Source organism: Pseudofrankia coriaricola (genome assembly GCF_001854805.1).
Classification (GTDB): Bacteria; Actinomycetota; Actinomycetes; order Frankiales; family Frankiaceae; genus Pseudofrankia.
Window position 1 is genome coordinate 1 of the sequence record NZ_MBLO01000035.1, and the last position, 54,940, is coordinate 54,940.

60 protein-coding genes, 3 pseudogenes and 1 riboswitch are annotated in these 54,940 nt (G+C 71.2%); of the genes and pseudogenes, 38 read left to right on the forward strand and 25 right to left on the reverse strand.

The features are described from left to right. On the forward strand, positions 1–351 hold a 351-nt coding region (locus tag BCD48_RS06045; protein WP_198543109.1), incomplete at its 5' end, for a C40 family peptidase. 227 nt (positions 352–578) lie between these two features. On the opposite strand, the gene BCD48_RS06050 is transcribed toward BCD48_RS06045, so the two are convergent. Beyond that, positions 579–1,010 carry a WD40/YVTN/BNR-like repeat-containing protein gene (locus BCD48_RS06050; RefSeq protein ID WP_071047316.1) on the reverse strand — a complete coding sequence of 144 codons (432 nt, stop codon included), beginning with the start codon at positions 1,008–1,010 and terminating at the stop codon, positions 579–581. Between the two features lie 38 nt (positions 1,011–1,048). Here BCD48_RS06050 and BCD48_RS06055 point away from each other — a divergent pair, with 38 nt between their 5' ends. The 3 genes from BCD48_RS06055 (at position 1,049) to BCD48_RS06070 (ending at position 4,649) form a co-directional block, all read left to right on the forward strand. Then, positions 1,049–1,372, forward strand: coding sequence for a hypothetical protein (locus tag BCD48_RS06055; RefSeq protein WP_071047317.1), 324 nt, complete (start codon positions 1,049–1,051; stop codon positions 1,370–1,372). Between the two features lie 752 nt (positions 1,373–2,124). Beyond that, positions 2,125–3,261 carry a PLP-dependent cysteine synthase family protein gene (locus tag BCD48_RS06065; protein ID WP_071047319.1) on the forward strand — a complete coding sequence of 379 codons (1,137 nt, stop codon included), beginning with the start codon at positions 2,125–2,127 and terminating at the stop codon, positions 3,259–3,261. Then, positions 3,186–4,649: an MDR family MFS transporter gene (locus BCD48_RS06070; protein WP_198543110.1), complete on the forward strand. Its 1,464-nt coding sequence runs from the start codon at positions 3,186–3,188 to the stop codon at positions 4,647–4,649. Before BCD48_RS06065 ends, BCD48_RS06070 begins: the two co-directional genes overlap by 76 nt. Positions 4,650–5,073: 424 nt before the next feature. Here the strand turns inward: BCD48_RS06070 and BCD48_RS06075 are convergent. The 5 genes and pseudogenes from BCD48_RS06075 to BCD48_RS56400 all read right to left on the reverse strand — a co-directional run bounded on the left by BCD48_RS06075 (position 5,074) and on the right by BCD48_RS56400 (position 10,123). Continuing rightward, positions 5,074–5,850 (reverse strand): annotated as a pseudogene (locus BCD48_RS06075) (DUF8832 domain-containing protein). A 128-nt stretch (positions 5,851–5,978) separates the two neighbouring features. Further along, entirely contained in the window at positions 5,979–7,832 is a 1,854-nt protein-coding gene (locus BCD48_RS06080; protein WP_491677115.1) for a heavy metal translocating P-type ATPase, read from the reverse strand. A gap of 197 nt (positions 7,833–8,029) precedes the next feature. After that, complete coding sequence (locus BCD48_RS06085) at positions 8,030–8,989, reverse strand: M56 family metallopeptidase (RefSeq protein ID WP_071047321.1); 960 nt, start codon at positions 8,987–8,989, stop codon at positions 8,030–8,032. Beyond that, the gene (locus tag BCD48_RS06090) at positions 8,986–9,393 is read right to left on the reverse strand and encodes a BlaI/MecI/CopY family transcriptional regulator (RefSeq protein ID WP_083418237.1); all 408 of its coding nucleotides are present in this window, start codon (positions 9,391–9,393) and stop codon (positions 8,986–8,988) included. Before BCD48_RS06090 ends, BCD48_RS06085 begins: the two co-directional genes overlap by 4 nt. 154 nt (positions 9,394–9,547) lie before the next feature. Beyond that, on the reverse strand, positions 9,548–10,123 hold the full coding sequence (locus BCD48_RS56400; protein ID WP_116271440.1) for an urease accessory protein UreH domain-containing protein: 576 nt from the start codon (positions 10,121–10,123) through the stop codon (positions 9,548–9,550). 754 nt (positions 10,124–10,877) lie between these two features. On the opposite strand from BCD48_RS56400, the gene BCD48_RS06100 reads away from it, so the two are divergent. From BCD48_RS06100 to BCD48_RS06115, 4 genes are all read left to right on the forward strand, one after another. Beyond that, positions 10,878–11,111, forward strand: a complete 234-nt coding sequence (locus tag BCD48_RS06100) for a TlpA family protein disulfide reductase (protein ID WP_071047322.1) — start codon at positions 10,878–10,880, stop codon at positions 11,109–11,111. 458 nt (positions 11,112–11,569) lie between these two features. Continuing rightward, complete coding sequence (locus tag BCD48_RS06105; RefSeq protein WP_083418238.1) at positions 11,570–12,619, forward strand: C40 family peptidase; 1,050 nt, start codon at positions 11,570–11,572, stop codon at positions 12,617–12,619. 94 nt (positions 12,620–12,713) lie between these two features. Further along, positions 12,714–13,226: a hypothetical protein gene (locus tag BCD48_RS06110; protein WP_131803813.1), complete on the forward strand. Its 513-nt coding sequence runs from the start codon at positions 12,714–12,716 to the stop codon at positions 13,224–13,226. A 249-nt stretch (positions 13,227–13,475) separates the two neighbouring features. Next, positions 13,476–14,117: a DUF305 domain-containing protein gene (locus BCD48_RS06115; protein WP_071047324.1), complete on the forward strand. Its 642-nt coding sequence runs from the start codon at positions 13,476–13,478 to the stop codon at positions 14,115–14,117. A gap of 165 nt (positions 14,118–14,282) precedes the next feature. Here BCD48_RS06115 and BCD48_RS06120 read toward each other — a convergent pair. Further along, positions 14,283–15,945, reverse strand: a pseudogene (locus BCD48_RS06120) (copper-translocating P-type ATPase). A 139-nt stretch (positions 15,946–16,084) separates the two neighbouring features. Between BCD48_RS06120 and BCD48_RS45600 the strand changes: the two are divergent. Beyond that, complete coding sequence (locus tag BCD48_RS45600) at positions 16,085–16,441, forward strand: methyltransferase family protein (RefSeq protein WP_241841546.1); 357 nt, start codon at positions 16,085–16,087, stop codon at positions 16,439–16,441. 213 nt (positions 16,442–16,654) lie between these two features. Continuing rightward, positions 16,655–17,356, forward strand: a complete 702-nt coding sequence (locus tag BCD48_RS06130) for a class I SAM-dependent methyltransferase (RefSeq protein ID WP_071047325.1) — start codon at positions 16,655–16,657, stop codon at positions 17,354–17,356. A gap of 99 nt (positions 17,357–17,455) precedes the next feature. Here the strand turns inward: BCD48_RS06130 and BCD48_RS53240 are convergent, their stop codons facing one another. Continuing rightward, a complete protein-coding gene (locus tag BCD48_RS53240) occupies positions 17,456–18,190 on the reverse strand; it encodes a C40 family peptidase (protein WP_241841547.1) in 735 nt (244 codons plus the stop codon). Here BCD48_RS53240 and BCD48_RS53245 point away from each other — a divergent pair. Further along, entirely contained in the window at positions 18,183–18,440 is a 258-nt protein-coding gene (locus BCD48_RS53245; protein ID WP_241841548.1) for a hypothetical protein, read from the forward strand. The genes BCD48_RS53240 and BCD48_RS53245 overlap by 8 nt on opposite strands. Positions 18,441–18,501: 61 nt before the next feature. Further along, positions 18,502–18,668, reverse strand: a riboswitch (cyclic di-AMP (ydaO/yuaA leader). A gap of 200 nt (positions 18,669–18,868) precedes the next feature. On the opposite strand, the gene BCD48_RS06140 is transcribed toward BCD48_RS53245, so the two are convergent. Next, positions 18,869–20,419 (reverse strand): hypothetical protein, encoded by a 1,551-nt coding sequence (locus BCD48_RS06140; RefSeq protein WP_198543112.1) that lies wholly within the window; start codon positions 20,417–20,419, stop codon positions 18,869–18,871. Between the two features lie 21 nt (positions 20,420–20,440). Here BCD48_RS06140 and BCD48_RS06145 point away from each other — a divergent pair, with 21 nt between their 5' ends. The 4 genes from BCD48_RS06145 to BCD48_RS06160 all read left to right on the forward strand — a co-directional run bounded on the left by BCD48_RS06145 (position 20,441) and on the right by BCD48_RS06160 (position 23,025). Next, positions 20,441–21,079 (forward strand): TetR/AcrR family transcriptional regulator, encoded by a 639-nt coding sequence (locus BCD48_RS06145; RefSeq protein WP_198543113.1) that lies wholly within the window; start codon positions 20,441–20,443, stop codon positions 21,077–21,079. A 58-nt stretch (positions 21,080–21,137) separates the two neighbouring features. Then, a complete protein-coding gene (locus tag BCD48_RS06150; RefSeq protein WP_198543114.1) occupies positions 21,138–21,446 on the forward strand; it encodes a hypothetical protein in 309 nt (102 codons plus the stop codon). Between the two features lie 186 nt (positions 21,447–21,632). Next, positions 21,633–22,004, forward strand: coding sequence for a BlaI/MecI/CopY family transcriptional regulator (locus tag BCD48_RS06155; protein WP_071047327.1), 372 nt, complete (start codon positions 21,633–21,635; stop codon positions 22,002–22,004). A gap of 1 nt (position 22,005) precedes the next feature. Continuing rightward, positions 22,006–23,025 (forward strand): M56 family metallopeptidase, encoded by a 1,020-nt coding sequence (locus BCD48_RS06160; protein WP_083418240.1) that lies wholly within the window; start codon positions 22,006–22,008, stop codon positions 23,023–23,025. A 110-nt stretch (positions 23,026–23,135) separates the two neighbouring features. Here the strand turns inward: BCD48_RS06160 and BCD48_RS06165 are convergent, their stop codons facing one another. Then, positions 23,136–23,624: a LuxR C-terminal-related transcriptional regulator gene (locus BCD48_RS06165; RefSeq protein WP_241841549.1), complete on the reverse strand. Its 489-nt coding sequence runs from the start codon at positions 23,622–23,624 to the stop codon at positions 23,136–23,138. Positions 23,625–23,940: 316 nt separating this feature from the next. Here BCD48_RS06165 and BCD48_RS56405 point away from each other — a divergent pair. From BCD48_RS56405 to BCD48_RS06175, 4 genes and pseudogenes are all read left to right on the forward strand, one after another. After that, positions 23,941–24,138, forward strand: a pseudogene (locus BCD48_RS56405) (CHAT domain-containing protein); the annotation flags it as partial. A gap of 85 nt (positions 24,139–24,223) precedes the next feature. Then, entirely contained in the window at positions 24,224–24,844 is a 621-nt protein-coding gene (locus tag BCD48_RS56410; protein WP_491677118.1) for a tyrosine-type recombinase/integrase, read from the forward strand. Between the two features lie 152 nt (positions 24,845–24,996). Next, the gene (locus tag BCD48_RS06170) at positions 24,997–25,353 is read left to right on the forward strand and encodes a DUF309 domain-containing protein (RefSeq protein ID WP_241841551.1); all 357 of its coding nucleotides are present in this window, start codon (positions 24,997–24,999) and stop codon (positions 25,351–25,353) included. A gap of 242 nt (positions 25,354–25,595) precedes the next feature. Then, positions 25,596–26,093: a hypothetical protein gene (locus BCD48_RS06175; protein ID WP_131803815.1), complete on the forward strand. Its 498-nt coding sequence runs from the start codon at positions 25,596–25,598 to the stop codon at positions 26,091–26,093. A gap of 598 nt (positions 26,094–26,691) precedes the next feature. Here BCD48_RS06175 and BCD48_RS56415 read toward each other — a convergent pair. Both BCD48_RS56415 and BCD48_RS06185 read right to left on the reverse strand, forming a co-directional pair. Then, a complete protein-coding gene (locus BCD48_RS56415) occupies positions 26,692–27,555 on the reverse strand; it encodes a methyltransferase domain-containing protein (RefSeq protein ID WP_491677116.1) in 864 nt (287 codons plus the stop codon). Positions 27,556–27,918: 363 nt separating this feature from the next. Beyond that, positions 27,919–28,623 (reverse strand): TetR/AcrR family transcriptional regulator, encoded by a 705-nt coding sequence (locus BCD48_RS06185; protein WP_241841553.1) that lies wholly within the window; start codon positions 28,621–28,623, stop codon positions 27,919–27,921. A gap of 103 nt (positions 28,624–28,726) precedes the next feature. Between BCD48_RS06185 and BCD48_RS52055 the strand changes: the two genes are divergently transcribed. The 3 genes from BCD48_RS52055 (at position 28,727) to BCD48_RS06200 (ending at position 32,228) form a co-directional block, all read left to right on the forward strand. Further along, positions 28,727–29,350, forward strand: coding sequence for an MFS transporter (locus BCD48_RS52055; protein ID WP_071047330.1), 624 nt, complete (start codon positions 28,727–28,729; stop codon positions 29,348–29,350). Continuing rightward, positions 29,347–29,736 (forward strand): MFS transporter, encoded by a 390-nt coding sequence (locus tag BCD48_RS52060; RefSeq protein ID WP_198543115.1) that lies wholly within the window; start codon positions 29,347–29,349, stop codon positions 29,734–29,736. The genes BCD48_RS52055 and BCD48_RS52060 overlap by 4 nt, the downstream gene beginning before the upstream one ends. A 185-nt stretch (positions 29,737–29,921) precedes the next feature. Beyond that, positions 29,922–32,228 (forward strand): MMPL family transporter, encoded by a 2,307-nt coding sequence (locus BCD48_RS06200; RefSeq protein ID WP_198543116.1) that lies wholly within the window; start codon positions 29,922–29,924, stop codon positions 32,226–32,228. A 285-nt stretch (positions 32,229–32,513) separates the two neighbouring features. On the opposite strand, the gene BCD48_RS06205 is transcribed toward BCD48_RS06200, so the two are convergent. From BCD48_RS06205 to BCD48_RS06245, 9 genes are all read right to left on the reverse strand, one after another. Continuing rightward, the gene (locus BCD48_RS06205) at positions 32,514–33,080 is read right to left on the reverse strand and encodes an SRPBCC domain-containing protein (protein WP_071047333.1); all 567 of its coding nucleotides are present in this window, start codon (positions 33,078–33,080) and stop codon (positions 32,514–32,516) included. An 18-nt stretch (positions 33,081–33,098) separates the two neighbouring features. Continuing rightward, the gene (locus BCD48_RS06210) at positions 33,099–33,473 is read right to left on the reverse strand and encodes an ArsR/SmtB family transcription factor (RefSeq protein ID WP_071047334.1); all 375 of its coding nucleotides are present in this window, start codon (positions 33,471–33,473) and stop codon (positions 33,099–33,101) included. A 232-nt stretch (positions 33,474–33,705) separates the two neighbouring features. Further along, positions 33,706–35,013 carry an ArsB/NhaD family transporter gene (locus BCD48_RS06215; protein ID WP_071047335.1) on the reverse strand — a complete coding sequence of 436 codons (1,308 nt, stop codon included), beginning with the start codon at positions 35,011–35,013 and terminating at the stop codon, positions 33,706–33,708. Then, positions 35,010–35,468: a CBS domain-containing protein gene (locus BCD48_RS06220; RefSeq protein ID WP_071047336.1), complete on the reverse strand. Its 459-nt coding sequence runs from the start codon at positions 35,466–35,468 to the stop codon at positions 35,010–35,012. Before BCD48_RS06220 ends, BCD48_RS06215 begins: the two co-directional genes overlap by 4 nt. After that, a complete protein-coding gene (locus BCD48_RS06225; RefSeq protein ID WP_083418244.1) occupies positions 35,455–36,783 on the reverse strand; it encodes a cation:proton antiporter in 1,329 nt (442 codons plus the stop codon). Before BCD48_RS06225 ends, BCD48_RS06220 begins: the two co-directional genes overlap by 14 nt. Before the next feature lie 75 nt (positions 36,784–36,858). Then, a complete protein-coding gene (locus BCD48_RS06230; RefSeq protein ID WP_071047337.1) occupies positions 36,859–37,065 on the reverse strand; it encodes a hypothetical protein in 207 nt (68 codons plus the stop codon). 339 nt (positions 37,066–37,404) lie between these two features. Beyond that, positions 37,405–37,872, reverse strand: a complete 468-nt coding sequence (locus tag BCD48_RS06235) for an SRPBCC domain-containing protein (RefSeq protein WP_071047338.1) — start codon at positions 37,870–37,872, stop codon at positions 37,405–37,407. 55 nt (positions 37,873–37,927) lie between these two features. Beyond that, positions 37,928–39,418, reverse strand: coding sequence for an MFS transporter (locus tag BCD48_RS06240; RefSeq protein ID WP_071047339.1), 1,491 nt, complete (start codon positions 39,416–39,418; stop codon positions 37,928–37,930). 91 nt (positions 39,419–39,509) lie between these two features. Then, positions 39,510–40,109 carry a TetR/AcrR family transcriptional regulator gene (locus tag BCD48_RS06245; protein WP_071047340.1) on the reverse strand — a complete coding sequence of 200 codons (600 nt, stop codon included), beginning with the start codon at positions 40,107–40,109 and terminating at the stop codon, positions 39,510–39,512. 162 nt (positions 40,110–40,271) lie between these two features. Here BCD48_RS06245 and BCD48_RS53255 point away from each other — a divergent pair, with 162 nt between their 5' ends. The 6 genes from BCD48_RS53255 (at position 40,272) to BCD48_RS06275 (ending at position 44,291) form a co-directional block, all read left to right on the forward strand. Continuing rightward, entirely contained in the window at positions 40,272–41,024 is a 753-nt protein-coding gene (locus BCD48_RS53255) for an RNA polymerase sigma factor (RefSeq protein ID WP_491677117.1), read from the forward strand. 258 nt (positions 41,025–41,282) lie between these two features. After that, positions 41,283–41,837, forward strand: coding sequence for a TIGR03086 family metal-binding protein (locus BCD48_RS06255; RefSeq protein ID WP_116271439.1), 555 nt, complete (start codon positions 41,283–41,285; stop codon positions 41,835–41,837). Beyond that, positions 41,834–42,205: an ArsR/SmtB family transcription factor gene (locus tag BCD48_RS06260; protein ID WP_071047341.1), complete on the forward strand. Its 372-nt coding sequence runs from the start codon at positions 41,834–41,836 to the stop codon at positions 42,203–42,205. Before BCD48_RS06255 ends, BCD48_RS06260 begins: the two co-directional genes overlap by 4 nt. Next, positions 42,202–42,669: an SRPBCC family protein gene (locus BCD48_RS06265; protein ID WP_071047342.1), complete on the forward strand. Its 468-nt coding sequence runs from the start codon at positions 42,202–42,204 to the stop codon at positions 42,667–42,669. The genes BCD48_RS06260 and BCD48_RS06265 overlap by 4 nt, the downstream gene beginning before the upstream one ends. Continuing rightward, entirely contained in the window at positions 42,666–43,046 is a 381-nt protein-coding gene (locus BCD48_RS52065) for a hypothetical protein (protein ID WP_071047343.1), read from the forward strand. The genes BCD48_RS06265 and BCD48_RS52065 overlap by 4 nt, the downstream gene beginning before the upstream one ends. Before the next feature lie 351 nt (positions 43,047–43,397). Then, positions 43,398–44,291: an alpha/beta fold hydrolase gene (locus tag BCD48_RS06275; protein WP_071047344.1), complete on the forward strand. Its 894-nt coding sequence runs from the start codon at positions 43,398–43,400 to the stop codon at positions 44,289–44,291. 244 nt (positions 44,292–44,535) lie between these two features. On the opposite strand, the gene BCD48_RS56420 is transcribed toward BCD48_RS06275, so the two are convergent. After that, positions 44,536–44,979, reverse strand: coding sequence for an IS1096 element passenger TnpR family protein (locus BCD48_RS56420; RefSeq protein WP_083418245.1), 444 nt, complete (start codon positions 44,977–44,979; stop codon positions 44,536–44,538). 4 nt (positions 44,980–44,983) lie between these two features. Here BCD48_RS56420 and BCD48_RS06280 point away from each other — a divergent pair, with 4 nt between their 5' ends. The 3 genes from BCD48_RS06280 to BCD48_RS06290 all read left to right on the forward strand — a co-directional run bounded on the left by BCD48_RS06280 (position 44,984) and on the right by BCD48_RS06290 (position 46,866). Further along, positions 44,984–45,841 carry a MerR family transcriptional regulator gene (locus BCD48_RS06280; protein ID WP_241841554.1) on the forward strand — a complete coding sequence of 286 codons (858 nt, stop codon included), beginning with the start codon at positions 44,984–44,986 and terminating at the stop codon, positions 45,839–45,841. After that, complete coding sequence (locus BCD48_RS06285; RefSeq protein ID WP_198543118.1) at positions 45,838–46,143, forward strand: hypothetical protein; 306 nt, start codon at positions 45,838–45,840, stop codon at positions 46,141–46,143. The genes BCD48_RS06280 and BCD48_RS06285 overlap by 4 nt, the downstream gene beginning before the upstream one ends. Positions 46,144–46,275: 132 nt before the next feature. Further along, positions 46,276–46,866: a cation efflux transmembrane domain-containing protein gene (locus BCD48_RS06290; RefSeq protein WP_198543119.1), complete on the forward strand. Its 591-nt coding sequence runs from the start codon at positions 46,276–46,278 to the stop codon at positions 46,864–46,866. Positions 46,867–47,093: 227 nt separating this feature from the next. Here BCD48_RS06290 and BCD48_RS06295 read toward each other — a convergent pair whose 3' ends face one another. Both BCD48_RS06295 and BCD48_RS45625 read right to left on the reverse strand, forming a co-directional pair. Then, the gene (locus BCD48_RS06295) at positions 47,094–48,368 is read right to left on the reverse strand and encodes an MFS transporter (protein WP_083418246.1); all 1,275 of its coding nucleotides are present in this window, start codon (positions 48,366–48,368) and stop codon (positions 47,094–47,096) included. Further along, positions 48,365–48,499 (reverse strand): NAD(P)-binding protein, encoded by a 135-nt coding sequence (locus BCD48_RS45625; RefSeq protein WP_241841555.1) that lies wholly within the window; start codon positions 48,497–48,499, stop codon positions 48,365–48,367. Before BCD48_RS45625 ends, BCD48_RS06295 begins: the two co-directional genes overlap by 4 nt. 85 nt (positions 48,500–48,584) lie before the next feature. On the opposite strand from BCD48_RS45625, the gene BCD48_RS06300 reads away from it, so the two are divergent. Further along, positions 48,585–49,061: an ArsR/SmtB family transcription factor gene (locus BCD48_RS06300; RefSeq protein ID WP_083418247.1), complete on the forward strand. Its 477-nt coding sequence runs from the start codon at positions 48,585–48,587 to the stop codon at positions 49,059–49,061. A 63-nt stretch (positions 49,062–49,124) separates the two neighbouring features. Here BCD48_RS06300 and BCD48_RS06305 read toward each other — a convergent pair whose 3' ends face one another. Next, the gene (locus tag BCD48_RS06305; protein ID WP_071047346.1) at positions 49,125–49,547 is read right to left on the reverse strand and encodes an ArsR/SmtB family transcription factor; all 423 of its coding nucleotides are present in this window, start codon (positions 49,545–49,547) and stop codon (positions 49,125–49,127) included. 99 nt (positions 49,548–49,646) lie between these two features. Here BCD48_RS06305 and BCD48_RS06310 point away from each other — a divergent pair, with 99 nt between their 5' ends. The 6 genes from BCD48_RS06310 (at position 49,647) to BCD48_RS06335 (ending at position 54,916) form a co-directional block, all read left to right on the forward strand. Further along, entirely contained in the window at positions 49,647–50,243 is a 597-nt protein-coding gene (locus tag BCD48_RS06310; protein ID WP_071047347.1) for an ArsI/CadI family heavy metal resistance metalloenzyme, read from the forward strand. Positions 50,244–50,253: 10 nt separating this feature from the next. After that, on the forward strand, positions 50,254–51,051 hold the full coding sequence (locus BCD48_RS06315; RefSeq protein WP_071047348.1) for an aquaporin: 798 nt from the start codon (positions 50,254–50,256) through the stop codon (positions 51,049–51,051). Then, complete coding sequence (locus BCD48_RS55275; RefSeq protein WP_071047349.1) at positions 51,048–51,740, forward strand: arsenate reductase/protein-tyrosine-phosphatase family protein; 693 nt, start codon at positions 51,048–51,050, stop codon at positions 51,738–51,740. Before BCD48_RS06315 ends, BCD48_RS55275 begins: the two co-directional genes overlap by 4 nt. 68 nt (positions 51,741–51,808) lie before the next feature. Continuing rightward, a complete protein-coding gene (locus tag BCD48_RS06325; protein ID WP_071047350.1) occupies positions 51,809–52,219 on the forward strand; it encodes an arsenate reductase ArsC in 411 nt (136 codons plus the stop codon). Positions 52,220–52,344: 125 nt separating this feature from the next. Next, on the forward strand, positions 52,345–53,829 hold the full coding sequence (locus BCD48_RS06330) for an FAD-dependent oxidoreductase (RefSeq protein ID WP_071047351.1): 1,485 nt from the start codon (positions 52,345–52,347) through the stop codon (positions 53,827–53,829). Positions 53,830–54,259: 430 nt separating this feature from the next. Beyond that, positions 54,260–54,916, forward strand: coding sequence for a class I SAM-dependent methyltransferase (locus tag BCD48_RS06335; RefSeq protein ID WP_071047352.1), 657 nt, complete (start codon positions 54,260–54,262; stop codon positions 54,914–54,916). Positions 54,917–54,940: the final 24 nt, after the last annotated feature.

Sequence of the window (54,940 nt, forward strand, 5' to 3'; positions counted from 1 at the left end):
ACCATCGGCGAAAAGGCCGTCTACCTCGCGTCCCTGCAGGCCGGCAAGCCCTACGTGTGGGGCGCGACCGGCCCCAACGCCTTCGACTGCTCCGGCTTCGCGCAGTACATCTACAAGCAGCTGGGCCGCTACCTGCCACGCACCGCCCAGCAGCAGTACAACGCGACGATCCACGTCCCGCAGTCCGCCAAACAACCCGGCGATCTGATCTTCTTCGGCACCCCCGACAACATCACCCACATGGGCATCTACGCCGGCAACGGCTACATGTGGGCCGCTCCCCAGAGCGGCGACGTCGTCAAGTACGAGCCGATCTACACCAGCCGTTACTACGTCGGCCGCGTCCTATAAGGGCCCGGGAGCGGCCGGCTCGACGCCGCGGGCATGCCGCCCGCGGACCGTCGGAAGAGCGGAGGAGCTGGCGGAGTGCGCCACGATCGGTGCATTCGCCGCTGTTACCGCGAGCCGGGATGTGATCAACCTCCTCGCTGGCGCCGCCAACAAGCAGATGATCGTGTTGGGTGAAGTCCCGGGTTCTCCGGAGACGGCCACCCCGTCTGAGCGTGCGGTAGTGCCTGTCAGCCTTCGGCCAGTGGGAGGATCCGGGTGAAGGTGGCACCGGCGTCGCGGGATTCGTAGATGCCGTCGCTGGTGGCGGCGAGCAGGTGGCCTTCGTCGACGGCGGTGAACGCCTGCGGTCCGCCGCCGGGGATGGTGGAGACCCGCTTCCAGGTGGCGCCGGCGTCGGCACTCACGCTGAGCATGCCGGTCAGGTCCAGCCCGTAGAGGGCGCTGGCCGCCGGCCAGGCGAGAAACAGCTGCACGGTGGAGCTGCGCGGCGGTGCGAAGGTCCGCCCGCCGTCGGTGCTGGTGGCGACGCCCCGTTCGGTGGTGGCGAGCAGCAGGGTGCGGTCGGTGGGGCTGGCGGCGATGTCGGCGGCGGCGATGCGCGCGCCGGTCGCCCAGCTGGACCGGTGGGAGGGCGAGTCTGGCGGTGGCCTGGCCGCCAAGTCCGGACCCGGACCTGCTGCGCCAAGCGGTTGCCGCCATGCGGCAGGTGGGCCAGTTCAGCCTGCACGAGCGGGTCACCAGCGACACCAGCCGCGGCCTGGGCACCCCGTCCGTGCTGTCCCTGTCCGGCACCCGGTTCCTGGACAGCGAACCCTATGGCACTGGCCAAGCCCCAGTCACCACCCGTCTCGGCGTCACCGCCGGGCAGACCCGGCTGGCCTTGGCCTACCCCGCCGAGGGCCTCCAGATCGAACTCACCCTTGCCCCCGATGGGAAGATCGTCCATGAGGTGCTCGCTGCCCCCAAACATCTGATTATCCGGAGCTTCGTTTACCCGACCCCGACGAACCCTGACCGGTAGCGGCCCGGACAGCACTCCATTCGCGACTCTCCGTAATCGCTTGAACGTCGAGCGTGGGCTAGCGTGGGACGTGTGGACCTGGCCTGCGGGAACACGACGTCGAGGTCGCACAGAGTCGCGGCGCTCGCTCTGCTCGCTCTTATCGCGGCCATCGTGGTCCACGGAATCCTGTGCGCCGTCCATGAGTCCCACGGGCTGCCAGCAGACCACCACCCTCGCACCGCGGTCGCCTTGAGCGCGCCGGACGTCACGCCCGAGGCGCACGCCGGCGAGCCTTCGGTCGCCGCGGACTCCCCGGAGATCCAGCCACCGTCCCCGATGCTCTGGCCCGGCCAAGACCATCTGGTGGTCGGTTGCCCTTCTCAGTTCATCCTCCCGGCACGATTGGATGCCGTGGCTCCAGCCTCTCCGGTCGTCGTGCTGCTGGGGCTGGCCGTGGTGCCGGTCCTGTGGGCGGCTACCGGCGCCAGGCCGGGACCGGCGTATCACCGCGGTCGCGTTCACGCGGTCACGCGCGGGCTCTTCATGCGGATATGCGTACTTCGAAACTGATCGACGGGTAGCGATCTTCTCTTCTGTCACCTAGCCGCTAACACCGTGCTTCGTCGTCTGATCGGCGGGCGCGCAGCGGCGCGGTCCGGTACTGGCTCATCCCCGTAGACGGTGCCTCGTAGGGCTCCGTCCGGTGCCGCCGCCGACCGTCGCCGCTGACGCCATGCACGCACGGGCATCAGCCTCGAAGGAACGCCACGATGACATATGCCTCTGTCGCTGCCCGCACACCCGTCCTGACGCGTCCGGCAGGCGCGCCCCCGGCGACACGTTCCCTTGCCGACGTGGTCGGCAACACGCCGGTGCTCTGGATCCCCGACGTCTGCTTCGGGGGCACAGGCGGGTTCTGGGCCAAGCTCGAAGGTCACAACCCGGGTGGGATCAAGGACCGACCCGCCCTGCACATGGTGGCGTGCGCTCGACGACGCGGCGAGCTCGCTCCCGGCCGGCCCGTCATCGAGTCGACCAGTGGGACCATGGGACTCGGCCTCGCGTTCGCCGGAATCACGTACGGCCACCCGGTCACGCTCGTGACCGACCCCGGCATGGAGCCGATCCTGCACCGCCTGCTGGTCGCCTACGGCACGCAGATCGACATTGTCGAGCGGCCACACCCCACTGGCGGATGGCAGCAGGCCCGGCGAGACCGCGTCCAGGCCCTGCTTGACGAGCATCCCGGCGCCTACTGTCCCGACCAGTACCACAACCCCGACAACGTGGCCGCCTACGAGCGACTCGCGCTGGAGCTGATCGAGCAGATCGGACGTGTGGACGTCCTCGTGTGCAGCGTCGGCACCGGCGGACACAGCGCGGGCGTCTCCCGCGTCCTGCGGGATTCCTTCCCCGACCTGCGGCTGGTCGGTGTGGACACCATCGCCTCGACGATCTTCGGGCAGCCCGCAGGGGCCCGGCTGATGCGTGGCCTCGGCAGCAGCATCTACCCGCGCAACGTCGCGTACGACGCCTTCAGTGAAGTCCACTGGGTAGCGCCCGGCGAGGCTGTCTGGGCCTGCCGGCGACTGGCCGCCACACGGTTCGCGACTGGCGGATGGAGCGTGGGCGCTGTCGCCCTGGTGGCATCCTGGCTCAGCCGGGGCACATCGTCCGACACCCGCATCGTCGCGATCTTCCCGGACGGGCCACAGCGTTACTGGAACAGTATCTATGACAATGACTACTGCGCCGAGCACCAGCTGTTGGACGTGGTGCCCGCCTGGAACCCCGATGTGCTCGACCATCCAGCCGACCGGGTCGTGCGCCGGTGGACCCGCTGCGCCCGGGTGGTCGACCCGCTGTCGCATCCCGAGCTTGTGGGCTGCCGGGCAGCGCAGCGATGACAGGGACCTGGAGCCAGATCCGGTCCTTCGACCGCCCGATCCGGCTCCTGCTCATCAACCAACTGGGCATCAACATCGGCTTCTACATGCTCATGCCCTACCTGGCGAGCTACCTATCGGTGACGCTCGGGCTCGCGGCCTGGCTGGTCGGATTCGTGCTCGGAGTCCGCAACCTCAGCCAGCAAGGACTGTTCCTGCTCGGCGGAAGCCTCGCCGACCGCTTCGGCTACAAGCCGATGATCCTCGCCGGACTGGCGCTGCGCACCGCCGGTTTCGCGCTCCTCGGCTTCGCCGAGACCATCCCCGTATTGATCATCGCGTCCGCCCTGACGGGCTTCGCTGGAGCTCTGTTCAACCCCGCGGTACGCGCCTACGTGGCAGCAGAGGCGGGCGAACGCCGGGTCGACGCGTTCGCGGTGTTCAATATCTTCTACCAGCTCGGGATCCTGCTCGGTCCGCTGATCGGGCTCGCTCTGCTGGCGATCGACTTCACGCTCGTGTGCGCCGTGGCCGCCGCGGTGTTTCTGTTGTTGACCGTCCTGCAAGCTCGGGCGCTGCCAGCGCGGACCCGAAACGAAAGCCCGAACATCGCCGGTCCTGAACCAGCCGGCGACAGGGAAACGAACAGCAAGGTTTCTCACACCGGCCGCGGCGGCGAGGCGCCACTGTCCATTATCCGGTCCTGGCGTGTCGTACTAGCCAACCAGTCGTTCCTGCTTTTCGCTCTGGCGATGATCGGGTCGTACGTGTTGACCTTCCAGGTCTACCTGGGGCTTCCGATCGAGGTCAGACGCGCGACCGGCAGCGAGACCGGGGTAACGCTGCTGTTTGTCCTTTCTGGCCTGCTCACCGTGGCCGGTCAGGTTCGGCTCACCACATGGGTGAAAGCCCGCTGGACCCCCGGCCAGGCGATGAGCAGAGGACTGATCCTCATGGGCCTGGCATTCCTCCCGCTCGTGCTATCCGCTTCCTTCGACCAGCACGGGGCGGAAGCGTCCGCCCGGTCGCTTCCGGCCCAAGCGCTGGCGATGGTGCCAGTGCTGACCGCGTCCGCGCTCCTGGCAGTGGCAACCATGCTCGTCTATCCGTTCGAGATGGCCACCATCGTGACACTCGGCGGCGATCGCATGATGGGCACCTACTATGGCCTCTACAACACGCTCTCCGGGATAGGAATCGCCGCGGGAAACCTGCTTACCGGCGCCGCCCTCGACGCCGGGAGGAACATCGGGATCTCCGCGCTACCGTGGATCATTCTTGCGCTCACCGGTGGGCTTTGCGCGACCTCAGTCCACCGGCTTGACCGTGCCGGCCGCCTCGCTCCACCACAAGGTGTGACCGTGAAACCCGAGACATCACGACCAAGAAGTGCCAGCCGAGCGGGATGACGACGATCGGTAGGCCGCCCGCTGCCACCGTAGGCCACGTACGCTGAGATGGCGTACAGATGATTTTTCCGCGTGATCTCTCTCGGATCCGGCGGAAGAACAGTTATTTGCGGGACCTGCGCGACCGGTCCGGGCCAGATGCGGCTGGCCGCCTACCTCGCGGCCCGCGGCGGCGCTCGGGCCACTGCCGTTGGCCCGACCGGTACCGCCCTTGTGGGTGGCAGCATTGCTGACCGTCGCTGCTGAGGGCGCGGCGGCGCGTGGGTCGTCATGCTCGTACCGTGCGGAAGGCGCAGGTGACGGGCGGGCGCACGTGCACTGACGAGGCCGAGACCATCGCTGGCTGACGGATGGTGGTCCCCGCCCGTTGCCGAACGGGGACCCGCTGCCTGGCCAGGTATGAGCCGGTAGTGGCCTCGAGGTCCTATCCGACAGTGATGGTCATCGCGGCGGCGTGCAGGTTGCCGGCAGTCTGGAACTGCAGGAACAGTCGCCAGCTGCCGGACTTCGGCAGATTCGCCTCGAACGACAGGGCCGGGCCGCCGTGGTCCCCGTTGACGCTGTCCTGCGGGTGGAAGTGGGCGAAGGCCTGGTCGCTGGCGTGGATGGCGGTCAGGTGGGCCTAGGTGTCGAGGTAGGGCTGCAGGTCGGTGACCGGATTCCCGTCCTTCGTCACGGTGACGGTGAGCATGTGCGTCATCCCGGCCATCGGCTTGTCACCGGAGACGGTGAGGGTGTAGCCGTCGACGGTGGCGCTGGTCGCCGCTGCCGGTAGCGGGACGGTGGCAGCCGTTCCGGGGACGGTGACTGGTTGGCTGAGGACCAGGGGGGCGTTCGTGCCGCCGACGCGGGTGATGAACGAGGTGTACACCCGATAGGTGCCGGCTGGCGTGCCGGCCAGGTCGGCGGTCCAGGTGCCGTCGCTGGCCATGGTCGGGTGGACGTGCTGGAAGCCGGTGAGGTCGGACCGGACCAGGTAGAGGTGCATGAGCTTGGTCTGGTCCGGTTGGAAGGAGGTCACCGGCGTCCCGTCTGCGACGCGGATCTGGAACCGGAACACGCTGGGCCGGTTGGCCGGCAACGAGGTCACCGCCGGGACGAACCGCAGGCCGCTGGCCTCGGCGGCGAGCCCGTCGCCCGAGGCCATGTTGCCCATGCCGGCACCGGTGCCGGACACGGAGCCCGCCGGCATGGAGACCATGGCGGACGACGTCGATCCAGCCGAGCTGGCAGGGTTCCGGAATCGTCGCCCACGACATCTCGACTGGCCTGATCGTCTCGCTCACCGAGGGTCCAGGAGCTACGCGGACGCCGGACTGGCGCCGTCGACTATGAGGACAAGGACGCCGGTGATCCGGTGGTGCTCCCGGAGGCGGCCGGTCGGGCCACGGGGTCGGGCTTCCCCGCCCACGCCGCACTGAAGCGGCGTAGGCGTAGCGAGTTGGAGACGACGAACAGGGAGCTGGCGGCCATCGCGGCGCCGGCGAACAGCGGGTTGAGGTAGCCGAGGAACGCCACCGGTATGAGGACGACGTTGTAGGCGAAGGCCCAGAACAGGTTGCCCTTGATGGTCCGCAGCGTGCGGCGGGACAGCCGGATGGCGTCAGCGGCGCCGCGCGGGTCGCCGGAGACGAGCGTCAGGTCGCTGGCCTCGATCGCGACGTCGGTGCCGGTGCCGATGGCCAGGCCCAGGTCGGCCTGCGCGAGCGCGGGCGCGTCGTTGACACCGTCGCCGACCATCGCGACGATCCGGCCCTCGGCTTGCAGCCGCTTGACGGCGGCCACCTTGTCGGCCGGCAGGACGTCGGCGATGACCTCGTCGATGCCGAGCTGGCCGGCGACCGTGCGGGCGGTGGCGGCGTTGTCGCCGGTGAGCAGGACCGACCGAAGGCCGAGGGCCTTGAGCGCCTCGACTGCTTCGCTGCTGGTTGGCTTGACCGTGTCGGCGAGGACGAATAGTGCCCTGACGGTGCCGTCCCCGCCGGCGGCGATCGCGGTCTGTCCCGCCAGCGCAGCCTGCTGGCGGGCCCGTTCCAGCTCGGGCGGCAGTGGCATCGCCCAGTCGGCCAGCAGGGATGGCCGCCCGACGGCGATGGCGTGGCCGTCGACGACGCCTTCGACGCCGAGCCCCTGCCGGTTGGCGAACGACTCAGGCACCGGCAGCCAACCGACCTCGGCCCGAGCCACCCGAGCGATCGCCCGGCCGATCGGATGTTCCGAGGCGTCCTCCACGGCTCCGGCCAGCCGCAGCACGTCCGCCCGCGTGGCCCCGTCGGTCAGGACGACATCCACGACGCGCAGCTCACCGGTGGTGACGGTCCCGGTCTTGTCCAGGACGATCGTGTCGACCCGTCGGGTCGACTCCAACACTTCGGGCCCCTTGATGAGCAGACCCAGCTGAGCGCCGCGGCCGGTGCCGACCAGTAGCGCGGTCGGGGTAGCCAGACCCAGCGCGCACGGGCAGGCGATGATCAACACGGCGACCGCGGCGGAGAACGCGAACGCCACGCTCGCGCCGGCCGCGAGCCACGCGCCGAGCGCCGCCGCCGCCAGGACCAGCACGACCGGTACGAAGATCCCGCTGATCCGGTCCGCAAGGCGCTGCACGGGCGCTTTCCCGCTCTGCGCGTCCGCGACCAGCCGGGCGATCTGCGCCAGCGCCGTGTCGGCGCCGACCTTGGTTGCCCGTACGACCAGCCGGCCGCCGGCGTTGACGGTCGCCCCGACGACGTCGTCGCCCGGGCCCTTCTCCACCGGCACGGACTCGCCGGTCAGCAGTGACTGGTCCACCGCCGACGAGCCCTCCTCGACGAGCCCGTCGGTCGCGATCTTCTCGCCGGGCCGCACGACGAACCGGTCGTCTACGCGCAGCTCGCCGACCGCGACCCGGTGCTCGGCGCCGTCGGCGTCGAGCACCGCGACGTCTTTCGCGCCGAGTGCCAGTAGGGCTCGCAGTGCCGCTCCGGCGCGCCGCTTGGCCCTGGCCTCGAAGTATCGCCCGGCCAGGATCAGGGTGGTCACGACGCCGGCGGCTTCCAGGTAGATGTGGTCGGTCGCGGCGTCGCGGTCGAGGACCACCTGGAAGCCCATCCGCATCCCGGGCATGCCCGCGTCCAGCAGGAACAGCGCGACGACGCTCCAGCACCAGGCGGCCAGTGTGCCCAGGGAGATCAACGTGTCCATGGTGGCGGCACCATGCCGCAGGTTGGTCCAGGCAGCCCGATGGAACGGCCAGCCAGCCCAGAACACCACCGGAGTCGCCAGCTGCAGGGCCGCCCACTGCCAGTAGTCGAACGGATCATCCCGTCCGGGCTGACGCGCAAGAAGCGGATTGTTCCGTCCGGGCTGGGGTCCGTCACCGGCCGACGCCCTCTCCGCGGTCAGCTGACCGGCAGGGTGAGCGGGCAGTAGAGGGCGTGCGTGACGGCCAGTATTGGTCCGGCGGCCACGGCGACGGGCGTGACCAGCACGGCGGCGACCAGCACGGCTCCGAGCATGGTGCGGGCGGTGCCGAGGGGGCGGGCGGGCTGCAGCAGGCGGCGGACCCGTCCCAGCGCGGTTGGCCCGCCGGCGGCGAGGCCGGTGTCGGGGCTGCCTCCGCCGGCCAGCGCCACCAGCGCGGCGGCCACCGACAGGCGTTCATGTTGGCGGGAGGCGGCGTCGTCGGCGGCCAGCTCGACCAGTCGGGCGAGTTCGGCACGGGCCGCGGTGAACAGCGGCACGGTGGGGAACGCCCGGGCGAATGCGTCCGCGCCGGCGACAACGAGGTGGTGCCGCCCGGTCAGATGGGCCCGCTCGTGGGCGAGCACCGCGTGCAGTTGGTCGACGCTTAGGGTCTCCAGCGCGGTGGTGGTGAGCACGACCTGCCGGGCACGGCCCGGCAGGCAGTACGCCGCAGCGGCCGGGTGGGGGATCACGACGGCGTCTAGGCCGGGTGCTGGCCGGGCCAGGATGGCCAGCTTGGCGGCATGGGCGCGTCGGGCCCGGCCGGCGCGGACCAGCCCGGCCACGGCGCAGGAGCCGACCCTCAGCATCAGGACCGTTGTGAGCGTCAGCCCTGCGCCGGCGACCACGGCCCCGCCTGGTGTCGCGTACGACGCGCGCAGCGACATCACGCAGGCGCGCAGCAGCTCTGCGATGTCGCCGCTGATCTTCGCCGTGGGGACCGCCAGCGCGAGCCCGGCCAGCCCGGTCGCGGCCAGTACCGACACCGACAGCGCCTGCCACAGGCAGATCGCCAGGCGCGGCGCCCGGTCGGCCCAGGAGACACCGACCAACAGCCGGGGGACGGCGGTGGCGAGCAGCGTCGCGTAGACGAGCAGCGGGACGGCGGCTCTCATACGGCTCCTCCTACGGAGGTCTCACCGCTGGCGTCCAGACTGCCGCTGGCCCGGCCGGCGCGAGCGAGCACGTCGCGTAGCAGCTGGGCTTCCTCGGGCGACATCTGCTCGACGAAGTGCATCAGCGTCGCCGCCCGGTCGACGCTGTCCGCGAGCGCTTCACTCATCACCTCGGCGCTGTGCATCTCCCGGGAGCGGGTCGGTTCGTACCGGTAGGCCCGCCCGGCGAGTGCACGGTGCAGCCAGCCCTTGCGGTGCAGGTTGTCCATCACCGTCATGACCGTGGTGTAGGCGATCTGCCGCTGCTCCCGCAGTTGTTCGTAGACGGCCCGCACGGTCAGCGGGCCGGGCGCCGACCACAGCCGATCCATGACCACGGCTTCCAGGTCACCTAGTCCTCGCACGCCCTGCCCCTGCTCGGCATCACAGCCCTGATCCACCGCCGCCCGCGCGTCGACGCGTCGCGCAGCGACCTACGATCGCTCATCGTAGTTCATCCGGCGGGACTGTGGACGCGGGCGTTCGCCTCGCGCTCCCGCCGGCGGTCGCGGGATGTGCCTACAACGGCGCCTGGAACCCGCTGATCAGCCCCTGCATCTGGGCTATCAACCCCGTCCACAGGCCGCTGACCTGCAGCACACCGACGGCGACGAGCATGATCCCGCCGACGCGCATGATGGCAGCCGAATGACGCCGGACCGCCGCGAACACCCGCACGGCCCGGTCGAACGCCACCCCGGCGGCGACAAAAGGCAGTCCGAGGCCCAGGCTGTAGGCGAACGACAGCAACGCTCCCCGCCCGGCGGTGCCGGTGTTGAAGGACAGGGTGAGCACCGCGGCCAGGGTCGGGCCGATGCACGGAGTCCAGCCGATGCCGAATAACACCCCCAGCAGGGGCGCGCCGGCCAACCCCGCCGCCGGCCGATAGCGGACCCGAACTGTGCGGCCCGCCAGCGGCAGCCATTCCAGCGGCCCGGCGAACATCAGTCCAAGCAGGATCGTCAGGCCGCCCAGCACCTGGCTGATCACCTGCTGGTGGATCACAAGGAGTCGGCCCGCGCCGCCGAACGCGGCGCCGTAGCTGACGAAGACGGCCGAGAACCCCAGGACGAACAGCACACTCCCGGCCAGCATGCGGCTGCGATACCACGACCGCCCCGACGAGGTCACGACCGCCGCTGACGCGGCCTCCACCGGCACGGCGGCGACGGCTAGACCGCCTCTGGTGGACCCGTTCGCGGCGGCGGTGACCTGCCCACCGCCGCGGGTGGACTGGCCGGGACAGTCTCAGCCTGATGGGGCTGGCGGGCCTCGGCGCCACTCACCCCGGTCACATACGACAGGTAGCCAGGGACCAGGGGCAGGCAGCACGGCGACGCGAACGAGACCACCCCCGCCGCGACCGCGATCGGAAGCGCGAGCAACAAGGATCCCGAGGTCACCACCGACCCCACGCCGCTACCTGCCGCTAGCAGCATTCGTTCACCTTGCCCTCCCGTCGCGGCGCACGTTCCCCTCCCACGACCGTCTTCGACGGGCCGTAGGAAGACAGGAAACTATCGCGCATAGTAGACCCGCGTATCGCCGGATCGTCCCCGTGGTCACCGCGCTCGCGCTGTGCGGCTCGCCGGGTGCGCGAACCGCTCCGTCCGGGTCTCGGGCGCGGTGGACTTCGTTCCCCGGGCACGGAGCAGCGCCGGTCTGCTGGCGCCGCCGAGTCGTCCCCTGGCACCACCGTTGTCCGGCCCGGCGGTGTAGGACGGCTGAGTCGACCTCGCGGCGCTGCGCGGTCAGATTGTGGTCATCAACGTTTGGGCGTCCTGGTGCGCGCCGTGCCGTGCCGAGACCCGGGGCTGGTCGCCGTCTACAACACAGACCCACCTACGGGGTGGCCTTCCTCGGCATCGACATCCGCGACTCGCAGGCCACGGCGACGGCGTTCATCGGCGATCACCACGTGCCGTATCCCAGCGTGTACGACTCGACCGCCGCCTGTCTGGCGGGCTTTCGGGCCTTGCCGCCCGCCATCGCCCCCAGCGCGCTGATCGTGGACCGTCGGGGCCACATCGCCGCACCGGTTCATCAATGCCGTCACTCCTGGCGATCTGTAGCCACGTCCTGACGTGGCCGCTTGCGGAGCCGACGACTGACCCGATGGCCACAGAGGCCGGGCCGAGCGTGCAGGTAGGTGCTCGGCCTTCCGCCGCGACCGCAAGAACGATGATCGATCGTAGGAGTGCTTCCGCTCGCTTCCCTAGCCCGCGTGCCGGGCTGGGCGACTATCGACGCTTCCACAAGGAAAACTACGCCAAGTACCTATCTGCGGGGAACGGCCGGTTTGAGGTGACCCGCCCCTATCTACTACGGATCCTAGTGGTCTAGGGTGACGTGGTCAGCAGCGCCGGGCCGCGCCAGTCCTGCCTCGAGTCCGGCATCTCGGACATCGCGGCCGGGCGGGAGCGGGAGGCGAGCCCGCGCGGATCCGCCGGTGCTCGCCGTCCTCGAACTCCTAGAAACGAGACGGGACCGGACCGGGGACCGGCGCGCCGCCTCGATGGCGGACCTAAGGAAGGACGTGCGTTGCCTGCTCCCTACAGTGACCGTTCGTCCGCGGGCGAGGCCTGGCCCCAGCATGGTCATCGCCCCCGGCGGCCACCGGCCGAGGCGGTCCGACGTCCCGCGGGCTGGGCACTTCGCCTGACGCGGCGGCAGAACCGGGTAGCCGCGATCGCGGCCCTGACAACCAGCGGCCTTGCGGTCTCGACTGCCAGCTTTGCCGCGACGGTCACGACCACCGGTAGCGACGCCGGTCCGGTCGGCAGCGCCCCGGTCACCCAGGCGGCGATGTTCGGCGCCAGCGCCGGCGCCGATGTCGCACCGGCCGCCGAGCGTGCTCCCGGCTCGCTCGCGGCGGCGCTCGCCAACCCGATCCCCGACTTCACCACCACGACGATCGAGGCCGAGAAGTCCTCCATCGCCCCGAACGCGGAGGCTCGGTTCACGATCCACGTCCGCGACGCGACGACGGAAGCGCCGGTCGCGGGCGAGGAGGTGAACGTCGTCGTCGTCGCCGGAACACGCTGGTCCAGGAGTGCGACGCTGCGGACCGACGACGAGGGGATGGCGCGGATCAGCGCGCGGCTGCTGTCGACCACCACGGTCACGGCGGTCTTCGACGGCGGGGCCACGCTGCGCCCGTCGGTGGCCGCCGCCGCCACGGTCACCGTCACCAGCCCCACCGCGAACCGCCCCACCGGGGTGGCCGCCATCCCGGGCAGCACGATCGGGGCCAAGGCGGTCTACCTGGCGTCCCTGCTGAAGGGGAAGCCGTATGTGTGGGGTGCGACGGGCCCGTACGCGTTCGACTGCTCCGGGTTCTCCCAGTACGTCTACAAGCAGCTCGGCCGCTACCTGCCCCGGACCGCGCAGCAGCAGTTCGAGGCGACGCTGCGGGTGCCGCAGTCGGCCAAGCAGCCCGGAGATCTGCTGTTCTTCGGCACTCCCGACAACATCACTCACATGGCCATCTACGCAGGCAACGGCTATATGTGGGCGGCACCGCAGACCGGTGACGTCGTGAAGCTGGAGCCGATCTACACGTCTACGTACTGGGTCGGCCGCGTGCTGTAGATCTCTGTGACCGACATCCCGGACGAGAACAGCACATCGCTGTTGCGCACGTGACGCGTCAGTGGCCGCCGTGTGGATCTGGAAGGATGAGGCGGTGACCAGCCCAGCTCGTCGCACGGCCAGTCTCCTGGCTGTCCCCCGTGTCGGGGTACGCAGCCTGGTGCTGGTCGGCGCGGTGCTGCTGGGGATCCTGCTGATGCACGGCGGGCTGGGCACTCACCTCGGCGCTGGCATCATGATGGAGTCCCGGGCCGGCATGGCGCCGGCCAGCGGCGAGGTGGGCATGGCCCCGCCCGCGCCGGCGCTGTTGGTCTCGATGGCACCGGATCCCGCCCCGACCCAGCATGCTGACCACGATGTGGGCCTGGCCGGCGCGGCCATGACGCTGACAGCCATTCCCGGCCATGACGGTCATACGGGTGAGCTGTGCCTGGCGGTGCTGCGCTCCGTGGTGCTGTTCGCCGGTCTGCTGCTGGTGTTGCTGTTCGTCGGTGTACGCGGCGGTGAGGCGCAGCCGGGACCGCTCGCGGCCGGTCGGGGCCGGCTCCGATACCTCTCACGGCCGACTGGGCCGTTACTGTCCGCCCTGTGTGTGCTTCGTCTGTAAATCGACGCCCACGCTCGCGCTGAAGGCCATCCGTGGCGTGCCGCGGCCCGCGATCCACATCGTGGGTCGCGTAGCAGGCTTGGCTGCCTGCCCGTCACATGGCGTTCGTGCCTGTGCCTGTCACACGGCGCGCGCCGCGCGTCCGGCGGATGACGTCGGGCGGCGGACCCCTGTCTGGCATGGATGCGCGGGCGATGACGCGTCCCCGTCCGAGAACGGACATCCAGACGACCTCCTGCGAGGGATTTCATGAAGCGACTCGTCATGCTGCTCGGTGCCGTGCTGGCCGTCGTCGTGCTCGCCGCGTGCGGCGGCACCTCGACCGGTGCCGGCGCCAGCTCCGGCGGTTCCATGAGCTCGATGGGCATGACCGCCAGTGAAGATCACAACGCCGCGGACGTTGCGTTCGCACAGGGCATGATTCCGCATCACCAGCAGGCCATCGAGATGGCGGACCTCGCCCCCACCCGGGCGTCCTCGCCTGACGTGAAGGCACTGGCCCAGAAGATCCGCGAGGCCCAGGCCCCGGAGATCACGACGATGACCGGCTGGCTGACCAGCTGGGGTGAGCCAACGGCTGCGCCCAGCGCCAGCGGCGGGATGGATATGGATCACGGCGACATGTCGTCGATGCCGATGGCCACGCCCAGTGCCTCGACGGGCGGGATGATGAGCGACGAGGACATGTCGATGCTGGAGAACGCCTCCGGCCGCGACTTTGACCGGATGTTCCTCACCATGATGATCCAACACCACCGGGGCGCGATCGCCATGGCGACCACCGAGCAGCGCGACGGCCGCTACGGCCCGGCCCAGCAGCTGGCCGGGGCGATCGTGACCAACCAGACCGCCGAGATCACCACCATGCAGACGCTTCTCCAGAAGATCTGACGACTGGTCTGGGTGGTGGGCTCCGCCGACCGGATCCCACCACCCAGGCGCGACCGGCGCGGCATGATTCCCATTGCCACCGTCTGCGGTATCGACAGCGCGATTCACCGGCGAAAAGAACCGAAAACGTATCTCACCGACCGGTGGGCATCGCTGTCGAAGGACCTACCTCGCCGGGAGAACCGGTGGGCCTTCGGCTGTGACGGTGGAGACCGCTGTCGCCGGCCCAGGCACGGCGACCGTGCGGGGTAGTCGCAGACGCTTGAGAAGGACGGCGTTGACGGCGACGAGGAAGCTGGAGCCGGACATGGCCAGGGCGGCGATCTCCGGCCGTAGGGTGAGCCCGGTGGCAGGCTCGAAGACGCCGGCGGCGATCGGCAGGGCGATGGCGTTGTAGCCGACAGCCCAGCCGAGGTTCTGGCGCATCTTGCGCAGCGTGCCGCGGCCGATGAGCAGCGCGGCCGGCACGTCGAGTGGATCAGAGCGCATCAGGACCACATCGGCGGTCTCGATCGCCACGTCGGTGCCGGCGCCGATCGCGATGCCCAGGTCGGCGCCCGCCAGTGCCGGGGCGTCGTTGACGCCGTCGCCGACCATCGCCACCCGCCGTCCGGCCTGACGCAGCTCGGCGACCTTGGCGGCCTTGTCACCGGGGAGCACCTCGGCGATAACGGTGTCGATGCCGAGCTGTTCGGCGATCCGCCGCGCCGTCGCCGGTGAGCATGACAACCTGGACGCCGGCGTCCTGCAGCGCGCGCACCGCCTGGGCCGCGGTCGGCCGGGGCGCGTCCGCGAGCGCCACAACGCCGGCTGCCCTCCCGTCCACCGCGACCAGCACCGCGGTCCGGCCACCCGCGGCGAGCCTGTCCCGGCGTTCGCCCAGCTCGCCAGCCTCGACGCCCTCCCGCGCCATCAGCCGCAGGTTCCCGACCGCGACCCGGTGACCGTCCACCGTGGCGACGGCGCCGTGCCCGGGCACGTTGACGAATCCGCTTGCTGGCGCGGATGGCAGGCCGCGGGCATCGGCATGCCGGACGACCGCGGCGGCGAGGGGGTGCTCGGACTCGCGCTCCACCGCCGCAGCGAGCCGCAGCAGGTCATCCTCGGCGACGCCGGCCGCGGCGACGACGTCGGTGACCTCGGGCTCTCCCTTGGTCAAGGTGCCGGTCTTGTCCAGAACCACAGTGTCGATGCGGGCCGCGGACTCGACCGCGGTGGCGTTCTTGAACAGGATGCCGCGCCGCGCCCCGAGACCGGTACCCACCATGATCACGGTCGGGGTCGCGAGCCCGAGCGCGTCCGGGCAGGTGATGACCACGACCGTGATCGCGAACAGAATCGCCTCGCGGGCCGGTCGACCGGTCGCGAACAGCCAGACCAGCAACGTGCCAAGCCCGCCGAGCAGAGCGACCAGCACCAGCCAGAACGCGGCGCGGTCGGCCAGCCGCTGCCCGGGGGCCTTACTGTTCTGCGCCTCCTGGACGAGCGCGACGATCTGCGCCAGCGCCGTGTCGGCGCCCACCTTGGTCGCGCGGACCCGCAGCGTGCCGTTGGTGTTGACGGTCGCCCCGATGACCTCCGAGCCGGGCGCCTTGTGCACGGGCAGGCTCTCGCCGGTCACCATCGACTCGTCGACGTCCGACTCGCCGGCCTCCACCACCCCGTCGACGGCGATCTTGGCACCGGGGCGGACCAGCAGCAGGTCCCCGACGACGACCTCGGCGGTGGGCACCGCGACCGGCTCGCCGTCACGTACGACGAGCGCCTGCTCGGGCGCGAGCTCGAGCAAGGCTCGAATCGCGTCGTTCGCGCCGCCGCGGGCGCGCATCTCGAACCAGTGGCCGAGCAGCACGAACGCGGCGAGCAGGGCCGCGGCCTCGTAGAAGACCTCGCCGCCGCCCGTCAGCGTCACGACCGGCCCCTACGCCCGGGTCCGACATCCCCAGTACGACGGTCTCCTTCTCGTCATGGTCGGCTTCCTGCTGCAGTGGCCGACCATCCCCACACTGGTCATGTTCCCGATCCTGGTCGCCGTCTACGTTCGGCTGGCCCGTAGCGAGGAAGGGGAGGTGGCCGCGCGGTTCGGCGAACGCTGGGCGGCCTATGCCGCGTCTACTCCGGGGTTCCTGCCACGGCGCCGTCACGGCGACACGGGCACCGGCGGCGCCGAGGGCACCGGCCCTGACGCCGATGGTCGCGCGAGCGCCGGCCGGATCTTCACCAGGACTGACGTCACGGATGCCGACGCCGCCGCAGGCCGGCGCGATGACGGCGCGTCCGCGGCGCGGGCACCCGCCCGTGGCGACCACGCCTCCCGCCGGTAGAAGCGGGTACCGCCCGTTCTAAGTAGCGCGAGGACGCACCTGTCATTGACAGCACCACTCGGCGGCTCCGGCCAGGCTGTGCCGCGGTCCACTCCGCGACCTGCACCGCCGCCTCCTCTTCCTGGTCGGCAAGCAGGCTGATTGGTGGCCTGGTGTCCGGACGCAGCGCGGCTCAGGCTGGGAAATAAGAACGACGCGGCGGGAGGGGTGTGAATGGTGAGAAACGATCTGTCGGCCCTGCAGCATCCCCGGTTCGCCCGGTCCTACCCACGGATGAGTGCCGAGTCCGACCGGCGTGGCTCGGCCGCCCACCGGGCCCGTCTGCTCGCCGGACTCGCAGGCCGGGTGCTGGAGCTCGGGGCCGGCCACGGGCCGAACTTCGCCCACTACCCGCCGGAGGTGCGCGAGGTGGTGGCGGTCGAGCCCGAAGACCGGCTGCGCGGACTCGCCAGCCAGGCCGCGGTGGACGCGCCCGTGCCGGTGCGCGTGATCGCCGGCCAGGCGGATGCGCTTCCTGGGTGCGACGGAGAGTTCGACGCCGTGGTGGTCTCGCTGGTGCTCTGCTCGGTTCCCGACCCGGCCAGTGCGCTGGCCGAGGTCCGCCGGGTGCTTCGGCCGGGTGGGCAGCTGCGGTTCTACGAACACGTGCGGTCCGAGCATCGACTGGGAGGGCTGGCCGAAGATCTCATCACGCCGCTGTGGGCGAAGGGCGGCGGTGGCTGCCACCCGAACCGCCGGACGGCCGAGGCCATCCGCGCCGCCGGCTTCGTCGTCGAGGAGATCGACCGGTTCGCCTTCCGGCCCTTGCGGTTCCTTCCGCCAACCGCCCACATCCTCGGCCGCGCCCAGCGGCCACTCGTCGACGACGCGGCCGCAGGTCACCAAGCGCAGGAGGCCGGGCACGAGGCCGGATGACCGCATCGTAGGGACCGATCACCGACGGGTCCTCGCTCGGATGCCGCCGCGGGTGCCCGCGGGCCGGACGGTGGACCGGCCGCGGGCACCCGTCTGGGGCTACCGCACCCGGCCGACGTAGTAGGACGAGGTCCAGATGGTCTCGAGTTTGACCACGTCGCCGCTCTTCGGGGCGACCCAGATCTTTCCGTCGCCCGCGTAGATGCCCTCGTGGTAGATCGACCCCGGCTCGCCGAAGAAGATCAGATCCCCTGGCTGTTCGGAGCCACGTGAAATCCGAGTCGTCGCCGCGAACTGCTGATCGGTTGTACGGGGCAGCGTGATGCCGAGCTGCTTGTAGACGTACTGGATCAACCCCGAGCAGTCGAAGTTGTACGGGCCCTCCGCTCCGTACACATACGGCTTGCCGGCCTGTAGTGATGCCAGGTACACCGCCTTCTCCCCGATCGTCGTCGCGCCGGTGGGCGCGTCGGCGACGGTCTCGCCCGCGGGCCCGCGGGCGGCGACCGGGGCGGCGGTCGCGGGCGGCGCCGGGCGGACCCGGACGACCGCGGCATCGGAGGTCGCCGCGTCCAGCTCCGGGCCGCCCGCGAACGTCGCCCTGATCTGGGTGGTCGTCAGGACCCGCGCCGTGTAGCTGGCGTAGCCGCCCGCGTCCGTGCGCAGTGCTTTGAACGTCGTCCAGCCGTTCGGGAACAGCGCCTGGACGAGGATGTCCTGGTCCGCGAGGGCGCCGCCGCTCCGGGTGGTGAACCGGAAGCCGACCTCGACCGGCTCGTCGGCGTTCACCGTGACGTCCGGGACGGCCGGCGTCAGCGAGACCGCCGTGCGCACATGGAAAGAGACCGGCAGAGCCGACCCGGAGGTGGAGGCCGCGGAGGGAGTCGTCGCGGTGCCCAAGGCCGCGCCCAGGGAGTTCGCGGCGATCCGGTGCGCTCCGGTGTCCGTGTCCGTCGCGCCGGGGCCGAGGGAGCCAGCCAGCGCTACCCCGGACACGGCCACGGTGCCCGTGGTGATCACCGCGGCGGTGGCGCGGCTCGAGGTCCGAGCCAGCAGCGTCCCCGAGCGGGCGCGCGCGCGGTGACGACCGCGCCGGGCCGTGGGGGGACTTGGTTCGGACGTTTGTGGTTCGCGTGCCTGCACGTGAAACCTTCCCCAGACGCCTGCGAGGTGAGCTGTCGGGTTCGGGCTGGGAGCCCGGCCGGCCGTGTCCATCACGCCCGGCTTCACCCCAAGGGCACCGCTGGAGGGATGCGGCGCCCGGTGGAACGTGGTTCCCCCGCTCCTGCCCCGGCTGCGTCGGAGGGGATCGCCGGACCGGGGGCAGGACTCGGCGTTCGGTCCGACGGCGATAGCGGGCACAGCCTAACAACTACACGTCATAGTAGGTCGCGTGGGGTGGATGGCACCGGTTGCGGCCATCGGAACTGCTCGGACCACGAACCCCCGCAGTCGACAGCCGGGACGACCCGCGGCCCTGGCAGGCAAGGCGGGCGTCCGCGCCAGCGAGAATCAGGTCGACCGGTGATCTTTCTCCGTCGCGGTGGCCGGTGCCGGGACGGCCAGGGTTCGGGCGACGCGACGGACCTGGGTCAGGAGAAACCCGAGCAGGGCAAGCCCCAGCGCATAGAGCGCGGCGCCGACGGCGATCTGCTCGGCGGCGGCGTCGTTCGCGTTGCCGCCGGACGGCACGTACAGCTCACGGCGCTCGGTGACAGACCCTGGCCGGCTGGCATCGAGCGGCACCCAGGCCTCGACGTCGGCGCGCGACGCGTCGTGGAACTCGGCGTAGACGAACCAACGGCCGGTGGGTGCCACCCGCAGTCGGCCCGAGAAGGCGCAGCCGTCCGTCGCGCGCAACACGCCGGTCACGGTTTCCCCGGCGCGGCGTGCCACCAGCCGCCGGGGAACGAGCCGCGTGCACGCGTGCGCGGTGGGAGCGGACGAGTTGGCGGTGCCCGCAGCGGGCGTCGCGGCGGAGACGGTCGCGGCGAGCGTGCCCTGCCCGTCGGAGATGGCGGTAAGCGTCACCGGGGCGATGGGTCGCCCTTGGCCTGGGTCGTGCGCTGACGCGGGTCTCGCCCACGTGGCCACCAGCATCACCGCGATCGGAAGGACCAGGAGGGCGGGGCCGGGACGCCGAGGAGCGCGTGCCGTCGCGAGCAGGGAGAGAGCGAAGACCACGATGACCGGGACAGCGGTCGTGGCTACCGCCCTCGCCGGGACACTGGTCAGGCCGGTTGCCGCGGCGAGCCAGCTCGTCGCGGCGACGCCGGCCGCGCCGGCGGCGAGCCGTGTCGCGGTCAGGCGGAAAGGCAGCTCGACCAGCGCGAGTCCGAGAACCGCGACCGGGAGGTCCGGGCTACTGCGGCCGAGGGCGACGAGCCCGGCCGTGACCGCAAGCCGGACCACCACGTAGCCGACGACGGCGCGCGCCACCGGCAGTGGCCCCGGCACCGCGGCCCTGATCACGGCCACGGCGACCAGCGTCCCCGCGATCAGCACGGGCAGGTACAGGACCTCGTCGAACTGCGGGACGTCGGTCTCGAATTCCAGGACCGGCACAGCGGTGCAGCCAAGGACGAGCGCGCCGGCGGCCGAGAGCGCCCAGCCTGTGCCACGGCCGTGCCCGGAGCCGAGGAGGACGCCGGTGACAAGAGCGAGTGTGCCGAACACACCAAGCATGTGCGGTGGGCTCCACAACACGGAGTCCCGCCCGAAGGCCGAATGCCAGGCGGCGTCGATCGGCGCGGAGGTGAGCGTCAGCGTCCCGCCGAGCCCGGCGAGCAGCAGCGGCCGGTGGCGTAGCACCACACCCACCGAGCGGGTCGCGCGCAGCGCGGCCACGCCCCAGGCGACGACACCCACGCCCACCACCGCCACCGAGCCGTACAGCAGCAGATGCGGCGGGATCGTCGCGCTGTCGCGCCCGATGTCGGTGTGCCAGGCGTCATCCCAGTAGGTGGCGAACAGTGCCGCCGTGCCTACCAGCGCCACCAGTGGGAGCACGCCGGACGGCCCCGCCGTGGTGAGACGCTGATGTCGCGAAACTGCGACGTCCATGTCGCAAATATGATTCAGGATGTGAACAGACGTCAAGGGGCGACTATCGAGCCCGCGCTGGTGGACGCGACCGCCGCCGCGATCAGTCGGTGGGGGCTGGCCGACGTCACGCTCGAACGGGTCGCGACGCAGGCCGGCCTTTCCCGGGCGACCCTGCACCGCCGAGGTGTGACCCGTGACGCGCTGGTCGATGCCCTGACGGCGCGGGCCGCCGAGGAGTTCCGCGCCGCGGTGTGGCCGGCCATCACCGGACCAGGCACCGCCGCCGAGCGGCTGCGCGCCGCACTTGACGGGCTGTGTGCCGCCGCCGACGCCCACCTGGAGCTGCTGGCCGGGCTGTTCCTCGCGCGGGGCGAGGTGTTCCACGAGCCCGGCCCGGGCACCCTTACCATCGACACGTTCGCCGGGCCGTTCGAGCGACTGCTCCGTGACGGCGCCCTCGACGGCTCGCTGCGCGACGTCCCGCCGACCGTGACCGCCACCGTGCTGTTCAACACAGCCGGCTGGGGATACGTGCACCTGCGCGCCAGCCACCGGTGGCCGGCCCAGCGTGCACGCACGGCGGTGATCGACCTCGTCCTGCGCGGACTCCTCGTCGGCGAGTCGCCGGGCGCGGCGGATCACAAGGCGGCGGCGATCGACGTCAACGACATCGGATAGTACTATCTTATGTAGTTGATTGTCTTTGACGGCTGCCTACTTTCGGACGGTTCCTGACATGCCCAAGAGGTCACGTCGTGACGGCGAGCCCGCCGCGCCGCCGCGGGCCGACACGCCCGCGTCGGGACTGACGGCCCAGGAGCGGAAGGCGGCCGAACGGCGGGCCCGCTACCAGCGCAAGCGGCGGATCATCCGGACCGGCCAGGTGCTGATGGCGGTCGGCGTGGTCGTCGCGCTGGTTCACTGGCTGGCGCACCTGGAGACGTTCGGCGGCCAGCCGTCGGGGCTGGTCGACCTGGTCGCCGGCTACCCGGCCGCGGCGGTGGTCTTCCTCGTCGGGGCCGTGGCCGCGGGCCAGCGGCAGTAGCAAACCGCCCAGAACCGCCAGGCCGGCCGACCGCGTCGGTCCGACGTGCCTCAGTGGTTTCGTCGAATGTGTTCCCTGATAGCCGCCGATCTGCCCGGTAGATGGCCGCCGAGCCGTGACACCATCGCAACGTCCGGAGATGCGCGACGGCGCACTCCGCATGGGCGGGCGGGTGATGGAGGCGGAATGGAGCTGTTCGGCGACCTCGAGGCCGAGGTGATGGACCGGATGTGGGCACGCGTGGAACCGGCCACCGTGCGCGACATCCTGGAGGAGCTGCAGCAGGCTCGTCCCATCGCCTACACCACGGTCATGACGGTGATGGACCGGCTCTTCCAGAAGGGCTGGCTCACCCGGGAGCGGGTCGGCCGCGGGTACGTCTACGCCACGACGCTCACGCGCAGCGAGTACACCGCCCGGCAGCTGAACGAGGTGCTGTCCGGCACCGACAACCGCGGGATGGCGCTGCTGCACTTCGTCCGGTCGATGGACGCCGCCGAGGCCGAGGCGCTGGGCGACGCGCTGCGCTGGCGGGCCCAGGAGAAGGGCACCGACTGACGTGGCGGCCCCGCTGCTGACCGGCTACATCCTGATCATGCTGTTCCTCGCGCCGCGGCTGCTGCGCGCCGCCGGCTGGACCCGCAGGGCACCGAGGCTGGGCATCGGCGTCTGGATCGCCGCATGCCTGTCCGCGGTCGCCGCGGTCTGCCTCGTCGGCGCCCTGCTGGTCGTGCCACTGCTGACCGTCGGCCACGCGATCATCTCGCTGGCCATGGCGTGCGGCATCTCGCTGCACCACGTCTCCCGCACCGCCTTGTCGCTGGCCATGGACGCAGCCGGAGTCGGTGTCCTGGCGGTGATCGCGGTGCGCATCCTGTACGCAACGGCGACCGTCGCATGGCCGCAGCGGCGGTTGCGGCGCCGGCACGCCGCCGCGCTGCGGATACTCGGCCGTCGCCACCCCACCCGCGACGACATCCTCGTCGTCGAGCATCCCGTCCCGGCTGTCTACTGCCTGCCCACGCGGCGTCGCATGGTCGTCGTCTCCGAGGGCGCCCTCGCGCTGCTCGACCCGCCGATGCTGGACGCCGTGATCGCCCACGAGCACGCCCACCTGCGCGGCCACCACTACCTGATCACCACCATCACCGCGGTACTCGCCCGGGCCTTCCCCAGACTGCCCCTGTTCACCGCCGCCGACGACGAGGTACGCCGCCTGGTCGAGATGGCCGCCGACGACAGCGCCGCCCGCCGCACCACCCCACGTACCGTCGCCCGCGCCCTGCTCGACCTGGTCGCCGGCCAGGTACCCGCGCCCGCGCTCGGGATGGCCGGCGTCGGTGCCGCCGAACGAGTGCGCCGTCTGCTCGCCCCCAGCCGTCCCCTCAGCCTGGCCGCGCGCTACCTCGCCGCCGCCGGCGCCGCCGCACTGCTACTCCTGCCGGTCGCCGTGCCGACGGTGCCAGCCCTCGTCGACGACGCGACCCACTGTCCCCCGGCCGCCATCGCCGCGGACGTCGCGGCACACGCTCCGCGCGCTGATCTCGCAGCCTGGCACGAGCACGCAACCGAACATTGATCGCCGCGACCTCGACAGGGCCATCTTGATGCGGTCGGCCAGCTTCTGCCCGTCTGCTGGGCCACGCCGGCCTGCGCGTTCGACGGCGGTGGCGAGACACGATCGACCGGTCAGGGCGCCATCGTGCCGCCGGGCTGGTTGATTCCGGTCTCAAAGGCGAAGATCACTGCCTGGATTCGGTCGCGGAGGCCGAGCTTGGCCAGGAGCCGCTTGGCGTGGGTGCGGACGGTGGACTCCTCGACCACCAGCCGGTTCGCGATCTCGCGGTTGGACAGACCCTGCGCCATCAGCTCGAGGACCTCGCGTTCGCGGCGGGTGAGCTCGGCGAGCTCCCGCGTCCCAACCAGCTCCGGGACGGGGTGCCGGGCCATCCTGTCGATCACCCGCCGGGTCACCGACGGCGACAGCAGCGCGTCGCCGGCCGCGATGGTATGCACCGCGGCGATGAGCTCCTCGGGGCGGGTGCGCTTCAACAGGAAGCCCGAGGCACCGGCGCGCACGGCGCCGAACACGTAGATGCCGCTGCTCGAAGGTGAGCGCTTGCCGTGGTAGCTCGTGAGTTCGTCGCATCGGGGCAGGTCGTCTGTCTGTTCGACCACGGCTGGCAGCCATTGCTCCCATGAGCCTGGCCATGCTCCTTGAGGGTGGCGGAGTGGCATGTGGGAGCCGGCGAGTGCTGGACGCCCGTGGGGCGGGGCGTAGCGGACGACATGGCGTCTCCGATACGGGTCGAGGAGAGTCTCGCCAACGAGGTGACGCCGTAGTTCTCGTCGTCCCCTGGCGGGCGCTCGCCGTGTCCGGTCCGATGATCGACGGCTGGCCGAGGTCGCCGACGACCGGGGTACCCGTCAGCCGTCGGGCTCAGTGCGCCGCGACGTCACGACCGTCGCAAGATCTTCAGGCCGTTGTGGATGCATGTACCTGTCCGCCTGCTCCACAGCGCGAACGGGGCCGGCTCTGCTGGACGAGGCGATCCATCTCACCTTGGCGTTCCAGCTCGCCGGATACCGCCACGTCGTCGGAATGCTCTGGTCGGTGTCGGACGACGGGTCGGTTTCGCTCGTGGACGACGTCTACGCCGCGGTGAAGTCCATCGGCGGCGACGCCGTCCGCGCGGTGCGCGCCGCCCGGTCGCGGGGAATCGGGGAAGCGAGGCAGGCCCCGGTGGCGTGGCGGACCGCCGAGGCCCTGGCCGCTGCTGGTCAGGGTCGCGGCCGACTCCGGCGCCCGACGAGGAGAACTGGCCTGCCTGCGCCGCGGCGATCTCGACGGCCGCATTCTGACCATCGGGCGAGGGCTGTCCGCGGGGGAGCTCGGCCCGACGAAGTCGAAACGCACCCGCCGTCTCACCCTCGGCCAGACCACCAACGACATGATCAACAGGCATTTCGAGACCTGGACCGCACGCGCCGGCACCCCGAACGCCGACTGGATCTTCACAGCGTCACCCGACCGCAGCACCTTCATCACCGCGGACGCGCTCTCGCACCGGTTCCGCCGCCTCGGCCGAGCCGCCGGCGTCGAACGGGCCGCGCTACACCGGCTCCGCCACGGCGTCGCCACCTACCTCGTCGGCAACGGCAAGCTCCTTACTGACGTTGAACTCGCGGGGTGCCGGTTATGGGGGTTCGAGTCGGCGGCTACCGCACCCGAGCCTGGTCTTCGCCTGGGCCAAGAAGGCGCGGCTGGTGCGGGTAAGCCAGAACCGCATCGACGACCGCGCACGCACGGTACACGTCGTCGTAGGGGTTCCCCCGCGACGTCTGCGAGCATGGTGGGTGTGCGTTTGCTGGAGGACTCGACGGGTCGCGCGCGATGACGCGCTCCGTACCAGGGCCTGAACGAGATCGCGACGACGGCGGCCGGGCGCGGAACGCGCGGCCGCGCGACAAGCTGGGCAGGCCGCTGCCACGCGGCGCCGAGGGGGTCGTGTGGCAGTCCGAAGTCGTGGGGTACTCGCCGGATGAGGCCTTGACGGCGGCGCAGCGGCTGCTCGATGCGGGGATGCCGTTCCACGCCCACGAGGTCCTGGAAAACACCTGGAAGACCGCGCCACCCGACGAGCGCGCATTGTGGCGGGGATTGGCTCAGTTCGCGGTCGGCCTCACCCACGCGGCGCGCGGCAACGCTAGGAGCGCGGTGGCGCTGCTGTCGCGGTCGGCTGATGCCATCGCCCCGTACGCGGCCGCCGCGCCGCATGGTATCGACGTCGTCGGGCTGGTTGCGTGGGCGCGCGCGCGAACGGGGGATCTCGCTCCGGACGCGACCCAGGCTCTCCGGCCGCCGCCGCTGCGCCGGCACCGCCCGCGCCCCGCCCTTCCCGGGTGAGCGTCCGGGCGGCCAGCTCGGCGCGGAAGCCAGGGCGCGCCGCCCCCGGCCGTGACGAGGCTCGTTCTCGCGGTCCGGCGCCAGCGCAGGCCCGATCCACCGCCGCAAGATCCTGGGAGGCGCGATCAACGAGCGCCGTCGCGCCGCCCAACCCGACAGCGAAGCCGCAGGCTACACCGCCAAATCGAGTTCTGGCTCGCTACAGGTCGATCCCTGAGCTCGGCAGAACGGCACGCGAGGCCGTGCAGTGGGCCACCCTCGGTAGAGAATCATTCTCCGCCCGGCTGCAGGTGGTCAACAACCGCCCCAAGGTGCACGACACTGAGTTCATCACCTCGGACGGGAACATCGACTGTGACAACTCAGAGGTCCAGGCGGAGAAAACCCGGCACGTGCCGATCCGGGACACCGACCCGACGACTCAGAGCACCACCTGCTTCGTCAAGAACTACACCGGCCCCACCGCCCACGACCCTTGCGTCGGCATGACGTGGTTCACCGTGCACCTGGACTTCGGCTTCCACCCGACCACCACCACGTGCGCTGGTGAACAGCCGTGGGAGTTGTCCGCGCACCCCTACCAGGCCCGCTCCGGTGACATCATCGACCTGGGCGGCGCCACCCACACGGTCTCCCAGAGCGCCGTGACGTGCACGGCGAACAACTTTGAGAACACCAGCTTCACCGTGTCCTCCGACAACATCCTGATCCCGATCACCCCAGGCGAGGATGTCGAGTAAAGCCCAGGCCCGCCTCGGCCACCGCAACCCCGCCACCACCCTGCGCCACTACTCCCACGCCACACCGCTCGACGACCAGGACATCGCCGACGACCTCGACCCGGCTTCCGCAGCATGTGGGCACACAGGCAGCCGGAAACCATGTGTGACCTGCGGGAACGGTAGCCATCCCTATAGCTGTAGGGATGGCGACGCTTTACAGGGATGACAGGCAGCGCGCACCCCGCGGCAGAGGGTCGCTGCGTGAGCGGTCTCCCGGTGTGTGGGAGATCAGGGTCGTGGTCGGCTTCGACCCGGCGCGGGGCCGTAGCGTGCAACGCTCCTTGCCTTCACTCTTCACCTTGCGCTGGTCCTGACCGTCCGCGCCCCCGAGACCGCTGCCGCCCTGCTCGTCGATCTGTTCGGAGTTTCCGCGTAGAGCCCCTCGACCGGCCGTTCCCGTCCGTGCTCGGCGCCCCGGCGACCCTGGCCGCTGTGCGGGTTCCCGCGCTGGCGGTGGTCGCCGTCGCCGCGCTCGTCGAACGTGATCACCGTTGCCGCTCCGACGCTGGCCCTCCAGTTCGTCGGAGGGCGGGCAATCCGCGCCGCGGCCCGCAGATCACGACGGGGCGATGGCGCGAAAGCGGAAAGTTCTCCAACGCGTGTCTATCCGCGGTTCCGTGAAACCAGCGGTCACCAGGCGAGGAGCTAAGGTGCGTGGGTTGACCAGATGCATGGTGTCACCGATGTGCGCTACCGCGAACAGCGGGCCCCACCGGCTATCGGAGCCGGCGAAAATACCTCCCGGCCGAAGCACACGCCCAGCCTCGGCGAAGAGCCGGTTCTGCAAGGGCGTGGTCGCCACATGATGAAGCATGGTGAAGCAGACCACCACGTCGAACGACTCGTCGGGGTACGGGAGGTCGGTGGCGTCCGCGTGTAGGACCTCCACGTTGGGGAGGCGCGCCGCCAATGCGCTCGCATCCGCCGTGTCGTACTCGACTGCGGTGAGTGACCCGGCACGTGGCAACAGCCAGTTCGTCGTCTGTCCTGGTCCGCTGCCCAGTTCGAGCACGCGTTGGCCCGTGAGCCGCACATCGGCAGTGGCCCATGGCAACAGGTCGGTGAGGTGGCACGCCCACCGCCTGGAACGGCAGTAGATGCGATGGATGGGATTCACAAGAAGCCCCCTATCCGGTGGATCTCGTCGCAGCGTCCAGGTTCGACCAGCCGTCGAAGCCGCGTCGACTACGTTGCATAGTAGGTCGTGGGTGGCGGAGCGCGAGCCGGTGTCATGGGGCACGCAGGTCGGTCGCGTTGTGGGTGACGGCGTCCGGCCGAGGAGCGATGGGCGAGGTGGCGGATTCCGTTGGCCGAGGCGCGGCGCGGGGCCACCTTCACACCCGCAATCGGCTCGACAGCACACGACCGTACGGGTACGACGAGGGGGTGAGCGCGGTACCGGTGTCCAAGGGCGGCTCACCGGCGCTTAAGTTCTCGTGCGTCGGGCGGTAGCCCGGTTCGGGTAGGACGGCGGCCGGCGGGTTATCGATCGCCGTCATCCCGCTCGGCTGGCACTTCTTACTCGTGATACCTCTGGTTTCGCTGTTCCGCCTTCTGGTGGAAGGAGGCGGCCTCTCGGACGCCACCGCCCCGCGTCGCGCTCTCGACACCCGCGGCCGGGAATATCGGGATCGACCTGTCCGATCAGTAGCCGCGGTGGCCGCACCCCGACCCCATCCGCCCGCCCGGTGCTCGTCCCGTTGGGCCCGGTCTTAGCCGTCGCTGGCCGCCTGCTCGCGCTAAGGCGCGAGAAGACGGCCCGACGCGGAAGTCGCGGTACCCGCTACCGGGAGGACCGGGGCGATCGCTCGGGCCGGGGCGAGCCGGGGCGGGGTGCCGGGGCGGTGAAGGCGGCCAGCAGGGTCGTGACCAGGTAGGACGCCGCGTCGGCCGCCTCCAGGCGGCCGTTGTCGACGTCCTCGGCGGCCGCGTGCATGAGGCTCATCGCGACCGTCACCAGCCAGGACGTGGGCAGGTCGTCGCGGAACACGCCGGCCTGGCGCCCGTGCTCGATCAGGGCAGCGACGGGGTCCAGGACCCGGTCGTGCACGTCCCTGATCCGTTCCGGCGGCAGCTCGCGCTGCGCCGCGTGCAGCACGCCGCGGAACTGCTCGACGATCCGCCAGGACGACGTCACCAGGCTGGCGAGCGCCTGGGCGGGGTCGTCGGCGAGGTCGACGCTGTCCAGCGTCGCGTGGGCCGACTCGATCGCCCGGACCAGGACGGCGTCGACCAGCTCGGCCCGGGTCTTGAAGTGGCCGTAGAGGGTGATCCGCCCGACGCCGGCCGCGGTGGCGATGTCCGCGACGCTGACGTCGGCGTCGCGCCGCAGGCACTGTGTGGCCGCGTCGAGGATCGCCTCGACGTTGCGGCGCGCGTCGGCCCGCTGTGCGCGCGGCCTGGCCGAGCCGGTGCTCGCGGCCGCCGTGGAGTGGTCCGGCACCGACTCCACCCGCACTGACCGCTCCCGCACTGACCGCTCCCGCACCGAGCCTCCCGGTCGTCGCCCGTAAACCTGTACTGGCATGTACGAGTTCCATGATAGCGTTCCCGGTACCCGTACATTTCTGTTCAAGTTAGCGGAGGTTGGGATGACGGCCGTGGACTCGCCCGCGGCGACACCCGGTGTCGTCGCGCCGCGGCGCTGGCTGGTGCTGGGGCTGCTCGCGACGGCCCAGCTGATGCTGGTGCTGGATGTGACGGTGGTGAACGTCGCGCTGCCAGACATCGGCGCCGGCCTGCGGCTCTCCCGCGGCGCCGTCGCCTGGGTGATGACGGTCTACACGCTGTTCTTCGGCGGCCTGATGCTCGCCGGCGGCCGCCTCGCCGACCGGTTCGGCGCGCGCCGGCTCGCCCTGGTGGGGCTCGTGTTGTTCACCGCGTCGTCGGCACTGACGGGGACAGCTCAGTCGGCCGCGGCGCTGCTCGTGGGCCGGGCGCTGCAGGGCGCGGCGGCCGCGGTGCTGTCGCCGGCGGCGCTGGCGACCGCGCTGGCCGTCTTCCGCGGCCCGGCGCGCCAGCGGGCGCTGGCGGTCTGGTCGGGGCTGGCGGGCATCGGGTCCGCGCTCGGAGTCGTGCGCTGCAGCACGGGCACGGCTACGGGGCGCTACGGACGGGCCTCTGTTTCCTGCCCGCGGCAGTCGCCACCGTGGCCGGCGCCCACACGGCGGGGCAGCTCCTCACCCGGCTCGACGCACGGATCGTCGCGGTCGTGAGCTTCGCGCTCGCGGCGGTCGGCTACGGGCTGCCCGCGCTGTTCGGCGGCGCCGGTTTCCTCGTGGCCGGGCTCACCGTCGCGGCGCTCGGCATCGGCGCGATCTTCGTGACCGCGTTCACCGCCTCGCTCGGCGACGCGGAACCGGCCGAGGCGGGCCTGCGCTCCGCGATCGTCAACACCTTCCACGAGCTCGGCGGGGCCGCCGGGGTCGCGGTGCTCTCGAGCGTCGCCGGCACCGCCCTCGTCGTGGCGCGCCCGGCGGCGGACGCCTTCTCCGGTGCGTTCACGGTCGGCGCGGCCGCGGCACTCGCCAGCGGGCTCGCCGCGGCTCTGGTCGTGCCGCGGGCCCGGCGACTCCCGACGGACGCCCGGCCCATGCACTGACTCGCGCGGGGCAACCCGCCGCCGCCACGGGCGTCTCGCTCTGCCCCGAAGCCGTCGCCGCCCGCGGCTTAGCCCGCCGTCCGGATTCAGGCGCATCCGTCTGAGTCCTATCTTGTACAGAAAGGTTCAAGTTAGTGACAACGCTCGGACGCTCCACGTCACCCACGAACCAAGGAGAAGCACGCGTGTCCTCGTCCGTCGAGGAAGATCCGCTCGGGCGGCCAGGGCCCGCCCGCCGCGGGCTGTTCGGACGCGTCGCCCGGTGGTCGACGTCGCATCGCCGCATGATCGTGGCCGGGTGGCTCGTACTCCTCGTGGCGGGCTTCGGGATCTCGGCCGCCGCCGGCACGCGGTTCGACAACGCGCTCTCGCTGCCGGGCAGCGACTCACAGCGCGCGACGGATATGCTTGCCAGGAACCTGCCGGCCGAGGCCGGGGACGTCGACCAGATCGTCCTCACCGCGGACGAGGGCGCCGTCACCGACGCCGCCGTGCACGCCGCCGTCGCGCCGATGTTGGAACGGGTCGCGGGGCTGCCCCACGTAGCGTCGGTGATCTCGCCTTACGAGGGCGCGGACGGCTCGCTCGCGATCTCGAAGGACCGGCGAACGGCCTATGCCACGGTGGTGTTCGACGACGCCGCCGAGGCGATCCCGCACGAGGCGATCCAACGGGTCGTCGACCGCGCGCGGGAGATCCGGTCGCCCCAGCTCGACGTCGAGGTGGGCGGCGCCGCGATCGAGCAGCTCAACCGTCCGTCGGTCGGCCCCGCCACCGCGATCGGCGTGCTGGCCGCGATGGTCATCTTGTTCCTGACGTTCGGCTCGCTGGCGGCGACGAGTCTGCCGATCGCCACGGCGCTGGTCGGGCTCGGGGTCAGTTCCGGGCTCATCGCGGCGGCCTCCCGCGTCCTGACGGTGCCAGACTTCGCCGAGCAGATCGCGATGATGATCGGGCTCGGCGTCGGTGTCGACTACGCCCTGCTCGTGGTAACGCGCTTCCGGGAGACGTACCGGCGCAACGGCGGCGACAACCAGGACGCGATCGAGGTCGCCATGGACACCGCCGGCCGGTCCGTCGTCTTCGCCGGCCTGACGGTCGTCATCGCGCTGAGCGGTCTGTACGCCGTCGGCATCAACCTGCTGTCCGGGGTCGCGGTCGCGGCATCGCTGAGCGTCCTGTTCGTCCTGGCCGGCGCGGTCTCCCTCCTGCCCGCGCTGCTCTCGTACGTCGGGCCGCGCGTCGCGCGCCGCAAGCGCCGAGCCGTGTTCCCGCGGCGCAGGAGCGGCGCCGTGCCACTGGGGCGCAAGGGCGGCGCCGTGCCACTGGGGCGCAAGGGCGGCGCCGTGCCCGCGGAAGGCGGCGAGACCCTCGCCGGTCGATGGGTGCGCGGCATCCAGCGGCGCCCGGCCGTGGCCGCGCTGGCGGCGGCCGCCGCGCTGGTGGCGCTGGCCGGCCCCGCGCTCGACCTTCGGCTCGCCTTCAGCGGCGCGAGCACCGACGCCTCGTCGAGCACGACCCGCAAGGCGTACGACCAGCTCAGTGCGGCGTTCGGCGCCGGTTCCAACGGGCCCCTGGTCGTCGCCGTGACCCTGCCCGGAGCGGATGTCAGCACCGTCACCGACAGGCTGGGCGCGCGCCTGGCGGATGTGCCGGGTGTCGCCGCCGTCGGGCCGGCCCGGATCAACCCGGCGCGCGACACCGCCGTCATCACCGTCACGCCGGCGTCAGCGCCCTCGAGCGAGCAGACCAAGGACCTGGTGGGCGAACTGCGCGGCGACGTCATCCCGGCCGCTCTCGGGGCCACCCCAGCCCAGGCCCACGTAGGCGGCTACACGGCGGCCTCCGTGGACTTTACCCAGCGGCTGTCCAGCAAGATGCCGCTCTTCGTCGGCCTGGTCATCGGCGTGGCGGCGCTTCTGCTCCTGCTCGTCTTCCGCTCCCTGCTGATCCCGCTGCAGGGCGCGGTCATGAACCTGCTCTCCATCGGCGCCTGTCTCGGCATCCTTCAGGCGATCTTCGAGCGAGGGTGGTTCGCCGGCCCCCTGAACGTCCAGCAGTCGGTCGTCGAGCCGTTCATGCCGATCATCCTGTTCGCCATCGTCTTCGGGCTCTCGATGGACTACGAGGTGTTCCTCGTCGCCCGGATCCAGGAGGAGTGGTCGCGCGACGGCGACACCGCGGCCGCGATCCGCCGCGGCCTCGCCAGCACCGGCCGGGTGATCACGGCCGCCGCGGCGATCATGGTGACGGTCTTCGCCTCGTTCGCGCTCAGCGGGGGCCATGTCCTGCAGCTCTTCGGCATCGGCCTGGCCAGCGCGATCTTCCTCGACGCCGTGGTCATCCGGATGGTGCTGCTACCCGCGACGCTGACCCTCCTGGGCCGCGCGACCTGGTGGCTGCCGGGCTGGCTCACCCGTGGCCTGCCTCGCCTCGCGGTCGAGGCCCCGGACACGGCGGAGCGGACGACGGAGGTTCCGGTCGCCAGCTGACCGGCGGGGCCGCCGGGCACATGCCGGTCTCGTCGGGTTCGGCACCGGGCCGACCGGGTGAGCGCGGCCGTGAGCACGATGGCCGCGGCGAGGGCGTACGAGCTGATGCGTAGCGTCCAGGCGTCGCCGGGCAGGTCGGTGAACAGGGAGATGTACAGGGGGTAGGCGGCCGCGGCCACGGCGAGCCATTCCAGCCGGCCGGCGAGGACGGCGACGAGGGCATGGCCGCCTTCGCCCGCGACCCGCTGCGCGGGTGACGGCAGGCGCTTTCTGGAGGGCGCGGCGTCAGCGCGGGTCGGTGGGTTCCTTCCAGCCGTCGGGCGGTCCGAGCTCGGAGGCCTCGGGGCCGAACGCGGCGCGGTAGCGGGCGGCGATGGGGGCCCAGCGCTGGCCCGGTGCCCAGGGCTCGCCGCCGGCGAGGTGGGTGGCGAGCAGGTCGAGGCACTCGTGCCAGCCGGCGCCGTCCCGGGCGGCCTTGCCCAGCGGGGTGAACTCGGCGACGAGTGTCAGTGCGCACCAGCCGGTGCCCCCGTCGTCGTCGGCGGCGGTGGCGAGCTCGAAGCGCAGGATGTCGTCCGGCCCCCAGCGCAGCTCCAGTACCGCCGGCGGCTCGAACCGCAGCATCTCACCGGTCATCGCGGGAAGGTCCTGGTCGGGGAACGGGAACGTCAGCGCGGCGCCGGCGGCCCGGTCGCCGACGATGCCGGTGGGGAACCATGCTCGCAGGTCCCGCGGGTCGGTCAGGGCGCGCCATACCCGCTCGCGGGGATGGCGCAGCAGTCGCTCGTAGCGGAGCCGGGCGCGGTCCCCGACGCGTTCGAGCGTTCCCAGCCGTTCGGTGGTCGCCGCCATGCGGTCCTCCTGGTGTTCTCAGTGGCCGTCGGCCGTGGTGTCTCGGTGCTCCGTGGTGCCCCGGTGCTGGTCGCCCTGGTTCTCGGCCCGCGCCGTCTCGTCCAGGTGGCGTTCGAGGGCGTCGAGGCTGTCGGCCCACAGGGCGCGGTAGGGGGCGAGCCAGTCGTCGAGGGCGCGCAGGGGCGCCGGCTCGATCCGGTAGACCCGGCGCTGCGCGTCGATCCGGCTGGATACGAGGCCGGCGTCGCGCAGGACCCGCAGCTGTTTCGACGTCGCGGGCTGGCTCATGCCCAGCGTGGCGACAAGGTCCCCGACCGACTGCTCGCCGGTCCGCAGCGCGTCGAGGATGCGCCGCCGGCTGGGCTCCGCGATGATCGCGAACACTGTCTCCACGCCTGGAATATACTCTGATGGTTATATGCCTGGCAAGATATGTAGGCGGGTCGTGAACGGGGTTGCCATCGATCATGTGACCGTGTGTAGGAACGACAGCGCCGGCGGACTCTCCTGGTCGGTCGGTCCGACGAGCAGGCCAGGCACGCCCGCGGGAACTTCAGCCAGACCCGGTCGGAGGCGGTGAACTGGTCAGCGCGGTACGGCCGGCTTGCCAGGCCGGCGGATGTCCTCAGCCGGCGAGCGCGAAGTAGCGCAGCCACAGGTACCCGGCGGACAGGGTGATGGTGACGGCGGTGACGACGAGGCCGTATTTGGTGAACTGCCAGAACGAGATGGGCTGGCGGTTGCGTTCGGCGATGCCGAGGACGACGACGTTGGCGGAGGCGCCGATGGCGGTGGCGTTGCCGCCGAGGTCGGCGCCGAGGGCGAGGGCCCACCACAGGACGTGGTGTCCGTCGGCGCCGCCGCCCATGTCCTTCACCAGGTCGGCGGTGATCGGTGCCATGGTGGCGACGTAGGGAATGTTGTCGACGACGGCGGACAGGACCGCGGACCCGAACAGCAGCAGCATTGTCGCGCCGAGCTCGCGCCCGCCGGTGGCGTCGGCGAGCGACGTGGAGAGCTCGCCGATGACCCCGGTCTCGATCAGGGCGCCGACCATGATGAAGAGGCCGGCGAAGAAGGCAAGTGTGGGCCATTCGACCTCGTTCAGTACCTGCCGGGTATCGACTTTGGAGATCGCGATGAGCAGTCCGGCGCCGAGGAGGGCGACCACGCTGGGGGCGAAGTGCAGCACTGGGTGCAGGACGAATCCCGCGACGACGAGGGCGAGCACCGCGAGGCCCTCGATGAGGAGCCTCGGGTTGCGGATGGCCTCGCGCTCCTCCAGTTCCATGATTTCGCCCGTGAGGTTCTCGTCGTACACGAACTCGCCGCGGAACATGATCCGGCACAGGCCGACCAGGACGGCGGTGAGAACGGCGGCGATCGGGAGCGTGTGGACGAGGAAGTCGTTGAACGTCAGGCCGGCGCGGCTGGCGATGATGATGTTGGGAGGGTCGCCGACGAGGGTGGCGGTGCCGCCGATGTTGGAGGCCAGCACCTCGGCGATGAGAAACGGTGCCGCGCGCAGCGCGAGGCGTTCACACACCAGCAGGGTCACCGGGGCGACGAGGAGCACGGTGGTGACGTTGTCCAGCAGCGCCGAGGCGACCGCCGTGATCACCACCAGCATGGCCATCACCCGGAACGGTCTGCCGCGGGCGCGTTTGACCGACCAGATGGCCAGGTACTCGAAGACGCCCGTCTGTCGCAGCACCCCGACGATGATCATCATGCCCAGGAGCAGGAAGATGACGTTCCAGTCGATGCCCGTGTGCTCGTCGTAGAAGGCGGCCTTGTCGTCGGTCGCGGTGATCGCGAGCATGCCGGCCGCGCCGCCCAGTGCGGCGGCCGTGCGGTGGACGCGCTCACTGATGATCAGTACATAGGTGATGACGAAGACGGCGATGGCCGCCCAGCTGTGCCAGTCGCTCATCGAGCCTCGAGAAGGCGGTCCAGCAGATGCGCAGCGGTGATCACGCCGAGGGTGCGGGAGCCGGCCGCGTCCCGTTCGACGACCGCGACGAGCGGGCTGGCTTCTCGGGCCATGAGGGCCGCGACCTCGAGCGCCGTGTCGTCCGGGGCCGCGATCGGGGGAGTGTGCCGGTCCTTCGGCAGGCAGTCGCGCACCGAGCGTCCGGACAGGGCCTGGCACAGCCGGTCGGCGTGCCGCTCGTCGACGACGGCGGCAAGCGTCGGGTCCTCGATGACATACAGGGGTACGAGCATCTTGACCAGCCGGGAGGCGGGCAGCACCGCGTATGGCACGCCGTCGTCGTCCAGCACCAGCAGCCCGGGCAGCCGCTGCTCGGCCAACAGGCGAGCAGCGTCCAGGGCATCGCTGTCCAGCGTCACCGAGGTGTAGGGGACGGCCAGGTCACGTGCTCGCATTGTCGGTCTCCTCGCCTCGAACGGCTGCCACCGGGTGCGGGACCCCGTTCCTGAGGTTGTCGCCGTCCGGGCGTTCGGTGTCGGAAAGGGCAGCTGAAGCCATCGCGGATGGGTCCTTCCCGTGCTCGTCGTCCGGGATGCCGACGAGGTCCTCGACGTCGAACATGCGGGCGATCGGAACGTCCGTGCTGCTGTGCGCCACGATGGAGACCGCGATGCAGACCGCGATCAGCGTGTAGGCCTGGTGGCCCTGCGGAATTCCGGATTCGAGCACCAGCAGTCCGTAGACGACCGACGCGAAGCCCTTCGGCCCGAACCAGGCCGCGGTCAGCTTCTCCCGCCGGCTGAAGCGACTGCCGGCCAGCGAGAGGAGCAGCGAGGCGGGGCGTATCAGCACGATCGCCAGCACCACCGCCACGTACCCGCCGAGCGGAAGGTCGCCGAACAGACTCGGGGTCAGCAGCGACCCGAACACCAACAGCGCCGCGAACTTGCTCAGCTCCGCGAATGCCTCCCCCAACGGCTCGAACGCATGCTTCGAGTCGGGTGATACCGATGCGAGCACCGCGCCCGCGGAGAACGCGGCCAGGTAGGGGTTGGCGTGCGTGAGATGGCAGGTGGCGTACAGAATCACCCCCACCGCCAGCGGCAGCAGCGGCTGGAGCTTCGGCTCCGCGCCCAGCAGCCGGAAACGCACCAGCCAGGCGACGACCACCGGCAGCGCGACGCCCAGTGCCAGTCCGCCTACCAGCTCCAGCGCGATCGTCGACAACGACTCCTCGGCCGTCCCGGACGTCGGACCCGCGGCCGCGATCAGCAGCAGCACGACCGGCAGCGCGAGCCCGTCGTTCACGCCGCTCTCGACGTTCAGCAGCTGCCGTAGCCGGGCCGGTACCTCGCGGCGTCCCACGATCGCGGAGGCGAACACCGGGTCGGTCGGCGCCAGCACCGCTCCGACCAGGAAGGACGTCGTCCAGTCCAGACCCACGAGGAGGTGCGTCACGACCGCCATGCCCGCGAAGGCCAGCGGCATACCCAGACCCAGCGCCAGGGCCGGGTTCCACCACGCCCCGCGCAGGGCCGGGAACGAGACATGCATACCGTCGGTGAACAGCACGACGAACAGCGCGAGATCGGCCGTCACACCGACGATCTCACTGCCGGCGGTGATGTGCACGAGACCCAGGAAGCCGTCACCGACCAGCGCGCCACCGAGAAGAAAAAGAAAGGAGGTCGACAGCACCGAACGCGCCGCCAGACCCGACAGCAACACCGCGACGAGCAGCGCAACCCCGAAGACCGCCACGAGCACCACAGCAGCGACCCCCGATCGACAAAGAGACTTATCCCTTGTTCGCCGACCAGGCTTCCCGGCACTCCACCAGCGACTCTAGCAGCCCTGGCGATAGTGATCGGGTAGAAGGCGCAGGTGGTGCCGCGTGACGTCGGTGGGCTCGACGCTGGCCAGGCCGATCGAGCTGCGCGAGACCACGACGGTGCCGCTGATCCGGCCGACGGACAGCTGCGGCCTGGCACCCTTCACCCGCGAGCTGTTCACCGTCGCCGGCCGGTACCCGACGAATCCCGACCCCGCCACTGGCGGACGTAGCGTACGGCGAGTCCCCACGATCATCCTGGTCGCAGACCTAGACCTCCGCGGCGGGTGGCGTCCCGCCCAGTGCCGACGGCGAGGTTCATCCGCAACCGCCGAGCGGTAGGGGCATGGCCTCGTCGAAGCGGAGGATCAGGCGGTCGGGCGGCGGTGTAGCGGGTGACGACGTCGGCCCAGTTGATGATGTCCCACAGGGCGGTGGCGGGTGCTACCTGAATGCCGGGCGTTGTACGGATGCCGGGAAGTCCGCCGCGTCCTGTCGGATTCGCCCGGCGGCGGGATCAGGGCCGCCGTCGTGGAGATCGTCGATGGGGGCTTTGTGCGTCAGCTGGCGTTGAGTGGCTGGCCGGTTTCGAGGAGGGTCTTGAGGCCGGACAGGACGCGCATCCAGCCGGTGTCCGCGACGCGCGCGGCGGTTTTGGGTGCGTTCTCGAGGTGGTCGTGGACGATGGTGAGCAGGCTGATCTGGTCGTCGCCGGGAGTGATGTTCCAGGTGACCCGGCTGGGTGGTTCGGCGGCGAGGTCGGGGTTGTAGAGGGCGCGGTAGCTGACGACCAGGCGGTGCGGTCGGTCGGCGTCCAGGACTGTTTCGTCGCCCCAGAGGGCGGTGCGGTCGGGTGAGTGGTAGCGGAACGGTGTGCCGATCTCGCCGGTGGTCTCGACGAGGGCGCCGAAGAGGTAGCCGGAGCTGAGGTCGGGGTCGGTGATCGCGTCCCAGATCTGTGCGGGGGTGGCGCGGATGAAGAGGTGGTAGGTCTGGGTCGTGGGCGCGGTGGCAGCGGTCATGGTCATGAGTGGTCCTGTTCGCCGGCGTGGACGGGGGTGGCGGAGCCGAGCTCAGTGCGGCTCATTCGGCCGGTTCGGCCACGGGGGTGACGAAGCGCGGTGTGCCGGTCTCGGTCGCTGGGTCGGGCCGCGAGGTCTGGGTTCTGATGTTGGGTGCGCGCAGGGCGATGACGGCGGCGGCGAGGACGGCGAGGCTGCCGGCGAGCAGCGCGCGCTGTAGGCCGGAGGTGAGTGCCTGGGCTGGGGCGGTGTGTTCGGCGAGCAGGTGGTGGGTGTGGGCGGTGGCGAGTGCGGAGAAGACGGCCAGTCCGAGGGCGGAGCCGAGTTGTAGGGCGGTGTTGAGCAGCCCGGCGGCGAGTCCGGCTTTGTCCGCGGGAACGCCGGCGTTGGCGGCGGTGGTGACGGTGACGAACACGGCGCCGAGCCCGACGGACATGACCAGCAGGCCGGGGAGCAGGTCGGTGGGGTAGGAGCCGGCCACGGGAACCCGGGACAGGTAGTACATCCCGGCGGCGGCGATGAGTGCGCCGCCGGCGATGATCGGCCGGGTTCCGATCCGGGGCATGAGCTGTGTCGAGAGGCCGGCGGCGAGGACGATGCCGGCGGTGACGGGCAGGTAGGCCGCGCCGCCCTGGATGGGGGAGTAGCCGAGCACGTTCTGCATGTAGAGCGTCAGGAAGAAGAACATCGACAGGAAGCCGGCGAAGGCGAGGAGCTGGGTGGCGTCGGCGGCCGCGAGTCCCTTGACGCGCAGGATGGCGAAGGGGAACAGCGGATCGCGGACGCGGCTTTCGTTGACCGCGAAGGCGGCGAGCAGCAGCGCGGCGGTGGTCAGCTCGCCGATGGTGTGCGCGGTGCCCCAGCCAGTGTCGGGCGCCTTCACCAGCGCGTAGATGCCCAGCAGCATCCCGCCGGTGACGAGGATCGCCCCGCCGGCGTCGAAGCCGACGCGCGGCTGTGCCCGCCGTTCAGCCGGGACGAGGCGGAACGCGGCGGCGACGATGGCAACGCAGACCGGGATGTTGACGAACAGCACCCAGCGCCAGCCAGGTCCTTCCGAGAGCAACCCGCCGCAGAACACGCCGACGGCGGCGCCCAGTCCGCTGATCGCGCCCCACACGCCAAGCGCCCGGGTGCGGTCGCGTTCGTCGGTGAAGGTAGTGGTGAGGATCGACAGGCCGGCCGGAGCCATCAACGCGGCGCCGACGCCCTGGGCCACCCGGGCGCCGACCAGCATCCCGGCGTTCGCGGCGAGCCCGCCGGCCAGGGAACAGACCGCGAACAGGGTCGTGCCGGCGACCAGCATGCGTCGCCGGCCGAGGAGGTCGGCCGCGCGGCCGCCGAGCAGGAGGAAGCCGCCGTAGGTCACGACGTAGCCGGACAGCACCCACTGCAGGCCCTGCTGGGAGAAACCCAGATCGCGCCGGATCGACGGCAACGCGACGTTCATGATCGAGGAATCGACGAGGTCGAGGAACTGGACCGCGCACAGCAGCAGCAGCGTGAGCATGCCGCGGCGGGTGGCGAGGATGGAGGCGGGTGGGGCGGTCATGGCCACCTTCAGATTGGACGAAACCGTCCAGTCTGACGCTAGACGAGACTGGACGATCCCGTCCAGAGTTTGTTGGACGGAATCGTCCAGTTCAACTGGCGAAGGTGCGGATGAACGCGAGTGCGGCCCGCACCGCGACCCGCAGCGACGCCACGTCGCGGCGGGTCTGGCTCAGGAGCATCCCGCCCTCGAGACTCGCCAGCAGCGCGGTACCGAGGTCCGCCGGCGAGGCGTCCGCCCGCAGCTCTCCCGCCGCGCGCATCCGTGCGAACGCGTCGACGAACAGCTGCTCCCAGGCGGCGAACGCGCCCGCCACCCGCGCCCGGGCCCCCTCGTTGTGCTCGGCAACATCGGAGGCCAGCGTTCCGATCGGGCAGCCCGCCGGGCTCTGTTCGTACTGGGCGACGAATCCCGCCAGCGTGCGCTCGAGTTCGTCCAGGGTCGCCACCGTGGCGAACGCCTCGGTCAGCCCGCCGAGCACCTGGTCACACCGGTAGCCCACGGCCGCCTCCATGAGCTGATCCCGGCCGCCGAAGTAGTGGTAAAGCTGGCTCTTGCTCGCCCCGGCCACCGCGAGCACCTGCTCCAGGCTCACCGCCCGCACGCCATGCTGGGCGACCACGTCCGCGACCCGGGCGACGATCCGCTCGCGACTCGCCCGCCCACGCGCGGTCGTCGGCTCCGTCGACATCCGACCACCTTAGCCACAACTGGACCGAACCGTCCAATAGGAGCCGCGGCTGGCGTTCGCCGCCGTGAGGCGACCGTCGCGGCGCTGGACCGAGCCGGCCGTCAGCCAGCCGGGGACGCCGACGCCACCGACGTCGAGGCGTCCGGCCAGGACGACACGCTTGTGCTGCTGTTCCTGTGCTGCCATCCCGCGCTGACGCCGCCGTCGCAGCTGGCGCTCACGCTGCGCGCGGTCGGCGGTCTGACGACCGCGCAGGTCGCCTCGGCGTTCCTGGTCCCCGAGGCTGCGATGGCCAGGCGGATCACGCGGGCCAAGGAGCGGATCAGGAGCGCCGGCGCCCGGTTCGAGCTGCCGCCACGGCCGGACTGGCCCGAGCGGCTCGGCATGGTCCTGCAGGTGCTGTATCTCGTGTTCAACGAGGGCTACACCGCCAGCTCGGGGCCCGCGCTGAACCGGGCCGACCTGACCGCAGAGGCCATCCGGCTGGCACGTCTGCTGCACCGGCTGCTGCCCCAGGAGGGCGAGGCCGCCGGCCTGCTCGCGCTGATGCTGCTCACCGACGCCCGGCGCGGCGTCCGGACCAGCCCGGACGGGTCGATCGTGCCGCTCGACGAGCAGCGCCGCGAACTGTGGGACAGCACCGCGATCACCGAAGGCCAGGCACTGCTCACCCGCACCCTCGGCCGCGGCCCGGTCGGCGCCTACCAGATCCAGGCCGCGGCCGCCGCGCTCCACGACGAGGCCCCGACCGCCGAAGCCACCGACTGGCCGCAGATCCTCGCGCTCTACGACCTGGGTCGCCTCGACTCCGCCGTCCGGACCTCCTCGGTCGCCGCCGTCGCCTGGCAGTTCTCCGCCCGGCACCACGAACCCGGCGACACCGCGAAAAGACCACGTCTCACGGTGAGGATGTAGGCGAGCCCCGCGCCGGCCGACCAGCGTCGACCTCGCAGCCTCCGACGCGGCGGGCTCCGACGTCGTAACAGACAGAGCCATCTCCGGACGCGGCTACTCCGAGCGCCGCTGGCCCGGACTGGCCAGCGAGCTCCGTTCTGGCCTGCGGCCGGCCACCGACCGGCGACACCGACCTTCACGCCGCCGTCGCCCGACCGGCTTGCACGAGCGACATAGTTGCGATACTAGTTAATTAACAACTATGTGAAAGAGGCGAGTGTGGCAGTGACTTCCGCTGTGGACCTGTATCGGCAGGCGAGTGCCCACGCATCCACGATCATGGCAGGAGTGTGCGCGGAACATCTGATCGGGCCGACGCCGTGCGCGAAGTGGACGGTGCAGGATCTGGTCGACCACCTCGTCGGCGGCACAGGCTACCTTCTGAGCGCGGCCACCGGCAATCAGCCCGTCCCGCCTGCCGGTCCCGCCACGACAGGCCAGTTCGCGGTCGGTTTTGCCGCCGTGTTGGACGCTGTGGCGCGGCCAGGCGCGATGGATCGCCGCTGTATGTCACCATTGGGATTCGAGTGGACCGTTGCGGAGGCGCTCGCGGGCACGTTCATGGACGTTCTGATCCACAGCTGGGACCTGGCCAGTGCCACCGGGCAGGGCGCCCGGCTCGACCCCGACCTGGTCCAGGCGTGTTGGGACATGTTCGTCCCGGTGATGCCTGATCGCGGCCGGGAAGCCGGCCTGATCGGCCCGGCGGTCGCGGTGCCCGTCGAGGCCCCGTTGCAGGACCGGCTGCTCGGCGTCATGGGTCGCGAGCCATGACCGAGGCCGGCCGGCTCGAACCGGCAGCGGAGGAGGGCCAGCTCGACGCCGCGCTGCGCGCCCTGGCTCATCCCCGCCGCCGGGCGATGCTTCGGCTTGTGCTCGGTGGCGAACGCACGGCCACCGAACTGGCCGCGGCGGCCGGGGCGTCCGGGCCGGACGCCAGCCGCCATCTGAAAGTCCTGCGCGAGGCCGGCCTGCTCACGATGCGCGCTGAGAGGACAACCCGGCTGTACCGGCTCGATCCCACCCGGCTGTGGGAGGTCCGTGCCCTCCTCGACGGCTTCTGGGACGACCGCCTCGCCACTTTGAAGGTCGTCGCCGAGACCATGGCCAGCGAGGCGACCGAGCGGCGGGGGACCGCATGAGACTCGTCGTCAAGGAGATCGTGATCGACGCGCCGGTCGCCCTCGTCTACGACCTTCTCACCAGCCCACTGATGCTGGTCCGCTGGCTCGCCGACGACGCCGACATCGACCCTCGGTCGGGCGGGGTCGTGCGCTGGCGGCACGCCAACGGCGACGTGTGCAGCGGCCAGGTCGTCGAGCTCATTCCACCCCGGCGGGTGGTGTTCACCTACGGGTGGGAACGCGTGGATGTGCAGGTCCCGCCCGGGTCGACGACGGTCGAGATCGACCTCGTGGCGACCCCGGCCGGGACTCGTCTACGTCTGGTCCACCATGGCCTCGCTGGCCCGATGGCCGACGCGCACGCCGGTGGCTGGGCTCACTACCTGTCCCGGCTGGCCATCGCCGCCAGTGGCGCCGATCCCGGCCCCGACCCGTTCGTCAACCAGCGCGTGCCCACACCGGACGAGCTGGCCAGACGATGAGCGCCACGCCTCCGCCGGCCGACCCGGCTGACCGGAACGAGTTCGCGCGTCTGACCGAGCACATGCTGGCACGTGCCGGGGTCTCGCGGTCGACGATGATGGGTCTGCCCTGCCTGCGGATCGACGGCGCGTTCTTCGCCTCCTACGACACCAGGACCGACCGCCTCCTCGTCAAGCTGCCAGCCCCGAGGGTCCAACAGCTCGTCGCCGTCGCCGCCGCGGAAGCATTCGCGCCGGCTGGCAGGACCTTTCGGGAATGGGCCGCCATCCCCAGCAGTCGAATCGCCGACTGGAGCCGCCTCTGCGCCGAAGCACTCGACTTCGTCGCCGGACAACGTGGCGCGCCGTCCGCACCGCGATCCCGTAGGCAGCGATGAGGTACGTCTCGGCAATCTTGGCGGCTCTCAGTGGATCAGCGGTGGGTCCGACGCAGGCCAGCCGCGAGCCCCCGAGCCCACCCACCCGGTCCCACGAAGAACATAACGCTCCGTGACGGCGTGGAGTATCGATCCGGACAGCTGGACGCACACGGATCTGCCGAATTGAGGATGTTCAGTCAGCCAGTCGCCAGTGCCATCGTCGGCCGGCTGTCAGAGTTCGTCGGCCGGCTATCGATGTGGTTGGAGGTGCGCCGTTGGCAGGGCAACGGGCTAGGCTGCCGGTGGGTGTGCCGGGAAGGCCGGTCGGCGCGTGAATGCCGCCGCACCGCCACGCCTGGAGGCACGTCGATGCCCGATCTTGTGAGACCGACGGCGGTGGCGTCCCTGCCGGCCGGCCAGGTCGAGTACCGGCTGGAGCGACGTGGTGACACTGTGGTGGTGGTCTTCCACGGTGGGCACGTGCGAGCCAGCCTGGCATTGGGCGAGGACGTGTTCGCCGCGGCTGACTGCACGCTGCTGGCACCCTCACGTCCCGGCTACGGCCGTACTCCGCTGTCGACCGGCAGCTCGGTGGAGGGGCATACGGACGTGGTCCGGGCGTTGTGTGCCGATCTGGGCATCACCCGGGTGGCCGCCGTTGTCGGCGTCTCGGGTGGCGGCCCGACCGCCGCCACGATGGCCGCGCGGCATGCTGACCTCGTCGAGCGTCTGATCCTGGTCAGCGCCGTGGGTTGGCTCCCCTATCCGGATCGCCGCACTCGCCTGGGCGCGCACGTCGTGTTCGCCACCGGGACTGAGGCCGTGACATGGGCCGGGATACATGCGCTCACTCGTCTGGCGCCCGACGTCTGTCTGCGGCTGATGATGAGCAGCCTCTCGACCCGACCGGTGGGCGAGGTCATTGCCGCGCTGCGCGCCGAGGACCGCGACCTGCTGCTGTCGTTGTTCGCCCAGATGCGTTCCGGCCGCGGGTTCCTCAACGATCTGCGTCCCACACCGGACGCCACCGCCCGGATCGACCAACCCACCCTGGTGATCGCCACCCGCACCGACGGGGGCGTCCCGTTCGCCCACGCTCAGTCGCTTGCCAGCACCATCCGCAACGCCCAACTCGTCGAAAGCCGCGCGCACACCCACCTCGTCTGGCTCGGTCCCGACTGGCTGGCAATCGCCGAACGGATTCGGCTGTTCCTCGACACCGACCCCACCGCCGCCGTCGGACCGGCACGCTCCGGCACCTGACCCGACACCCCACGCGACGCCAGGCTCGCACGGCAGGCCACCCGCGACCAGACTCGCCGCGCCAACGACCTCGCCCGCATCGAGGCGGAACTCGCTCGCATCGCCGACCAGCGCCAACGCGGCCGAGACCGTCAGCTCACCCCCGCAGCCCGCCAGCGGGTCGGCCCATCGCGCCCAGGAGCCGGTCCTGCAACGAGGCGTCGCCGGGCACCGGACGCCGGATGGATGCGAGTCCTGTCCGGCCTCAAGACCCCTCCTCGAAACCGGCCAACCACTCAACGCGACCTGACTCACGAAGCCAGCATCCAAGATCTCCACGGCGGTGGCCCTGATCCCGCCACCGGACGAATCCGACACGAGCGACGGGCCTGGCTGGTAAGCGGTGCAGATGCTCGTTGCTCCAGCCGAACACGACCTGCAGCGCCGCGTGTAGCTCGGCGATGGTCGCGCGATCGATCATAAGGATGCGGCGCCAGATCAGGGAGCTGATCCCCGCAGCCGGTACCCCATCGGCAAGGGCGGGACCGGAGTGTTTGGGATTACGGCCCGCCATCTTCTCGACCGGCTCGTCAACCTTGCGCGCCAGGCCGTCGTGCCGTTTTGCGACATCTGTCCGACAGATCCGTTCTGCTGCGCTTCCACGGGCGCTCGTCTGTAGCGCATCCGACACCGCGGAGGAGCGGCCCATTCGGATGGCCGTAGTCGTGATCTGCGTCGATTCGTTCGACGTCTGCGTTGACCTTCTAGTCGAGTTGAAGGTTTACGTTGCGGTCATGGGTTCCTACCGGATCTCGCAGTTGGCGGATCGTGTCGGCGTGCCGGCGACCACGCTGCGGTTCTATGAGTCGGCTGGGCTGTTGTCCGCCGAGCGCACTCCGTCGGGTTACCGGGTCTACGGCGAGGAGGCGGTGGAGCGGTTGGCGTTCATCTCGTCCGGGAAGCTTCTGGGGCTGTCGTTGGAGGAGATCGGTGACCTGCTGAGTGTGTGGGAACAGGGGGTGTGCGCGGCGGTCCGGGAACGGATGCTGCCGTTGGTCGCTGCCCGAATCGTGGACGCCGATCAGCGTGCGGCCGAGCTGTCGGCCTTCTCCGCGCGGTTGGCCGCGTTCCACACCGAACTCGGGGAGACAGCCCCTGCGGGTGGGTGCGGTCCGGACTGCGGCTGCCTGACCACGACCGGCTCATCGAAGGCTGGTCCGGTGCCGCTCACGCTGTCGCCGGTCCGACCCGACGTCGCCGACCAGGCATGGCGCGACGCGCCAGTGGCCTGCACCCTCAGCGGCGACGAGCAGATCGACCGAGCGGTCCAGTGGCGCGAGGTGCTTGGGGAAGCGGTCAGTCGGGAAGAGATCGACGCGGGGCTGCGCCTGATGTTCCCACCCGGCCCCGATCTCGCCGCGCGGATCGCCGCACTTGCCGCGGCCGAGCAGGACTGCTGCGCTTTCTTCGCCTTCACGCTTCAGCTCGCTCCTACCGCGCTGGTCCTGACTGTCCGCGCCCCCGAGACCGCCTCCGCCCTGCTCGTCGACCTGTTCGGAGTATCCGCATGAGCCCCTCGACTGGCCGCTCCCGTCCGTGGTCGACGATCGGCGCTGGAGTTGCGACCGTCGCCGCCTGCGCGGTGTGCTGCGTTGGCCCGCTGCTCGCCGTGCTCGGCGCCGTCGGTGCCTTGGCGACCGTCGCCGCCGTGTGGGTTCCGGCGCTGGCGGTGGTGGCGGTCGCCGCGCTCGTTGGGGCCGTCGCGGTCCGCCGTCGCCGCCGGGCGGCATGCCGGGCCGTTCCGGGACCGGTAGACCTGGGCGTGCCCGCCCCCCGCGACCACCGGGACCCTGTGCCGACCGCTCCACGGTGAGCCGCGCGACTCGGCCCGCGCTTCGTGCCTCTAGACCACCTCACGGCGGGCAGCGGCTACCGGGCCGCGACGTGGAATTCGGCGCACGCGCTGCCCGACACCGTGCCCGACGGGGTCTGCGATGGTAGATCGGTGACGACGGTCGAGATGTCCGGCAGGCTGCTGCGCCGCGGGATCGCGTTGGAGTATGTGACCCTGGGCTGGAACGTCGTCGGTATGGCTGTGCTGGCGGTGACCGCGATCGCGGCTCGTTCCGTCGCGCTCGCCGGGTTCGGCCTGGACTCCTTGATTGAGATCGGCGCGTCCACCGTCGTGCTCTGGGAACTGTCGGGCACCGGGCCCGAACGCCAACGCCGGGCCCTGCGCCTCATCGGTACCGCGTTCGCCGCGCTCGCGCTCTACCTCGCCGTCCAGTCGAGCCTGGTCCTCGCCGTCAGCTATCACCCCCGTCACAGCCCCGGCGGGATCGCGTGGACCGCGATCACCGCGGTCGTCATGGTCGTGCTGGCCGTCGGGAAAGCCCGCGTGGGCGCGGCCTTGGGTAACCCCGTGCTCCGTGCCGAAGGCCGGGTCACCCTCATGGACGGGGCTCTGGCAGCCGCCGTCCTCGCCGGCCTCACGCTGAACGCCGTCCTCGGCTGGTGGTGGGCCGACCCCCTCGCCGGCTACGTCCTCGTCCTCTACGCCCTGCACGAGGTCCGCACGACCTTCACCAGGCCCTGACGAACAACCCCCCGGTCAGCACACCCATCTCCGCTGTACCGGCCACGCCCAGCGTGACGGATGACCACGACGACTCCCCAAGGGCGGTGGCAGCAGACGCGCGTGCAACCGATCAGGACGGCAGCGCACCAGGGCGTCACACTCGCCGCCGCCCGCATGGCTGCGGGCCCCCATTCAGGCATCTCCTGTACCCGGCGCGCACTGCCACGGCCTCGCCCGCCCGCCGGCTACTGCCCGGCCAGTTGGCTTGCGACGGTGTCCGCCGCTGTGACCGTGCCGACGACCGCCGCACCGCCGGTAACAGGCGACGTGGGCACGGCGGTGGCGGCGATCGCGAGTGCGGCGCCGAGCCCTCCCGCGGCGCCGAGAGCGACGAACAGCAGTGGATAGCTGCCCATCGCCGCGGCGAGTGCCGCGCCGATGCTGGGCGCGAGTGCGGTCGCGCCGGTTAGCGGGGCGTTGAACACTCCGTTGAGCCGTGCGAAGCGTTCGGCTCCCCACAGGTCGGCGACGATCGTGGCCTCGACGAGGGTGAACATCCCGCGTATCGCTCCGACGAGCATGGCGACCCCCACCAGCGCGAAGGCCGGCCCGGGGAGGACACCGAGGAGGAGGGTGGCGAGCCCGCCGGCGCCGATGACCGCGGCGGTCCGGCCCCGGACGGTGAGTCGGGTGGCCAGGGGGCGGTAGCAGAGTCGGCCGGCGACCTGGCCGACCCCGCCCAGTCCGATCGCCCAGGCGGCGAGGGTTGTGGACAGGCCCCGGCCGGTCAGCAACGGGACGAGGTTGACCACGACGGCGTAGAGCGCGAACGCGCTCAACGTCATCGCCGCGGCGAGCAGCAGGAACATCCGGCTGCCCAGCACCCGGCGATCACCGTCCCGGTGTGGCGCTGGGTTCGGGTCGATGTGGCCGGGGGCAGGGTGCTGGTCGGGTCGCCAGGGCAGGCGCAGGGCCCAGGCGTGCGCGGGGATCGTGATGGCCGCGAGGATCGCGGCCAGGACGAGGTAGACCTCCCGCCAGTTCAGGTGTGTGGCGAGTCCGGCGGTGAGGGGCGCGAAGATCGTGCTCGCGAAGCCCGCCGCCAGTGTCAGCGTGGTCAGCGCGGGCAGCCGTTTGGGTCCGTACCAGCCGGTGAGCGCGGCGAAGGCCGGTGGGTAGAACACCCCGGCCATCGCGACCCCGGCCACCAGCCAGGCGGCGAGGAACCAGCCATACGACGGCGCCTGCGCCACTCCTGCCAGCGCGGCGACGGCGAGGATCGAGCCGGCGGTCATCACCGGCCGCGGCCCCCGCCGGCCGAGAAGGCGTCCGACCGGCACGCCGGCTACCGCGCCGAGGAGGTTCCCAGCCGAGAACGCCGCGGTCACCGCCGTGCGGGACCAGCCGGTGTCGTCGGCGATCCCCTCGGCGAGGACGGGAAACGCGTAGTACAGCACCCCGTAGCTGACGATCTCGGTGATGCACAGCGCGATCAGCGCCCGCCGGGAACCGGCCGTCACCCGGCCACGGCGGCGCCCGGGCCGTCACCGGCCTCGAACACCAATGGCTCCAGACCACGCTCCAACAGATGCGCCCCGGCCGCCAGGCCCTGCGGCCCCGCGCCGATCACCGCCACCGGCAACTCCACCATGCCCACTCCTCACATTGACACCTGTCGATGCATCGACTCTCTTCGATGCATCGACAGATGTCAATGCGAGGTGCAGACTGGGTGCATGCCCACCGGAACGCTCCCGCTGATCACGCAGGACCTGGCCGCCTGCTGCTCACCGGTCACCGGCGGCGTGCTCGACGTCGACACCGCCGAACGCCTCGCCCGCGTCTTCAAGGCCCTCGGTGATCCCACCCGCGTGCGGCTTCTCTCGATGATCGCCGCCGCCGAGGGGGGTGAGGCATGCATCTGCGACCTCACGGAACCGGTCGCCCTGTCCCAGCCGACCGTCTCCCACCACATGAAGATCCTCGCCGAGGCCCAGCTCATCACCCGCGAGCAGCGCGGCAAATGGGCCTACTACCGCATCCTCGACGGCACGCTGCGCGCCGTCGCGGAAGCACTCAGCCCCAGCCCCGCCCCGGCCGCAGGCGCCGGAGGGATCGAACCTAGGCCACTGGTTGGACGGTCCGTGCCGAGTCGCGCCCAAGCGGAGATCCCCGCAGGCGGCCGGCGCGGTGGGCAGCGTCGGAGGGGCTGAGCCGGAACGGCGGCCAGCGCGGGCGCTGTTCGTCGTCGGCTGTTGCGCCCGGCCGGGGTGATGTCAGGCGGCGTCCGCCGTTGCGGGCGCTGGCGTGAGCGTCGCGGCGAGCGCGGCCATGGCGCCGGGGACTGGCCGGTAGTAGGCCCAGACGCCGCGTTTGTCGCGGCTGATCAGTCCAGCTTCGACGAGGACTTTCAGGTGGTGGCTGACGGTCGGCTGGGTCAGCCCGAGGGGTTCGGTGAGCTCGCAGACGCAGGCTTCGCCGCCGTCGCGGGCGTAGATCATCGACAGGAGTCGCAGTCGGGCGGGCACGGCGATCGCCTTGAGTACTGCGGCCAGCTGCTCGGCCTCGTCGGCGGACAGTGGCGTGCGTGCCAGCGGCGTGCAGCAGGCGGAGATCGCTCCGGCCAGGCCCGGGGTGTCGTCGGCGCACTCGCTGGGAGCGGGGATGGGGAGCCCCGCGGATGCGGATGTCGTCGCCATGGGTCCAGCATGCACCAGAGCATTGACAGGCGTCTATCTCGTCGGCCATCCTCGGTCCGTCAGGACATAGACCACGGTCGATGTGAAGGTGGGTGCGGCATGGCGAGGGTGCAGCTGGCGCTGAACGTCTCGGACGTGGACGCGGCGGTGGAGTTCTACGGGAAGCTGTTCGGGGTCGAGCCGGCGAAGCGCCGGCCGGGGTATGCGAACTTCGCGATCGACACTCCGCCGCTGAAGCTGGTGCTGATCGAGAACCCCGAGGCCCGCGGCGCCGGCGTCGCCGGGGCGCTCAACCACCTGGGTGTCGAGGTCGAGACGACTGACGAGGTGTCCGCGGCCACCGCCCGGCTGGCCGGGGCGGGCTTGGCGACCGCGGTGGAGGAGAACACGGCCTGTTGCTACGCGCTGCAGGACAAGGTGTGGGTGGACGACCCGGATGGGGCGCCGTGGGAGGTCTACACGGTGCTCGCCGACGTCGCGGAGATGGCCCGTCCGGGTCCGACGCCGTCGGTCGCCGAGCGCGCCGACGGTCCGGGGTCGGCGTGTGACTGCGGTCCGGTCTGCGCCCCGGCGGCGACGGGCGAGGACGCGGTCGCGGCGGTGACGGCGGAGTCGGAAACGGCCTCGGCTGCGGCGGCGGCCGGCACGCGCACGCTGCTCGCGGTGGAGCCGGCCTCGGCCGGCTCCTGCTGCTGAGCACCCGTCCGTGACGGACACAACGGTCGACCAGCCGCCGTTGGCGCGGCGGCTGGTCGCCGAGGCGCTGGGCAGCCTGCTGCTCGCGGCGCTGGTCATCGGCTCCGGGATCGCCGCGCAGCAGCTCAGCCCCGACGAGGTCGGCCTGCAGTTGGTCGAGAACGCTGCGGCGACCGCGGCCGGCCTGTACGCGATCATCCTGATGGTCGGCCCGGTGTCCGGAGCCCACTTCAACCCGGTCGTGACCATCGTGGACGCGGCGTTCGGTGGGCTGTCGTGGCGGGACGCCGCCGCCTACCTGCCCGCCCAGGTCGCCGGCTGCGTCGGCGGCGCAGTGCTGGCGAACCTGATGTTCGACGGCTCGGCGGTGTCGATCTCGACGCACCACCGGGCGTCCGGTGCGCATCTGCTCGCCGAGGTCGTCGCGACCGCCGGCCTGATCCTACTGATCTTCTCCCTGGTCCGTTCCGGCCGCGGTGAACGCGCCCCGGCCGCTGTCGGCGCCTACATCGGCGCCGCGTACTGGTTCACCAGCTCGACCAGTTTCGCGAACCCGGCGATCAGCGTCGGGCGGATGTTCTCCGACACGTTCGCCGGCATAGCCCCGGCCTCCGTCCCCGCGTTCATCGCTGCTCAGTTGGTGGGTGGCGCGGTCGGCTTCGGCCTGGTCCGCCTGCTCTACCCGGCCACACCCACCGCGCAGGGACAGGCCGCAGACGTGCTGCTGCCCCACCCCGCCACCACGACCACAGACGCGGCGCCGGTTAACGGCGCCACCCTCACACATCCCTCGCGAGGTGCCTCATGACCAGTTCCGACAGCTCCACCGGCCTGGATGGCTTATCCGGCCTCGACCCGGCCACCGACCGCGCCCTACGCGCGACCGCGCTGCGACTGACCCACGACTACACCACGACGTTCGAGGCGGACGAGGTCGCCGACGTACTCGCCGACTCCTACCGGCTGCTCGCCCGCACCGCCCGGGTCACGGCGTTCCTGCCGACGCTGGCCGAGCGGCTGACCCGCGAACGGCTGGAGGCCCTGGCCGCGACCCGGGGGCTGATCGCCAAGCGGGTGCCCGAGGTGCTGTTCGTCTGCGTACACAACGCCGGCCGCTCCCAGATGGCCGCCGCACTGACCCGCCACTACGCCGGCACCGCGCTGCACATCCGCACCGGCGGCTCCGACCCTGGCACCCAGATCCACCCCGAGGTCGTCGCCGCGATGAAGGACGTCGGGCTGTCGCTGGACGAGGAGTTCCCCAAGCCACTGACCGACGACATCCTCGCCGCCGCCGACGTCGTCATCACCATGGGCTGCGGCGACACCTGCCCCTACATGCCCGGCAAGCGCTACGAGGACTGGGCGATCAACGACCCCGCCGACGCCGACGCCGACCAGGTCGCCGCGATCCGCGACGACATCGACCACCGCGTCCGCGACCTGCTCGCCAGCCTGCTGCCCGACCTCACCCTGCCCGCGCCCCGGACCGACTGACGCCGACCACCGCCGGCCCCGCCGGGTGGCCGGGTCGGCGGCTCTTCCTCCTCTGAAAGGACCTGTCTGTGTCCGACAAGCCGTCGGTACTGTTCGTCTGCGTGCACAACGCCGGCCGCTCCCAGATGGCCGCCGGGTTCCTCACCCACCTGGCGGCTGACCGGGTCGAGGTCCGCTCCGCTGGCTCCATGCCGGCCGAGAAGGTCAACCCGATCGCGGTCGCCGCGATGGCCGAGGTCGGCATCGACATCGCCACCGAGACCCCGAAGATCCTCACTGTCGACGCGGTCGAATCCTCGACCATGGTCATCACCATGGGCTGCGGCGACGCCTGCCCCGTCTTCCCCGGCATCCGCTACGAGGATTGGAAACTCGACGACCCTGCCGGTCAGGGCATCGACGCCGTCCGTCCGATCCGCGACGCCATCCGCACCCGCGTCGAGAAGCTGCTCGGCGAGCTCCTGCCTGCCGCCGCCTGACCCATCGGTTCGACGCCGATCTCCCAACACCCCCGCAGCTAGCCGAGGCGGACCGATCGGGACCTGGCTCGCGGGCCGCAGGTGGTCCTCATCCTCACATCTCGCCCTGGAAGGGGCTGTCTGTCGTGCACATCGTCGCGATCGGTGGCAGCGACGCCGGCATCTCCGCCGCGCTGCGCGCCCGCGAACTCGACCCGTCAGCCGACGTCACCGTGGTCGTCGCCGACGCCTACCCGAACTTCTCCATCTGCGGCATCCCCTACTACGTCTCCGGCGAGGTCACCCACTGGCGCAACCTCGCCCACCGCACCCACGCCGACCTTGAGGCCACCGGCATGAACCTGCGGCTGGACACCCTGGCCACCGGCATCGACGTCACCGGCCACCGGCTGGCGCTGCGCGCCGCCGACGGTACCGAGTCCGAGCTGCCCTACGACAAGCTGGTCGTCGGCACCGGCGCGCTGCCCGCCGTCCCCCCGATCGCGGGCCTCGCCGATCCCGGCGACCCGCTCACTGTCGGCGCCCGCGACGGGCTCGGCCCGGCCGACGGTGTGCATCTGCTGCACTCCATGGGCGACACCTTCGCCGTCATGGACACCCTCACCCGCCACAGCCCGACCAGCGCGATCGTCGTCGGCGCCGGCTACATCGGCCTGGAGATGGCCGAAGGGCTCACCACCCGCGGGATCCAGGTCACCCAGATCGAGATGGCCGACGAGGTCCTGCCCACCGTCGACCCTGCCCTCGGCGCGCTGGTCGCCGCCGAGCTGGCCGCGCACGGGGTCGAGGTCCTCACCCGCACCAGCGTCCAGGGCATCGCACGCGCCGAACCCGGCGCCACCGGCCGCCTGCGCGTCGAGGCGGCCACCACCACGCCCGACGGGACCACGACCACCCTGAACCGGTACGCCGACCTTGTTCTCGTCGTCACCGGCGTCCGCCCCGACAGCCGTCTCGCCGCCGCCGCCGGCGCCACGCTCGGCCCACGGGGCGCGATCGTCGTCAACGAACGGATGGAGACCGGGCTGCCCGACGTCTACGCCGCCGGTGACTGCGTCATCACCCACCACCGGCTGCTCGGCACGACCTGGCTGCCGCTGGGCACCACCGCCCACAAGCAGGGCCGCGTCGCCGGCGAGAACGCCCTCGGCGGCGACCGGGCCTTCGCCGGTAGCCTCGGCACGCAGGTCGTCAAAATCTTCGAGGCGGTCGCCGCCCGCACCGGGCTGCGTGAGCATGAGGCCCTCGCCGCCGGCTACACGCCCGCGACCTCGCAGGCCAGCCCTGACGACCACAAGGCGTATTACCCCGGCGCCCAGCCCATCACGATCCGCGTCACCGGCGACACCTCCAGCGGACGGCTGCTCGGCGCCCAGCTCGTCGGACGCCGCGGCAGCGAGGTCGCCAAGCGGGTCGACACCTACGCCACTGCGATCTTCCATGGCATGACGGTCGACGCCCTGGCCGATCTTGATCTCTCCTACACCCCGCCCCTTGGCTCGCCCTGGGACGCGGTCCAGATGGCGGCCCAGACCTGGGTCCGCGACCACCAGCTCCCAACCCAACACAGGCACTCGACGCCGCCCGCGTCTAGCCACAGCATCGCGTGACCGGCCGTCCCGAGCAGCGACGCCGACGGCATCGACACCACACGGGCCCGATCGACCCTGGGGCGTGTCGAACCCCGGTCACTGAGCTCCTCGCTCAGGGCCGGGAGGACGGGACGCAGCCCGATCGGTCCCGTGGCGACGGGGAGGCGGGGCCAGCTCGGGCGTTGAAGAAAAACCCTCATCAGCGGGCGCCAGGCGACCGGCGGCGCCCGCACCCACCAATGTCTCCTGTAGTCCGGGGCGTCGCGCCGTCTCCCCGGACGGACGATCACTGAAGCCAATTCTTCGCCTCTCCCGCTTCGGCGGGACAACAGACCGGCCTCCGCTCCAGCCATGCTGGTGGATCTTGCGCGTCTGGCCTGCGGAGTGCCTGCGACTTCCCGGGACGTGAGACTGGCGGAGGGGTATTGCCGGCCGCTTGGGAGTGCGGATGACGCAGCGCGCGCACTGGGACGACGTCTATGGCCGGATGGTGGTGACCGAGGTCAGCTGGTTTCAGCAGGAGCCGGCCAGTTCCCTGGCCCTGGTCGAGGCGGCGGGAACTGGTCCGCGTGATGCGATCGTCGATGTCGGGGCCGGTGCGTCTGTGCTCGTCGACCGGTTGCTGGATGCCGGCCATACGGACGTGACCGTGCTCGATGTCGCCGCCGACGCGCTTGCTGAGACCCGGTCCCGCCTCGGGCCCCGGGCTGCCGACGTGCACTGGCTCACCGTCGACCTGCTGGCCTGGCAGCCGCGGCGGCGCTACCGGCTCTGGCACGACCGAGCCGTGTTCCATTTCCTCACCGACCCCGCCGACCGCGACCGTTACCGCGCGGTCCTGCGCCAGGCGCTCGCGCCCGGCGGCCACGCCGTCATCGGGACGTTCGCCGCCGACGGTCCGACAGCCTGCTCCGGGCTACCCACCGCCCGCTACAGCACCGACGAGCTCGCCGCCCAATTCCCGGACCTGSACGTCGTACATACCAGCCGGGAAGAACACCGCACCCCCAACGGTCGGGTACAGCCGTTCACCTGGCTCCTACTGAGCGACCGCACCGACAGCGCCGGCACCACGGATCACGCGGTCGCCATGACCAAAACCTGACTCGCCCGTCGGCCCGACTCGACC

Excerpts from the sequence above, each read along its gene's own strand:
- BCD48_RS06055 (WP_071047317.1), top strand. The coding sequence starts at position 1,049 with ATGCGGCAGGTGGGCCAGTTCAGCCTGCACGAGCGGGTCACCAGCGAC.
- BCD48_RS06065 (WP_071047319.1), top strand. The coding sequence starts at position 2,125 with ATGACATATGCCTCTGTCGCTGCCCGCACACCCGTCCTGACGCGTCCG.
- BCD48_RS06080 (WP_491677115.1), bottom strand. The coding sequence starts at position 7,832 with ATGGACACGTTGATCTCCCTGGGCACACTGGCCGCCTGGTGCTGGAGC.
- BCD48_RS06085 (WP_071047321.1), bottom strand. The coding sequence starts at position 8,989 with ATGAGAGCCGCCGTCCCGCTGCTCGTCTACGCGACGCTGCTCGCCACC.
- BCD48_RS56400 (WP_116271440.1), bottom strand. The coding sequence starts at position 10,123 with ATGCTGGCCGGGAGTGTGCTGTTCGTCCTGGGGTTCTCGGCCGTCTTC.
- BCD48_RS06115 (WP_071047324.1), top strand. The coding sequence starts at position 13,476 with ATGAAGCGACTCGTCATGCTGCTCGGTGCCGTGCTGGCCGTCGTCGTG.
- BCD48_RS45600 (WP_241841546.1), top strand. The coding sequence starts at position 16,085 with ATGGTCGGCTTCCTGCTGCAGTGGCCGACCATCCCCACACTGGTCATG.
- BCD48_RS06130 (WP_071047325.1), top strand. The coding sequence starts at position 16,655 with ATGGTGAGAAACGATCTGTCGGCCCTGCAGCATCCCCGGTTCGCCCGG.
- BCD48_RS06140 (WP_198543112.1), bottom strand. The coding sequence starts at position 20,419 with ATGGACGTCGCAGTTTCGCGACATCAGCGTCTCACCACGGCGGGGCCG.
- BCD48_RS06150 (WP_198543114.1), top strand. The coding sequence starts at position 21,138 with ATGCCCAAGAGGTCACGTCGTGACGGCGAGCCCGCCGCGCCGCCGCGG.
- BCD48_RS06155 (WP_071047327.1), top strand. The coding sequence starts at position 21,633 with ATGGAGCTGTTCGGCGACCTCGAGGCCGAGGTGATGGACCGGATGTGG.
- BCD48_RS52055 (WP_071047330.1), top strand. The coding sequence starts at position 28,727 with ATGACGGCCGTGGACTCGCCCGCGGCGACACCCGGTGTCGTCGCGCCG.
- BCD48_RS06205 (WP_071047333.1), bottom strand. The coding sequence starts at position 33,080 with ATGGCGGCGACCACCGAACGGCTGGGAACGCTCGAACGCGTCGGGGAC.
- BCD48_RS06215 (WP_071047335.1), bottom strand. The coding sequence starts at position 35,013 with ATGAGCGACTGGCACAGCTGGGCGGCCATCGCCGTCTTCGTCATCACC.
- BCD48_RS06220 (WP_071047336.1), bottom strand. The coding sequence starts at position 35,468 with ATGCGAGCACGTGACCTGGCCGTCCCCTACACCTCGGTGACGCTGGAC.
- BCD48_RS06235 (WP_071047338.1), bottom strand. The coding sequence starts at position 37,872 with ATGACCATGACCGCTGCCACCGCGCCCACGACCCAGACCTACCACCTC.
- BCD48_RS06240 (WP_071047339.1), bottom strand. The coding sequence starts at position 39,418 with ATGACCGCCCCACCCGCCTCCATCCTCGCCACCCGCCGCGGCATGCTC.
- BCD48_RS06245 (WP_071047340.1), bottom strand. The coding sequence starts at position 40,109 with ATGTCGACGGAGCCGACGACCGCGCGTGGGCGGGCGAGTCGCGAGCGG.
- BCD48_RS06260 (WP_071047341.1), top strand. The coding sequence starts at position 41,834 with ATGACCGAGGCCGGCCGGCTCGAACCGGCAGCGGAGGAGGGCCAGCTC.
- BCD48_RS06265 (WP_071047342.1), top strand. The coding sequence starts at position 42,202 with ATGAGACTCGTCGTCAAGGAGATCGTGATCGACGCGCCGGTCGCCCTC.
- BCD48_RS52065 (WP_071047343.1), top strand. The coding sequence starts at position 42,666 with ATGAGCGCCACGCCTCCGCCGGCCGACCCGGCTGACCGGAACGAGTTC.
- BCD48_RS06275 (WP_071047344.1), top strand. The coding sequence starts at position 43,398 with ATGCCCGATCTTGTGAGACCGACGGCGGTGGCGTCCCTGCCGGCCGGC.
- BCD48_RS56420 (WP_083418245.1), bottom strand. The coding sequence starts at position 44,979 with ATGGGCCGCTCCTCCGCGGTGTCGGATGCGCTACAGACGAGCGCCCGT.
- BCD48_RS06280 (WP_241841554.1), top strand. The coding sequence starts at position 44,984 with ATGGCCGTAGTCGTGATCTGCGTCGATTCGTTCGACGTCTGCGTTGAC.
- BCD48_RS06285 (WP_198543118.1), top strand. The coding sequence starts at position 45,838 with ATGAGCCCCTCGACTGGCCGCTCCCGTCCGTGGTCGACGATCGGCGCT.
- BCD48_RS45625 (WP_241841555.1), bottom strand. The coding sequence starts at position 48,499 with ATGGTGGAGTTGCCGGTGGCGGTGATCGGCGCGGGGCCGCAGGGCCTG.
- BCD48_RS06300 (WP_083418247.1), top strand. The coding sequence starts at position 48,585 with ATGCCCACCGGAACGCTCCCGCTGATCACGCAGGACCTGGCCGCCTGC.
- BCD48_RS06305 (WP_071047346.1), bottom strand. The coding sequence starts at position 49,547 with ATGGCGACGACATCCGCATCCGCGGGGCTCCCCATCCCCGCTCCCAGC.
- BCD48_RS06310 (WP_071047347.1), top strand. The coding sequence starts at position 49,647 with ATGGCGAGGGTGCAGCTGGCGCTGAACGTCTCGGACGTGGACGCGGCG.
- BCD48_RS55275 (WP_071047349.1), top strand. The coding sequence starts at position 51,048 with ATGACCAGTTCCGACAGCTCCACCGGCCTGGATGGCTTATCCGGCCTC.